The sequence below is a fragment of the Falsochrobactrum tianjinense genome, assembly GCF_019100495.1.
Classification (GTDB): Bacteria; Pseudomonadota; Alphaproteobacteria; order Rhizobiales; family Rhizobiaceae; genus Brucella; species Brucella tianjinense.
Genome location: NZ_JAHRVA010000004.1, coordinates 343,590 through 399,197, shown reverse-complemented (window position 1 = coordinate 399,197; position 55,608 = coordinate 343,590). Strand labels below are relative to the sequence as shown.

Genomic DNA, 55,608 nt, shown 5'->3' with positions numbered 1-55,608 from the left:
TTTACGCAAAAGCATAAGGAGTTCCTCGAATGGCATCGTGCGATGGTTTTCCACCCCCCCCCAAGGTAGGTCCTCGCAGGCTGCATGGTCATTATGAAGTTTAAGAAAACCTCGCCACTTCCGAAGCAAGTCCACCATGGCTAAACTCGACGGCCGCTACCCATGAGATGATTTCCCAACCGAACGCGTCGATGATGAAAGCGAGACGGATCACCTCGCCATTCCAGCAGGTGAACTCAAATCTGACTGTTTGATTTTCTAACTATTTCTCCAATTCGTTCCGACCACCAGGCTGTCATTTTAACACGTTCGTCCCAATAAGATGCACGGTGGTAGGCTCGGCGTACTGCATTGCCACCAATGTGAGCCAATTCGGCTTCGATGGCGTCAGCACTCCAAGTGTTGCTTTCGTTTAAAAGTGTTGAGGCGGTGGCGCGAAATCCGTGCGAGGTGGCATCGTCCTTGCTAAACCCCATTCGTCTGAGTGCCTGATTCATTGTGTTCTCACTAATCGGTCGCTCAGTTGATGTGCTAGATGGAAATACTAAGCGCAGATCGCCGGTGCGATTGTGTTGCTCCCGCAATATTTCTATGGCCAACGGCGGTAACGGCTTCTTGTGTGGGCGTCGCATTTTTGCGCGTTCAGCTGGGATTATCCAAACTGCATTTTCAAGGTCGAATTCATTCCATTCCGATTGGCGGAGTTCTCCGGGACGCGGATAAAGCAAAGCCATTAACTTTAGAGCCGCACAGGTTTCCAAAGTACCCGAGTAAGCCCAGATCGATTTTAACAATTTGGCAAAGACGGTCCAGTCTGTGACTGCGGCCTGATGTGTGACTTTAGGCGCGATAATAGCGCCCCTTAAACCAAAGGTGGGGTCATTCTCGGCTCGTGCGGTGGCAATTGCATAACGGAAGACCTGACTTATGACAGCACGCAGGCGTCTGGCGGTTTCATAATTACCTTGTGCTTCCACTCGGCGCAGTGGTACGAGGATATCCGTTGCAGATATCTCCGTTATTTGTTTGTCTCCCAAGTCGCTTATTGCAAGGCTTACTAGCCAGCGCTTTTTTCCAAGTGTTGCTGCGGATTTACCTTCTCGCGCGTTTTTGTCCAGTAGTTCATCGGCCAATGCTGTGAAGCTATCTGTCACCAGCCGTTCACGAGCGACCTTCTCTTCCTTCTTTTTCGAAGAGGGGTCTATGCCGGATGCGAGGATCTTACGCGCTGCGTCGCGGGCCGCGCGAGCTTCTGCAAGGGACACGTCTGGCCATGTTCCGAATGAAAGCTGCTTTTGTTTTCCCTCAAAGCGATAGACCATTCGCCAGAGCTTGCTTCCTGTGGGATTTAAGACGAGTAAAAGTCCGCCTGAGTCGCCGTGCTTTGTGGGTTTAACTGATGGCTTTAACGCTCTTATGCGTGTGTCGTTCAAGGGCATTGTGTTGGCATCCCGATATCCAGTTGATGGCATTCCAGCAAAATGCCATCAATAATGCCATCAAATTGTTTGGATGCCACTGGCTGTTCATGGATGTGTAAGGATGAATGATAACAAAAAAGCCCGCTTGCGCGGGCTTTTTGAGGTGCTTCTGGACCTTGGTAGTGGTCTGAAGACTTGGAAATGGTGCCCAGAAGAGGACTCGAACCTCCACGCCCTTGCGAGCGCCAGCACCTGAAGCTGGTGCGTCTACCAATTCCGCCATCTGGGCGACGAGGTTCATCTAAGGGGTCGGCATGGCTGTGTCAATCGTCATTTCGACATTCAGCCAGCTTTTTTATCAGTTGCGCTGTTCACAAGAAAAACCGACCGGCAATGGAGCCGGGCGCGGCAAAAAAGAGGCCGGCCCGGGAAAACATCAGACGGAAAGTACTTCCTTGGAAGCGATGGTCGAATCGGCATTGAGCTTGTAGACGACCGGGACACCGGTGTTGAGTTCCTGCTTGAGAATCTCTTCCGGAGACAGGCCATCCAGCGCCATGATAAGGGCGCGCAGGGAATTGCCGTGGGCTGCGACGAGCACCGTTTCGCCGCGCAGCACATGCGGCTGGATGGTGTGAAGATAATAAGGCCAGACGCGCGCGCCAGTGTCCTTGAGGCTTTCGCCGCCCGGCGGCGGCACGTCGTAGGAACGGCGCCAGATATGGACCTGCTCCTCGCCCCATTTGGCGCGGGCATCGTCCTTGTTGAGGCCCGAAAGATCGCCATAATCGCGTTCATTGAGCGCCTGATCGCGGATCGTTTCAAGGTTCGACTGGCCCAGTTCATCAAGAATATGCTCGCATGTCACCTGAGCGCGCGAAAGAACCGAAGTGAATGCGATATCGAATTTGAGGCCAGCGGCCTTAAGGCGCTGCCCTGCCGCTTTTGCTTCTGCATGGCCCTGTTCGGTCAGACCCGGATCGCGCCAGCCGGTGAAAAGGTTCTTCAGGTTCCATTCGCTTTGGCCGTGACGGACCAGGACGAGAGTACGGGACATATTCAATGCTCCATGGTGAGTGGGAATCAGTCGTTAAGCCCGAGCACGTCGAGCATGGAATAAAGACCGGGCTTTTTTCCATAGGCCCAAAGCGCGGCTTTCACCGCGCCGCGCGCGAAGATGGTACGGTCTTCGGCATGGTGGGAGAGGGTGATGCGCTCACCGGGTCCAGCGAGAATGACCGAGTGATCGCCTACAACCGAACCGCCGCGCAGTGTCGCAAAGCCGATTGTGCCTTCCTCGCGCGGGCCTGTATGGCCGTCGCGCACACGTACGTTTTTCTCGGCAAGGCTGACAGCGCGGCCTTCGGCGGCGGCTTCGCCAAGCAGAAGTGCTGTGCCTGAAGGAGCATCGACCTTATGCCTGTGATGCATTTCAAGAATTTCGATATCGAAATCTTCCGGTCCGAGCGCCTGCGCGGCCTTTTGTACCAGAACAGAGAGGAGGTTAACACCAAGGCTCATATTGCCGGATTTGACAATTGTGGCGTGGCGGGCAGCGGCGTGGATTTTTTCCTCATCTTCGGGGGAACAGCCCGTGGTGCCGATCACATGTACAATACGCGCCTGTGCGGTCAGCGCAGCGTAATCGATTGAAGCCGAGGGGCTGGTGAAATCGAGCACGCCTTGTGCCCTGGCGAAAATGGGCAGCGGATCATCGGTGATCTGGATGCCCAGATTGCCGACACCAGCAATTTCTCCGGCATCCTTTCCCAGAAAAGGAGATTCAGGGCGTTCTATCGCGCCTGCAAGCCGAACTCCTTCCATCGTGTGAACGGTGCGGATGAGGGCCTGTCCCATGCGACCGCTTGCGCCGACAACCACGAGCCCCATTTCGGTGTCATTGGCCATTGGATTTTTCCTTTGTGCCTGCATTTTCAAGAAGAATATCGTCATTGCCGCTCTGCAATTGATAGAAGCGGGCATAGACGCCATTCGGAATGTTGATCAGATCGCGGTGACGGCCTTCTTCAACCACGTGGCCTGCCTCGATGACCACGATACGGTCGGCATTGACGACAGTGGAAAGACGGTGGGCAATAACAATCGTTGTCCGGTCCTGCATGATCTGATCGAGCGCGAGCTGGACGCGTTTTTCGGATTCATTATCGAGCGCGGATGTCGCCTCATCGAGCAGTAGAACTGGCGCATTACGCACGATGGCGCGTGCAATCGAAAGGCGCTGGCGCTGCCCGCCCGAAAGTGTGACGCCATTTTCGCCGACCGGGGTGTCATAACCTTGCGGCTGTTGTTCGATGAATTCATGTGCATGGGCGAGTTTCGCCGCTTCGACGATCTCTTCCTGCGTTGCATCCGGGCGCCCGTAGCGGATATTGTCGGCGATGGTGCCTTCGAACAGATAGGGCTGTTGCGAAACATAGGCGATCGAATGGCGCAGCGATCGCTTGGTGACTTTTGAAATGTCCTGCCCATCAAACAAGATTTCGCCTTTTTCCATGTCATAGAAGCGCTGGACCAGACTGATGAGCGTCGATTTGCCCGCGCCGGACGCGCCGACCACGGCGGTCGTTTCTCCGGCTTTCGCGACGAAGCTTATGCCATGCAGAACAGGTGCGGCTTGGCCATAGGAAAAATACACGTTCCTGAAACTGATCTCGCCCGCACCGGCTTTGAGCTCTATTGCTCCGGGCAAGTCACCCTGATGCGGTTCGATATCGAGCACTTCATAGATCATGCGCGCATTGACCAGCGCCCTTTCGAGTCCGACCTGAAGGCGCGCAAGCCTGCGCGCCGGATCGTAGGCGAGAAGCAGGGCGGTGATGAAGGCGAACATTGCACCGGGCGGTTCCTGATTAAGGATCGCGCGATAACCGCTATAGGCCAGCACACCGGCAATAGCGAAGCCGGCCAGAATTTCGGCAATCGGGGTGGTGCGTTCGGAAACGCGAGCGATCTTGTTGCTGCGCCCTTCGGCCTGCACGATCAACGCGTCAATCTTGGAACGCAACTGCTCTTCCATAGTAAATGCCTTGACGATCGCAATTCCTTGCACCGATTCTTGCATGGCGCCGAGCAGATGGGAATTGAGATGCACCAGGTCGCGCGTCACCGCGCGGATACGGCGGGAAATATAGGCAACCGACAGAACCAGCGGCGGGCCGATCAGGAAAACGACAGCCGACATGAACGGGTCGGTATAAAACATCATGGCGACCAGCCCGATCAATGCGACCAGATCGCGTGCGATCGAAGTGATCGTCATGTTAAGCAGATCGCGAATGCCGTTGACGTTCTGGTTGATCTGGGCGGCAAGATGGCCGGAGCGCGTATCGTTATAAAAATTGAGGCCCAGTTTCATGAGATGGTCGAAGATGCGCTTTTGATAGCGCGCGACCAGATTGTTGCCGATCTTGGCAAGCTCTACTGCCTGAATATAGCTCGAAAGACCGCGCAGGATGAAAATTCCCAGAATCGCGCCGCAGATGATCCAGATGAGGCCGATTTTCTGTTCATAGAAAATTTTGTCGATCATCGGCTTCATCAAATAGGCAAGCACACCGTTGGAGGCCCCGACGATGAGCGATGCCGCGATAGCGATAATATAGCTTTTCTTATATTGGCGCCCATTTTCCGACAGCATGCGGCGAATGACGCGCGTGGCCTCGCCCGGATCAATCTTCTTGTTTTTCTTCCTGAATAAACTCACGGGCAAAGGCGCTTTTTATCTGGCAGCTGGGGCTGTGAAGGATTTCATTACAGCGCTTCTATAACGTTATCTTAGCCGATATGCCAGCGGCGGCCATCGGTGGAAACTTCGAAGCGTGAAGGCGTGCGTGCGAAAGCGGAAAGGCCGCTCAATGCTGCAAGCTGATGCGTGATCACATGAATCGGAATGTCACGCATGATCAGGCCGTGGGGCGCTTTGTCTTCGAACGCCGCGCGGAAAGACTCGGCCTTAAGGGCGGATAAAATGCGCTGCGGAATGCCACCGGAGAGATAAACGCCGCCAAGCGCCATGAAAATCAGCGCCAGATCGCCAGCGATACGACCAAGATAGGTGACGAACAGATCGAGTGTTTCGACCGCTTGTGGATTGCTGCCGTCAAGTCCGGCATCGGTAATGGCCGCAGGTGTGTCGAAGACCGGGGGTACATTATCGGCGGCACAAATTGCTACATAGAGATTGCGCAAGCCTCGGCCGCAAAGGATTTGTTCTGCTGCCACGCGCCCCTCAATGCGCTCGATATGCGGAAAAACCTGATAGTCGCGTTCGCTACGCGGGCCGATATCGATATGGCCGCCTTCGCCGGGGACCGGAACCCATGCCTTGTGGGTGCGTATCAGTCCGGCGACGCCAAGTCCGGTTCCGGGGCCGAGCACGACGCGGGTGGCGATGATTTCTTCCCGTTTGCCGCCGATCTGTTCAAGATGCTCGCTTTCGAGCGACACCACGGCGAGCGCCTGAGCCTCGAAGTCGTTAAGGACGGTGACGTCCTTGAAGCCCAGATTTGTAATCAGCCCCTTGGGGCGGACCACCCAATCGCAATTGGTGAGGTCGATTTCATCGCCATCGACGGGGCCTGCTACCGCCAGTATAACAGAGCGCGGCAGGATCGATGTGTGATCGAGAACGGCGCTCTGGATGGCTTCGTCGATGGTGGTGTAATCCGCCGTCTGGACGATGGGGAATTCTTTGGGTTCCGCGTAGGAATCAACAAGGAGAGCGAAGCGCGCATTGGTTCCGCCAATATCACCGACAAGAACGGGGAATTTGAAACTCTGTTCGGCGTCTATCGTGGCTTGCATTGTTATTTCCTGTTGCTCAATCTGCGTAGCTGCTTTGTCCTGCCGACCTTTCCGCTGGCCTATCGATCCAGCGCCTTGACCAGTCTTTCAGCTGTTGCTCGGTTCAGCGCCATGGGAATGTCATAGACGCTGCCCAGACGAGTGAGGGCCTTGACGTCCACATCATGGGGAAGCGGGGAGAGGGGATCTATGAAAAAGATCAGCACCTGCACCGTTCCTTCCGCTATCATCGCGCCAATCTGCTGGTCGCCGCCGAGCGGGCCGCTCTTGACCAGATGGATATGCAGTGACGGACAGACGTCCTGAATAAGTTTTCCGGTCGTTCCGGTCGCGACAATATCATAGCGCGACAAGGCCACTTCATGCATGCGCGCAAATGCGACTATGTCGTCTTTTTTCAGGTCATGAGCAATCAGGGCGATGCGTACACGTTCATTCATGGGTTGATAACCTTGTCATTCTGCTCCAGCGGCCACCATCTTTCACAATTTGGCTGGAATTGCTCTCACTATTTTATTGTGCACTGTATGTCACATCGGCAATTGAATTGGGCGCGGGGCCATCGAGCACGGCGGCACAAGCTTTCGGCAGGTCTGAAACCATGACGGGTTTTGGCTTTTTGGACGGCTTGCTTGATGGTTTTGCAGGCTTCCACGGCTCGTCTGTAAACCACCATGCCAGTGATTGATCGCATCCGTCTCCGAATGGGACCTTCGCCTGCGGCGTGCACTGCGTGGAGCCAGGCTGGCAGGTGAGGCGGATATGAAAATGGTAATGATGCCCCCAATAGGGGCGGATCTTGCCAAGCCATTTCCGGTTGCCTTTCACTGTGTCGCAAAGTTTCTTCTTGATGCCCGGATGTACGAAAATACGTTCAACTTCCGGGTAGCTCGCGGCATGCTTCAAAAGGGCGGTGCGGCTCGAGGTCCATTTCTTCGGATCGATATAGAGCGAATCCGGCTTCAGCATAGACACGGCCGACACGCTTTCGCGTTCTGCATCGGTAAAACGCTTTTTGGGCATCGGGGTCAGCCAAATATCGGCATCGAGGCCGACCTGATGCGAAGCGTGCCCTGTCAGCATCGGTCCGCCGCGCGGCTGGGAGATGTCGCCGACGAGGAGGCCCGGCCAGCCGTCCGTTGCTGCGTCCTGGGACAGTTTTTCCAGAAGGGCGATCATGCGGGGATGGCCCCACCGCCGATTGCGTGACAGGCGCATCACCTGCCAGTTGGGCCCGTCGGTTGGGAGCGCGACTGCGCCTGCAAGACAACCCTTGGCGTAAAAGCCGATGGATTGTGGCTGTTGCGTCAGAACGGGCAGTGTTTGTGTGCCAAAAGCCTGTTTGGCAGGTATATTTTCTGCCGCAGCCAGCGGTGCGAAGTCAGCGGAGACCATAGCCACTAGCGCGGCGGCAAAAACGATCTTTTTCAGTTTGTTTGCGGTCATGGGCCATTCCATGGTTTGCCGGGAGGGCGTCGCGGCTGCGAATCAAGGCGATCAGATTGACGACATTATGCTGTGTGATGGGCTAGCCAGCAATGCCGATCGCTTGTTCGGTGCGCTCAGCCGAGTTTTGGTCAGTCCTTATGAAGCCGCGCAAGCATTGCGAGGGTCAGGGTCGGCATGACGGTGCAGAAGACGACGAGCGGCCATGCCGTATTGCCTGGAAGCAGGATGATGAGGGCCGTCCCAGCAAAACTGACGATCAGGCTCTGAATGCAGAAATAGACGGCGACCGCCATGCCTGCGCAGTCATCGAATGCCGACAAAGCGCCGTTTGCCGCCATTGATACCGTCAGAACGATACCAACGGCAGCAAGCCACATCGGCAGGATGATGCTTGTGAAGGACGGCTCCAGCAGTTGCTCGCCCAGCAGGAGCAGGCACGCACTGACAAGGAGCGTCATCATGCCGAAAGCCACGCTGGTTCGCGCTTCCCGCTTTTGCATGTAACGCGGGAGGATGCGCGTCGCGATGATCATTGCGACAGCAACGCTTCCAAAGGCAAGGCTGAAGCCGGTTTCTGTAAAGTCCGCCCGCTCGATCAGGATGCGCGGTGATGTGGAAAAGAACACAAAGAATGTGCCCATCGCCGTGCTGAAACTCAGCGTGTATGTCCAGAAGGTGAAGCTTTTCATGATCCGCGCAACGGTGTCTCGCGACGGATGGCTGCGCGTCGGGCGTGTTTCGTGCCAATGGCGAGCGGCCCGCCATACGGCAATGGCGGTCAGAAAACCGAGCATGGCGAAGATCGCGCGCCAACCAAGGCTCTGTGCGATCAGTGCGCCGGCGACTGGTCCCAGCGCAGGCACGAAAGACAGCATGGCGCTGAAGAGACCGTAGATCGTCGCGCCTTCCGGCCGTGTGGCATAGACATCCCGGATGGTTGCGAAAGTGGCGACAAGGGCTGCTGATGCGCCCACAGCCTGAAGAAATCGCAGGAATATAAAGACGATCGCATTATCTGTCATGGCGAGCATGAAGGATGCGATAGCGAAAAGCGTAGACCCGCCGAGTAGTATGGGTCTGCGCCCATAACGGTCGGAGAGGGGGCCGAACAGAAGTTGGCCGACACCGAGCATTACCATATAGAGGCTCAATGTGAGCTGCACCATGGCGGGCGTTGTTTGCAGAATACGCGGCATGGATGGCACCACCGGCAGGTAGATATCCATGGCAAGCGAGGCGAGAATGTCGAAAGGCGCCATAAGCGCGAGCGCAAATGGCAGGGAGTGGCTCCAGGATGGAGCTTTCTGGTCATCAAAGGGCATGATTATGCATCCGCTCGAAAGAATGATCGGGCGGCGATCTGCCTGTAATTATGGTATTGAGTCCGGGACAGATGCCGCAACAGGTTGGAAGACTGTTGCGGCTTATTTTTCTGCTGACTTGGCGTTACCCATTGTTCCGATCCCGTTGAACATTATTGCGCGTGTTTTTACCAGCCGGGTTCGGGCAATGCAATCAGCGCCAGCTGCTGTCTCGCCACATAGCCGAAAAGGCGGTGCGATAATCCGGATAAAGGAATTCATAGCCGAGATTTTTTATGCGTTGGTTGGCTACACGTTTGTTTTCACCATAGAAAGAGCGGGCCATCGGCGTCATGTCTGCTTGGTTGAAAGGTACTTCCGGTGGCAAGCTCACGCCCATCAGTTCGGCGGCATAGGCTACAACATCCTGCGGCGGTGAAGGCTCGCTGTCGGTGATGTTGAAAATGCCGCCGGTATCCGTGCCTGCCAGCAAGCGCAACGCGCCTGCGATATCGTCGACATGAATGCGGTTGAAGACCTGATCCTGCTTTATGATGCGTCGCGCAGCGCCACGTTCCAGATTGATGAAGGCATTGCGTCCGGGACCATAGATTCCCGATAAACGCAAGATGGCGAGAGGTGTGCCATGGCGCTGGCTCAATGCGCCCCACGCCGCTTCGGCCTTGACGCGCTCTAGCGAGCGCCGGGAGACCGGTTTGCAGGGCGTGGCTTCATCGACCCAACCGCCCTGATGATCGCCATAGACGCCGACTGTCGACAGATAGCCGATCCAGCGGATCGTATTGCCGGGACGGCGCAATGCTTCCTCGACAATGGCAAGGGATGGATCGTCGTTCTCACCGGGCGCGATGGAAATCACCACATGGGTGGCTTGCACAAGCTGGTCCAAAAGGTTCGGCTCCGCCGTTTCGCCATTGTATATGCAAGGCTGGATACCGGCTTTTTCAAGTGCTTCGAACCTGTCTTGATGGCGAGTGGTGCCGTCGATGCGTTCAGCCTCATTGGCTATATACCGCGCGAAGGCTGCAGCGGAATAACCGGCTCCGAACAGAAAAATGCGCATTCAGCTTTCCTCTATCTCCCATTCCGCGCGCACCGTAGCATCCTCTTCGACGGAGGCCAGACGATTTTGCTGAGAAGCGAAGCGCTCCGGCTCCGCCAATTGCTTCAGGGCCCAGATGGCGGCACCCCGCACTACCGGTGCCGCGTCCTGCAACAGGGCTTCGATCTGCGGGAGAAAATATCTATCCCGTGAATTGCCCGCGGCAATCAGCACATTGCGCAGGAAGCGGTCGCGCCCGATTCGCTTGACGGGCGAGCCCGAGAAGAAACTGCGGAAGGCCGGGTCGTCCAGGTGCAGAAAATCGGCAAGGCGCGGCGATTTGAGGTCGTCGCGCGCCTTCAATTTCAATTCGCTTGCGGTTTGTGCAAATTTGTTCCACGGGCAGACGGCGAGGCAATCGTCGCAGCCGTAGATGCGATTGCCGATGGCTTTGCGAAACTCCAGGGGAATCGGTCCCTTGTTCTCAATGGTGAGATAGGAAATGCAGCGGCGCGCATCGATGCGGTAAGGGGCAGGGAAAGCGCTGGTCGGGCATATGTCGAGACAGGCACGGCAGGAGCCGCAATGGTCGCGCTCCGGCTGATCGGGTGCGATTTCCGCCGTGGTGAAGATAGAGCCGAGAAACAGCCATGAGCCATGTTCGCGGCTGACCAGATTGGTGTGCTTGCCCTGCCACCCTATGCCTGCCGCCTGTGCCAGCGGTTTTTCCATGACGGGTGCGGTATCGACGAACACCTTCACATCCTGACCGGCGCGGGCGGCAAAGCGGCTTGCCACATGCTTCAGCTTGCCCTTGATGATGTCATGATAGTCGCGGTTCTGTGCGTAAACCGAAATTGCGCCGCGGTCCTTTTGCTCCAGAATGGCGAGCGGATTGCTATCGGGGCCGTAATTCATGGCCAGCATCATGATCGAGCGAACTTCCGGCCACAGAACGCTCGGACTGGCGCGCCGTTCTTCCGTTTCTTCCATCCACACCATATCGGCGTGACAGCCTTCGGCGATATATTGCCGTAGGCGCTGCGGGGCCTGTGGAATCTTGTCGGGGGTGGTGAAGGCGACTGCGTCGAAACCTGCCGCTTTTGCCTCTTCAATCAGGAAGCGCTTGAGCCGGGCTTCCTTCGGTTCAGAAATCGAGATCGCCATAATGGGCCACCGGGGCAAGTCCACGCACGCGATCGGCAAGCAGCGGACGGAAGGCTGGGCGCGATTTCATGCGGGTGTACCAGTCACGCGCAGCTCTGGTTTCGCTCCATTCGATTTCACCGAGATAATCGAGCACGGAGAGCGAGGCTGCAGCTGCCATATCGGCATAGCTCGGCAGAGTGCCTGCCAGCCAGTCGCGAGACGCTGCCAGCCAGTCGATATACTTCATGTGCTGGCGGATATTGGTGCGGGCGGCGCGAATGGCTGTGGAGTCCGGGGAACTGCCGCCAAATTCTGCCGACATCTGCAATTTGAAGACTCGCTCGCGGGCGATATGCCGTGTCACTTCATTTTCGAATTTGAGCAGGAACCAGTCGACGAGGCGGCGCACTTCGGCGCGTTCCATCGGGCTTTCGGGTAAAAGGCGGCGGTTGCGCTTGAGTGCGCCGCGCGTCTCATCAAGATATTCCGCGATGACTGTTGCGCCAACGACCGGCAGATCCCGCTCGGCCAGCAAAACCGGCAGGGTCGCGGCAGGGTTGAGCGCCAGAAACTCCTTGCGGCGCGACCAGGGGCGCTCCTCGATCAGCTCTGCTTCCACGTCATATTCACCGAGAATAAGCCGCACATAGCGCGAACCCGAAGACATGGGATGATGAAAAAGCGTAAGCATGATCGACGCGGTACTTTCGACTGACAAGCTTTAATTGATCTGCGCAGAGGGACTGCTTCTGGCGTTTACGCAGACAGCGGGTTATTTCTGCTGCCACGCGATTCGAGCCACCTCAACGGAATGTTTAGTCTATAAGGGCTATGCCTGCGGGAGACAAGCAATCGCTGGGCGTGCCGTTTTCGCAATCTCACGCTTTCGTGCGGTCAAAGCAAGTCGCTCTCATCATATCCACATTTCCAAGGTACTGACTTCATGGATATTTTCAATCTTCTGGAAGCCGCTTTTCTTGGCCTTATCGAAGGTCTTACCGAATTTATCCCGGTTTCTTCCACAGGCCATTTATTGCTCATCGGCCATTTTCTCGGCTTTGAATCGACGGGCAAGACGTTCGAAGTTCTGATCCAGCTTGGAGCCATTCTCGCTATCCTCACCGTCTATTCCGCTAAATTGCTCAAAATTCTCACCGACTTTCCGCGCGATGCCCGCACGCGCCGGTTTGTTGCGGGCATCCTGATCGCCTTTCTGCCCGCAGCCGTCATTGGCGCGCTGGCGCATGGCTTTATCAAGGGCGTACTTTTCGAGTCACCGATGCTGGTCTGCATCATGCTTATTATCGGCGGCTTCATTCTCTTGTGGGTCGACCAGCTTGATCTCAGGCCGCGTTATCGCGATGTCATGGATTATCCGCTGCCGATCTGCCTTGCTATAGGCTTCGTGCAATGTCTCGCTATGATACCGGGCGTGTCGCGTTCCGGCTCGACCATTGTCGGCGCCTTGCTGATGGGAGCCGACAAACGCTCCGCCGCTGAATTTTCCTTTTTCCTCGCCATGCCGACCATGGCGGGCGCATTCGCCTACGATCTTTACAAGAGCTACAATATACTCTCCTTCAACGATGGCACACTCATCGTTGCCGGCTTCATCATGGCGTTTATTTCTGGCGTATTCGTGGTGCGCTATCTGCTCGATTATGTCTCGCGCCATGGCTTCAGGCTATTTGCCTGGTGGCGGCTGATTGTCGGCGCGGTAGGTCTGGCGGCGCTGCTGATCTGGGGGTGAGCGACGAACGCCCGGAGCGATAGCGGAGGAGCGGGCAGGAATAAGGGGCCTGTCGGCCCCTTATTCCTTCTTATGCAAATCCGGTCTTCGTGTACTGGCCAGCGACACGATAGCGCCAGAGATAGGCGGGGAGGATCGCATCGGTCGTTTCGGGCGTAATGCCGATACCTTGTAATGTTCGCCCGTCTTTGACAGCTTCTTGCGAAACCACATTGTCAAATTTAAGCAGTGTCACCTGATCGTTGGTGAGCGGCGGGTTGGGTAGAAGACCAAGAACCGAAGCCTGCATGCGGGCCGCCCACCAAGGCATGGAGACGAGCATGCGCTTGCGCCCGATGACACGCAGCATATCGCGCATCAACTGGCTGAATTCTTCTACATCGGGGCCGCCAAGCTCATAAATGGTGCCCGTCTTCAGCTTGCCGTCTACCGCACAGGCTACTGCTTCGGCGACATCGCCGACATAGACCGGTTGCAGCTTCGTCTTACCGCCGCCAATTACCGGCAGGAAAGGTGAAAATCGCGCCATATTGGCGAAGCGGTTGAAGAAGCGGTCCTCATAGCCGAAAATAATCGACGGGCGTAGGATCACTGTATCGGGTAGCACCGACAAGACAGCCTTTTCGCCCTCGGCTTTGGTGCGCGCATAGATGGACGGCGAATTGACGTCGGCTGCGAGCGAGGAAAGGTGGGTCATGGGAACGCCGGCGGCTTTTGCTGCTTCGGCGATGTTTTTTGCGCCTAGCACCTGCACACTGTTGAAGCGCTGCCGACCGCTTTCGGACAGGATGCCTACCAGGTTGATGACATGATCGGCGCCCATGACGGCGCGTTCGACCGACTTGCGATTGCGGACATTGGCCTGCGCCATCTGAATCTGCCCGACATTGCCCAGCGGCTGCATGTAATAGGCAGTTTCCGGCTTGCGCACGGCGACGCGCACACGATAGCCACGTTTGGTGAGGCTGGCTACAACCGCGCGTCCGACAAAGCCAGAGCCGCCGAAAACAGTGACCAGTTTTGGTCTGTTGTGAACTTCGTTCGGTTCGGTCTGCATCCTTAACTCCTGCATCAAAGCCCGATTGCGCCCATAACGATCTTGCTACGGCGCGCTTTATGAGGCTGATTTAATGCCTTTTTGTCACAAGGCAAAGGGGACTTCTTGTCACGATGACGATAGTAGCTGCTTTTCCAGCGCTAAACGTGCAATACCTCTTTGAGTTTTGACTGCTTGCTGGTAAATCGCGCGCATGAGCACACCACTTGACCATATTCGTAACTTTTCGATCGTCGCCCATATCGACCATGGCAAATCGACACTGGCCGACCGCCTCATTCAGTTGACCGGCGGGCTGGAGTCGCGCGAGATGAAGGATCAGATCCTTGACTCGATGGATATCGAGCGTGAGCGCGGCATCACTATCAAGGCGCAGACCGTCCGTCTCAGCTATAAGGCGAAGAACGGCGAGGACTATGTGCTGAACCTCATCGACACACCCGGACATGTCGACTTCGCCTATGAAGTCTCGCGTTCTCTGGCTGCGTGCGAGGGTTCGCTTCTGGTGGTTGATGCCTCACAGGGCGTGGAAGCGCAGACGCTGGCCAATGTCTATCAGGCTATCGACAACAATCATGAAATTGTTGTGGTGCTGAACAAGATCGACCTGCCCGCCGCGGAGCCCGAACGCGTCAAGAGCCAGGTCGAGGAAGTGATTGGCATCGATGCATCGGATGCGGTGGAAATTTCCGCCAAGACAGGGCTTGGCATCGAAGACGTTCTGGAAGCCATCGTCCAAAAATTGCCTGCCCCGAAGGAAGGTGATCGCAATGCGCCATTGAAGGCCATGCTGGTAGATAGCTGGTACGATTCCTATCTGGGCGTCATCGTTCTGGTGCGCGTGATCGACGGCGTTCTGAAAAAGGGCCAGACCATCCGTATGATGGGTACGGGCGCGAAATATCCGGTCGAGCGCACTGGCGTTTTCACGCCCAAAATGGTGCAGGTGAGTGATCTCGGCCCCGGCGAACTCGGCTTCATCACTGCTTCAATCAAGGAAGTTGCCGATACGCGGGTGGGCGATACGATCACCGAAGAACGCCGCCCGACACAAAACATGCTGCCTGGCTTCAAACCTGCGCAACCGGTAGTGTTCTGTGGCCTGTTCCCGGTCGATGCGGCGGATTTTGAAGACCTGCGCGCTGCCATGGGAAAATTGCGTCTCAACGACGCCTCGTTCTCCTATGAAATGGAGACTTCGGCGGCGCTTGGCTTTGGTTTCCGTTGCGGTTTCCTCGGTCTGCTGCACCTTGAAATCATTCAGGAGCGTCTGGAACGCGAGTTCAATCTCGATCTCATCACCACCGCGCCTTCGGTTGTCTATCGTCTAAAAATGACGGACGGCACTGAAAAGGAATTGCACAACCCTGCCGACATGCCCGATATCGTCAAGATCGAGGCCATTGAAGAGCCGTGGATCAAGGCAACAATTATGACGCCGGACGATTATCTCGGCGCGATCATGAAGCTTTGCCAGGACCGCCGTGGCATTCAGGTGGACCTTTCCTATGTCGGTCCGCGTGCGATGATTACCTATGATTTGCCGCTCAACGAAGTGGTATTCGACTTCTATGACCGTCTGAAATCGATCTCGAAGGGCTATGCCTCGTTCGACTACAGTCTTTCAGATTATCGCGAAGGCGATCTGGTCAAGATGTCAATTTTGGTCAATGAAGAGCCGGTTGACGCGCTTTCCATGCTGGTGCACCGCTCGGCTGCGGAAAAACGCGGTCGCGTTCTTTGCGAAAAACTGAAGGAACTCATCCCGCAACATATGTTCAAGATTCCGATTCAGGCGGCAATCGGCGGACGTATCGTGGCGCGGGAGACAATCTCGGCCCTGCGCAAGGACGTGACGGCCAAATGTTATGGTGGTGACGTGTCGCGCAAGCGCAAGCTTCTGGAAAAGCAGAAGGAAGGCAAGAAGCGGATGCGCCAGTTCGGCAAGGTGGAAATTCCGCAGGAAGCCTTCATTCAGGCGCTCAAGATGGGTGATGAATAATCCTTCGCATCCTGAACCAATTAAGGGACGCTTCGGCGTCCCTTTGCTTTTATTAGTGCTTTACGTCAATCCTCATCAACTACGCGGAGGCGTAGCTGGTTGGCGGAGACCTCCGCCTGTCTGGGCTGCGGATCAGGTGTTTCATCAGTGGGCGCGGGACCGAATTCCAGCGCTTCGATTTTCGCGCCGCGCTTTGTCACCTTGTTTGAAGACACCAGAATATCGTCAATATCCTTATTGGCTTGCGCGAAATGGGTCTGCAATTTGCGTACGCGCTCATCAAGGCGTCCGACATCTTCCATCAGGCGAACCACTTCGCCCTGAATGACATGCGCCTGTTCGCGCATCCGCGCATCTTTGAGGATCGCCTGAATGACCTGAATGGACAGCATCAGGAGTGAAGGCGAGACGATGACGATGCGCGCGCGGTGCGCGCGCTGGACCAGTGCCTCGAAATGTTCGTGAATATCGGCGAAGATCGATTCAGAAGGTACGAACAAAAAGGCTGTATCCTGCGTTTCGCCTGTGATGAGGTATTTTTCGGAAATATCCTTGATATGTACTTCCACGTCGCGACGGAATTGCGCCGCAGCAATCTTTTTGGCCTCCGGGGATTCAGTGTCGCGCAGGGTGTTCCATGCTTCGAGCGGGAATTTTGCATCGATCACCAGTGAGGGCGAATTGTTGGGCATGCGCACGAGGCAATCCGGACGCGTACCATTGGTCAGCGTCGTCTGAAACTCGTAAGCGCCCTGTGGCAGACCATCGGCGATAATCGCTTCCATGCGTGACTGGCCGAAAGCGCCACGCGTCTGCTTATTGGCGAGGATTGCCTGCAACTGCACCACCTGTCCCGCCAATGACTGAATATTGTTCTGCGCCGTGTCGATGACCGCGAGACGTTCCTGCAATTTTGCAAGGTTCTCGTGGGTGGATTTGGTCTGCTCGGTCATCGTCTGGCCGATGCGGTGCGTCATGCCGTCGAGCCGCTCGCGAATCGACTGGTTAAGTTCTGCCTGTCTTGAGCCGAACACTTCTGCCATGGTCTGCATGCGGCCTTGCATTTCCGACTGTGCCTTGAGGATTTCGGCCATGCGATATTCGGCATCGCGGGCGCGATCTTCCGCCTGCGCCTCCGCAACCGCGCGAAGGCGTGCCGAACGTGCCGCAGAAATCAGGAAAATGGCAAGACAAAGGACAAGGATGACAATGCCTGCCAGAAGAATATCTCCCAGCGAAAATGACGTAGCGCCGAGCTGCAAAAGCGGTTCACTTAAAAGATTCTGATTTTCCATTTTTCCAGCTTAGCTGATTCGTGAAGCAATGATGAGATCAAAACAAGAACATTTTATAAAGGACAATTGACGATTTATGCGCAAGCGATTACGTGAAGCGCATGTCAGTAAAACCGCTTATCATTCTTCCCGATCCCGTTTTGCGTCAGGTTTCCAAGCCTGTCGAACGCTTTGACGATCAGTTGCGCAAATTTGTCGGTGACATGTTCGACACCATGTATGAGGCGCCGGGCATTGGCCTTGCCGCCATTCAGGTGGGCGAGCCGATCCGTATGTTGGTTATCGACCTCGCCAAGGATGGCGAAGAGAAGGCGCCCCATGTGTTCATTAATCCCGAGATTGTCGTCTCATCGGACGAGGGAAGCACCTATGAGGAAGGCTGTCTGTCGATCCCGGATTATTATGCGGAAGTGGAACGGCCGGCGACGGTGAAGGTCAATTATTTCGATGTGGACGGCAAGCCACGATCGATAGAGGCTGATGGCTTGATGGCGACCTGTTTGCAGCATGAGATCGACCATCTCAACGGCGTGCTTTTCATTGATCATATTTCCAAGCTCAAGCGCGATATGGTCATCAAGAAATTCAAGAAGCTTGCCAGTCAGCGTGCCTCTAAAAAGGTTTTGTGATGCGTATCGTCTTTATGGGAACGCCGGAGTTTTCGGTGCCTATCCTCACTGCGATCATCGGGCATGGCTATGAGGTGGCAGCGGTCTATACGCAGCCCCCGCGCCCGGCAGGCCGGCGAGGTCTGGAACTGACCAGATCGCCAGTACATGAGAAGGCCGAGGAATTCGGCATTCCCGTTTTCACGCCAAAAAGCCTCAAGGGCGTGGAAGAGCAGGACGTTTTCGTAAGTCTCGAAGCCGATGTGGCTATCGTTGTGGCCTATGGGCTTTTGCTGCCCAAAGCCATTCTGGATACGCCACGGCTGGGTTGCTATAATGGGCACGCATCGCTTCTGCCGCGCTGGCGCGGTGCGGCGCCCATTCAGCGGGCGATCATGGCAGGCGATGCCGAGACCGGCATGATGATCATGAAAATGGATGAAGGGCTGGATACCGGCCCGGTCGCTATGGCGGAAAAGATTGCTATCACGCCGGATATGACGGCGGGAGAATTGCATAATCGGCTGAGCATGGCTGGTGCTGACCTTATGGTGCGCGCACTGGGCGCCCTTGAACGCGAAAGCCTGACGCTCCAACCGCAGGCCGAAGAAGGCGTGACCTACGCCGCCAAGATTGACAAGGCGGAAGCCCGCATCGACTGGTCGAAACCGGCCAAAGACGTACACAACGCCATTCGCGGCCTGGCGCCTTTTCCTGGTGCATGGTGCGAGATGGAAATTAATGGTGCTGTCGAGCGGGTGAAATTACAGCGCTCCACCCTTGGCGAAGGCTCGGGCGAACCGGGCGCAGTGCTTGATGACATGCTAACCATTGCCTGCGGTGAAGGTGCGGTGCGGCTGGTAACGTTACAACGTTCCGGTGGCAAGCCGTTGCCTGCGGCGGAATTCCTGCGCGGTGCGCAGGTTACAAAGGTTTTGTGAGCCAGTGCCGCGCTACAAGCTTACGGTGGAATATGACGGTACGCCCTATGCCGGATGGCAGCGGCAGACCAACAGCCATAGTGTGCAGGGGGCGATCGAGCAGGCTTTCAGGAAATTCTGCGGGGAAGAACTGACGTTGGGCGCTGCTGGACGCACCGATGCGGGTGTGCATGCACTTGCGCAGGTTGCGCATGTCGATCTGGCAAAGGACTGGGGCGCGAGCAAGGTGCGCGATGCCGTCAACGCGCATCTCATCATGGCCCGCGAGCGTATAAGCATACTCAATGTCGAGAAGACCACAGACATATTTGATGCACGTTTTTCGGCACTTGCGCGGCATTATCTTTATCGTATTCATAACCGCCGTGCCCCGCTGGCGGTCGATTATCAAAGAGCATGGTGGGTGCAGAAGCGTCTTGATCACGAGGCGATGCATGAAGCGGCCCAGCTTCTTCTGGGCGAGCATGATTTCACGACTTTTCGCGCCACGCAGTGTCAGGCTAAAAGTCCGGTGAAGACGCTGGACCGGCTCGATATCACCCGCAACGGAGAATATGTCGAAATGCGGGTTTCAGCGCGCTCCTTCCTGCATAATCAGGTGCGCTCCTTTGCGGGCAGCCTGATGGAAGTGGGCGTGGGGCGCTGGACGGCAGACGATTTGCAGGCGGCGCTGGAAGCCAGGGACCGCAAGGCATGTGGACAGGTTGCGCCGCCTTATGGGCTTTATCTGATCGGTGTGGACTACGCCTTTCCGCATTAATAGGTTTCGAGGCCGATGCCGAATAGCTGTTGCAGGAGCACGGTTATGAACAGCGATCCGAAGAAAACGGAGGCAAAAAATGGCGCGACATAGACATGCGGCCGCTGAAGAACGACCCAAGTCAGCCGATAGCTGAAAACTATGGAAACGCCGAACATGATGAAGGCGAAGAGCGTTGCCACATCGAATTGTCCCGGAAAAAACAGTTGCAGCAAGGTGATCGGCGCGAAAATCCACGCTAGCAGCGCACTTCCCCAATTGGTGGCGATTACATAGGCTGCATAACGTTTTGCAATTCCGATGCGCTGGGCTAGCAGGCCGATGACGGCAAGCGGGATGACCCATGCGGCAATATCGACGAAAGCGGCACGGATAACGATTGCCAGCCGCAGGGCCGCTTCCTCGCGACCGGCGGTCAGATCGGCAGCATAGGCGACCCATGTACTTAATAGCGGTGGCAGAGCGACGAGGATCGCGCTGAACGATGTCCAGAAGTCTTCGGCGGAAATGTCGAGATAGCTCAGGCCATCCTTTCGGCCAAGCATCATCTTCCAGACGCCCGTGAAATATCTGAAAATATCATCCAGACTGGGCATGGCCCTCTGTACCTTTACATATGGGTGCCGGACGAGGCTGCCCTGAAGAAATCAGCGATGAAGCGTTCGTAGATTTGCGTAAGACCCTCAAGGTCCGCAATCGCGACCCGTTCATCCACCATATGCATGGTTTGGCCGACAAGGCCAAATTCGACTACCGGGCAATAATCCTTGATAAAGCGGGCGTCGGAGGTGCCGCCGGAGGTTGAGAGTTCGGGGTATTTTCCGGTGACGGCTTCGACCGAGGCACTCAGAGCGCCGATCAGTTTCTCGTCGCGCGTGAGGAAAACATGGCTGGGCTGTTCTCGCCAGACCAGATCATAGTCAACCGGGGCATCGCGTCCGGGACGCAGACGGTTATCATACGAGGCTTTTTGCAGGCGCGATACGATCTCGCCTTGCAGGCTTTCCGCCGTCCATGTGTCATTGAAGCGGATATTGAAGGAGGCTGTCGCTTTGGCAGGGATGACGTTGGTGGCCTTGTTACCGACATCAATGGAGGTCACTTCCAGATTGCTGGCCTGAAAATCTGCCGTGCCTTCGTCGAACGTCGGATAGAGAAGGCTGTTCACCAGAGCGGTTATCCCGCGCACTGGATTTTCCGCGAGATGCGGATAGGCGGCGTGACCTTGCACGCCATGAACCGTGATCGTGCCGGAAAGGGAACCGCGCCGCCCGATTTTTATCATATCGCCGAGCACGGTGGGATTTGTCGGCTCGCCGACAAGCGATGCATCCCAGTTTTCCCCGCGCGCGCTTGCCCATTCGAGCAGCTTCACCGTACCGTTGACGGCGGGACCTTCTTCATCGCCTGTGATGAGAAAGGAAATGCTGCCGTTCAATGTTTCATGCTTTTCAAAATGGCGGGCCACCGCGGCGATGAAACAGGCAATACCGCCCTTCATGTCGACCGCGCCGCGCCCATACATAACGCCATCTTCGATTGCGGCGGAAAAAGGCGGATGCCTCCAGTCCGCTTCTTCGCCGGGCGGCACAACATCCGTATGCCCGGCGAACATCAGGTGTGGGCCGTTTCCCGACTTGCGGGCATAAAGATTTTCAATATCCGGCGTATTTTCATCGCTGAAAACCGGACGTTCAATGGAAAATCCTAAGGGTTTCAACATGGCTTCAAGCGCCGATAAGGCCCCGCCTTCGGCGGGCGTAACGGATGGGCAGCGAATAAGCGCGGCGAGATTTTCGGCGGGATCGGTTGGCAAACGCATAATGTCAAGACTTCATTCTGAGAATCGGGTGTCATGAGATTAGATCGGGAAACGTCCAGATGAAACAATAATCCGTCATGGCGTAACCATCGTCGACCCACCCTGAGTGTGTGGTTCGGCCCAGCCTGTAAGAGCGAATTTCCTTGACCTCGGAGGCTTTGTCATCGTTAGTTAAAAAACAGTTGATAAAGAGATCCGGAAAACGGGTCCGTTGACGGGAAATAGCCCATCAGGGCGCTTGAAAATGGGAACAGGCGATGCGTTTACTGGTTTTCGTCGGTATGACGGCGTTGTTAGGTATCGTGCACGTTCCGGCCAAAGCGGCACAGTGGAGCGAGGCGGGCGGACTGACAAGCATTCCTTATGGACATCTGGATTATTGCAAGCGCAATCCGCGCGATTGTCGTGCGCAGCGTGTTCTGCCGCCAATGAAACTGACGCAGGCGCGCATGAAATTGCTGCAAGGAGTGAACGCTTCCATCAACCGGCGGATCAGGCCGGTTTCCGACAGGGATAATTACCGCAAGCGCGATCACTGGGACATTCCGGCCAACGGTAAAGGTGATTGCGAGGATTATGTGCTGATGAAGCGTGCGCAACTTATGGCGCACGGTATGGCTGCCTCGCAGCTTCTGATCACGATGGTTCAGGGTCACGAGCCGCATGTCGTGCTGACAGTGCGCACCGATCATGGTGATCTCATTCTCGACAATTTGCGCGGCGAAGTGCTGCCGGTCGAGAAGACCTCCTACCGCTATATAAAGATGCAGTCGCCCGGCCACGCTGGCCAGTGGGTCTCTGTTATTGGGCGTTCGGTTGCTGTCGCTGGCAACTGACACTGGGTAGATCATTTTCGAGCAGCACGCTTTTTAGCTCATGGTCTCGCAAACGGATCATGAGCGGCGCTGTTCTCCTCCGATTATTCCTCACGAATACTGACAATGATACGGAGGATATCCTTCCAGCATGAACCCGTCGCAGTGCGGTTGGAGAGGGGAAGGTGGTGAGTTATTGGCGCCAAAGCGGTTTATTGTTCTCTATATTGATACAGTAAGTCTGCACAGACTGTTCTCTATTCGTGAACACGACACATACGCAACAGTTTTGTTAATACAGGTATCAGTGCAAACTTTTGTTTTAATTAGGTTATTTTCTTGTATAGAAAAGACTTTTGGTAAAATAAGGTGCACAGATATGTGATCGGCAAAACTTTTTCGTGACTGGAAATTCCTCTCATTGTCTCCCATTTGAAGTGCATGGGAACGACGCACTGAACGTCGCTCCACACTTCAAGGAGATAGAAAATGAAAAAGATCGTTCTTGCTGCTGCTGCCCTCGCTCTGAGCGCCGGTGCGGCTTTTGCCGAAAATCCATATGTTGGCGAACCTGACAATCTTTACGCGAACGACCGCACCCCGGTTGCCGTACAGGGCGTTGATTATACGGCCCCTGCTTCCATCAATCAGTCCGGTTACACCGACGGATCGGCTCATCGCTTCGGTGATGCTTCGCCATCCAGCTTCCAGAATTAAGAATGGTCTGAATGGTCGGTTCCTCCATTCTCCCCGATTTGGGAGAACCGGCATTCAGTTAAACTTGTCGGGGCATTGTCCCGAGGTTTTCCTCGCCTCTGAAACGCCGCAAGGCTTTAAACGTAATCTCCCCGGAGGATGGCAGCTTGTTGTCCCGGGGCCCCGAGAGATCGGCCAGTTGCCATCCAAAGGGGTGAATAAAGGAATTGAAAAATGAAGAAGTTTGTTCTTGCCGCTGCCGCTGTTGCCCTGAGTGCAGGTGCTGCTTTTGCTGAAAACCCCTATGTTGGCGAACCTGACAACCTTTATGCAAACGACCGCACTCCGGTCGCTTCGCAGGGCGTTGATTATACCGCCCCTGCATCCATCAGCCAGTCGACCTATAGCGACGGTTCTGCCCATCGTTTCGGTGACGCTTCGCCTTCAAGCTATCAGAAATAATTTCTGTAGGGCGATTAAAATAAAAGGCGAAGCTCCGGGGCTTCGCCTTTTTCATTCTTGGACTGAAGAGGTTCCGTGTCAGTCACGCAGCAATTCATTGATCGATGTCTTTGAGCGGGTTTTTTCGTCGACGCGCTTGACGATCACCGCGCAGTAGAGGCTAGGCCCCGGTTCGCCATTGGGAAAAGGCTTGCCGGGCATGGTGCCCGCGACAACAACCGAATAGGCAGGGACTTCGCCATAGAAGATTTCGCCGGTCGCGCGGTCGACAATCTTGGTCGATTTGCCGATAAAAACGCCCATGCCAAGGACGGCGCCTTCGCGGACGATACAGCCTTCCACGACTTCCGAACGCGCTCCGATGAAGCAATTGTCTTCGATGATCGTCGGGCCAGCCTGCATCGGCTCCAGCACGCCGCCGATACCCACGCCGCCAGACAGGTGTACATTCTTGCCGATCTGGGCGCATGAACCGACGGTGGCCCATGTGTCGACCATAGTGCCTTCATCGACATAAGCGCCGAGATTGACGAAGGACGGCATCAGGATGGCGTTGGGGGCAATGTAGGCCGAATGACGCACGACGCAGTTGGGAACGGCCCGGAAGCCTGCTGTCTCGAACTCGTTAGCCGTCCAGCCATTGAATTTCGAGGGAACCTTGTCCCACCACGAAGACTGGCCAGGGCCGCCCTTGATGACTTCCATGGGATTGAGGCGGAAGGAGAGCAGGACAGCTTTTTTGAGCCATTGATTGACATGCCAGTTGCCGTCCGCCTGTTTTTCTGCAACACGGGCCTCACCGCGATCAAGCAACAGCAGCGATTGCTCGACGGCGCAGCGGATTTCGCCGCGGGTTGCCGTGTTGACGCCGTCGCGCTCGTCAAAGGCCTTGTCGATGGTCTTCTCAAGGGAGGCGAAGTCTGGCCTGGTCATATAGCAATCTCCATGAAATGGCAGGTAAGCGGCTGCCGTCTCGCAAGAGGCAGCGGTCAGTGAAGTGATTAAGCGAAGGCGCTATATGGGTCAATCCGGATGATGTCCGGAATGTGAAGCCAATTTGAGACAGATTAAGAATATAGCGCCTGAAATCATGCTAAAGCAAAGATAGATCAGGAATTAAAGGAGCGGAATAGAGCATGAACCCGATGGAGAAGTCCGGCTGGACACCTTTCCCCAATTCCGAGGAAGCTGTCAAACAGGCTAAAACTGTGCCGCAGACACCCCAGACGGAGGCTTCGGCCTATCGTCTTGCTTTTACCGACGATGATTTCATGACGCGGTCGGACATGCGTCCGGTGCGGTTGCAGCTTGAACTTCTCAAGCCGGAATTGATCCTTGCCGACCGTGGAATCAGATCGACCGTGGTCATGTTTGGGGGGGCGCGCATCCCCGAACCGGGCGGCGAAGCCTGGGCTGCCAAGAACGAAGTGCAGAAAAAGAATCTGGAAGCGAATGCGCGCTATTACGATGAAGCGCGCCGTTTTGCCCGGATATGCTCGGAATATTCCGCAACAACCTATTATCGCGAGTTCATCATCGTGACGGGTGGCGGCCCGGGAGTAATGGAGGCTGGTAATCGCGGCGCGGCAGATGTTGGCGCGCCAACTATCGGGTTGAACATCGTCCTGCCGCATGAGCAGGCTCCCAATGAATATGTGACGCCGGAACTATGCTTCAACTTCCATTATTTCGCCCTGCGCAAGATGCATTTTCTGATGCGTGCCAAGGCTGTCTGCGTTTTTCCGGGCGGATTCGGCACGATGGATGAGCTTTTCGAGTCCATGACGCTGATCCAGACGGACCGTATGGAGCGCATGCCGCTGATCCTGTTTGGCAAGGATTTCTGGAGCAAGGCGATCAATATCGAATTCCTTGCCGAGCAAGGCACGATCTCGCCTTCCGATATCGAATTGCTGACTTTTGTCGATACGGCGGAAGAAGCCTGGGCGGAGATCAAGAGCTTCTACAAGCTCTGATTCATGCATCATTTGGGACCGTTCGGTCGTGAGGGCCGGACGCTTTCTCTTGGCGGCTATGTTCGGATAGATAAGGGCGGGGACGGTGGACCAGCGTTACCAGCACGACCGAAATTATCATCAGAAGATACCATGAGCCGAGCTTGCCGAAAGAGACCGGCACCCATCCATTGTGCTGGTTGGGGTAAAGCCATGTATGCGTCCAGGTTCCGATATTTTCGGCAATCCAGATAAAGAATGAGGTGAGCAGGAAGCCCAGCAGAAGCGGCATCCTGTGCTCGAAGCGGAAAACGCGGTAATGCATTCTTGTGTGCATAAAGAGCGCAATCGTCGCCGCGAACAGAATCCAGCGGATATCCCGGATGAAATGGTGAGCGAAGAAATTGACGTAAATGGCGGCGGCGAGGACGAATGTCACCCAGAGCGGGGGATAGTTGTTGAGTCTTATATCGAAAATGCGATTGATGCGCGCCATATAGGAGCCGACGGCTGCGTACATGAAGCCGGAAAAGAGTGGCACGCCGCCAATGCGGAATAAATTGGCTTCAGGATATATCCATGAACCCGCATGGGTCTTGAATATTTCCATTATCGTTCCCACGACATGGAAAATCAGAATGACCTTGGCTTCCTCAAATGCCTCCAGCTTGAAAACGAGCATTGCAAGCTGGATGAGGAGAGCAGACAAAAACAGAAAATCATAGCGCGCGATGAAGCCGGCGCCGTCCTCCGGCCATAGCCAGCGGGTGAGGATGATGATTATCAGCATCATGCCTCCAAACAGGCACGCCCATGCCTGTTTCAGTCCGAACACCAGAAACTCTGTTGCCGCGTCAATGATGCGGTGGCGGGGAAGGTTATCGACGAGGCGGCGAGTCACCTTATCGATGTGTTTTTCGAGACCAGTATATCGCCTATTTTTTTGCAATAATTTTTTCCAGAAAATGGGTCAGATTATCCGTCACAAAATCCACCTGATCGGTGAATTCCGGATCGCTTTCCCATATTTCTGAAAAAGTTGGCTCAAAATTGTTCGGTACGACAAGAACGGTTTTCATGCCCAGTGCTTTTGGCACGATGAGATTGCGCGCCAGGTCCTCGAACATGACCGCCTTGCGCGCATCGATACCGAATGCACCAAGGAAGCGGTCATAGGTCACGCGCTCCGGTTTGGGCGTCAGGCCCGCTGCAACAATATCGAAAATGTCATCGAAATCGTCGAGGATGCCCAGTTGCCGGGCGGCGCGTTCGGCATGGGTGCGGTCGCCATTGGTGAAGATGAAGCGGCGACCCGGCAAGGCACGGATTGCTTTGCCCAAAGCCGGATCAGGCTTCAGCCAGGTATAATCAATATCGTGGACCTTCTGAAGAAAGTCATCGGGGTCGATCTGATGGCACTCCATCAGGCCTTTCAATGTCGTGCCATATTCCAGATAAAACTGTTTCTGAATCTTGCGCGCTTCTTCGCGCGGCAGTTTCAGCAGGGTTTCCACATAGCTTGTCATCCGCACATCAATCTGGGAAAAAAGATCGGTGGCGTGTGGATAAAGCGTATTGTCCAGATCGAATACCCAGTCGGTGACATGGGCAAAGGTTTGTGTATCAGGATTTTCGGTCATAAATCCTTATGCCATGATGGCGGGCGGAAGGCGAGGCAAGAAAAAGCCGCCCGGAGGCGGCTTGCCGTGGTGCACAATTAATGTGCTTTTTTGCATTACGGCACAATTAATGTACCGGCACCATGTTCGGTGAACAGTTCCAGCAATACCGAATGCGGGGTCTTGCCGTTGAGGATGACCACACCCTCGACGCCACGGCGGATTGCGTCGATGCAGGTTTCGACTTTCGGAATCATGCCGCCGGAAATTGTGCCATCCTTGATGAGAGCCTGCGCATCGGCCACCGAAAGTTCCTTGATCAGCTTCTTGTCCTTGTCGAGGACGCCCGGCACATCGGTCAGGAAGAGAAGCCGGGTTGCGGCCAGCGCACCGGCGATGGCACCGGCAAAAGTGTCGGCATTGATATTGTAAGTGTGACCGTCGCGGCCCGGCGCTACAGGGGCGATGACCGGAATCATTTCCGACCGTGCCAGAAGATCCAGCAATGTGCGGTCCACTTCGGCGGGTTCGCCGACAAAGCCCAGGTCAAGCACCTTTTCGATATTGGAATCGGGGTCGATGATGGTCTTGTGGGCCTTGCGGGCAAAGACCATATTGCCGTCCTTGCCGCACAGGCCGATGGCCCATTCGCCTTCAGCATTAATGAGGGCGACAATTTCCTTGTTGATGGAACCGGCAAGCACCATTTCCACCACTTCGACGGTTTTTTCATCGGTAACGCGCAAACCGCCTTCGAAACGCGATTCGATGCCAAGCTTGGTCAGCATGGCCTGAATCTGCGGCCCGCCGCCATGAACGACAATCGGGTTGATGCCGGATTGCTTCAAAAGTGCGATGTCACGCGCAAACGCCTTGCCCAGATCCGGGTTGCCCATGGCATGGCCGCCATATTTCACCACGACATGCTTGTTCTCATAGCGCTGCATATAGGGCAGGGCAGCAGAGAGGAGTTGGGCTTGCATTTCGGCGTACTCAAGGGTCGTCATCGCAGGCTCCATGGCTGGCGACAGGGCATAGGGCAGGGTTTATTCTTTAGATACGAGTGCAATAGCTGCGCGTAGTTCGTCAAGACCTTGAAGCTTTTCCGACGAAGTTGCGATCAGTTGGGGGAAGGCGGCAGGGCGCTTTGCGGTGAGTTTTCTTGTGTCCTCGATCAAATGCGGCACGCCTGCGGCCTTTATCTTGTCGATCTTGGTCAGCACGATCTGATAGGAAACGGCAGCCTTGTCGAGCAGGTCGAGCACCTCTGAATCGTTCTTTTTGATGCCGTGGCGGGCGTCGATGAGTACATAGACGCGCTTGAGCGTGGTGCGACCACGCAGATAATCGAAAACGAGCCTCGTCCATGCATCGACCTGCACTTTGGGTGCTTCGGCAAAGCCATAGCCGGGCATGTCAACGAGGGCGAGCGGCGGCAGATCGCCCTTTTCGCCGGAATAGCCATCGGGTACGAAATAATTGAGTTCCTGCGTGCGTCCGGGAGTATTGGATGTACGTGCCAGCCCCTTCTTGCCGACAAGCGCATTGATGAGCGAGGACTTGCCGACATTGGAGCGTCCGGCAAAGGCGATCTCTGCCGGGCCTTCCGGCGGCAGAAACTTCATCGATGGCACGCCACGGATGAAAATCCATGATTTTGCGAAGAGCAACCGCCCTTCCTCAATCAATGCGGCTTGGGCCGCTTGTTTTTCGTCCTGTTCGCTCAATATATCGTTCCTGTCAGCCGCAGTCTTAATCGTTATAGTGAGGCATTAATGTTCAGCGGCACATTGTCAACCGCCGAGCGTGACCGGTCTATAAAAAAAACCTGCCGAAGTAGCGGCAGGGTTTTTTTAGTCTCTACTTTTTCGCTTCCTTGGGTTTTCGTTTGAAGACGTCTCTCAAATTGTCCCAAAGCTCGATCTTGACACCCTGGCGTTTCATGATGAGGCCCTGCTGGATGATCGAGAGCGTGTTGTTCCATGCCCAGTAGATCACCAAGCCAGCCGGGAACGAAGCCAGCATGAAGGTGAAGATGATCGGCATCCAGGTGAAGATCATCGCCTGTGTCGGGTCTGGCGGAGTCGGATTCATGCGCATTTGCAGGAACATGGTGATGCCCATGATGAGTGGCCAGACACCGATCATCAGGAATGCCGGAACGGCAAAGGGCAGCAAACCAAACAGATTGAAGATCGAGGTCGGGTCCGGCGCGGCAAGGTCATGAATCCAGCCGAAAAAAGGCGCGTGGCGCATTTCGATGGTAACATAAAGCACCTTGTAGAGCGCGAAGAACACCGGAATCTGCACCAGCACCGGCCAGCAGCCCGCAAGCGGATTGATCTTTTCCTGCTTGTAAAGCTCCATCATGGCCTGCTGCTGCTTCACCTTGTCATCCGTATATTTCTCGCGGATTTCCGTCATCTTGGGCTGTACCAGCTTCATGCGCGCCATGGACTTGTAGGACTTGTTGGCGAGCGGGAAGAAGAGACCCTTGAGCAGAACGGTGACGACCAGAATGGCCACGCCAAAATTGCCGGAGAACTTGTAGATCCAGTCGATGAGGTAAAACATCGGCTTGGTAATGAAGTAGAACCAACCCCAATCGATCAGCAGTTCGAAATTCTTGATGCCGAGCTTTTCTTCGTAGTTCTTGATGTCGGATACGACTTTCGCACCCGCGAAGATGTGGTTTGTAAGAGACTGCGTCTGGCCGGCGGCAATCGTCATTGGCGCACCAAGAAAATCGGACTGATAACGCGGACGATCATTGGTGAAATGCGAGAAACGGGCGGTGAACTGTTCGTTCTGCGGCGGAACGAGCGTTGCGGCCCAATATTTATCGGTGATGCCGATCCAGCCGCCGCTCACGTCCTTGAAGGAAATATCCTTGTCGTCCTCGACCTTGGAATATTTGATTTCCTGGAGGCCGTCTTCGCCCATCACACCGATCAGACCTTCATGCAGCACATAGGTGGCGCTGGCATGCTCGGGCTGGTTGAAGCGTGTCACGCGGCCATAGGAGGCCAGCGAAACCGGCGCGCCGGTATTGTTCGTGATCGTATCGTCAACCGTGAACATATAGGCGTCATCGACCGAGATAACGCGCTTGAAGGTAATGTCCCGGTCATTGGTGAAGGTCAGGGTGACGGGAGTCGAAGGCGTAAGCTTGTTATTGCCTTCGACGGTCCAGACCGTGCTCGGCCCCGGAACGGCGCCGGTCGTATCGTTGCCAGTGAAGCCGAGTTCGATGAAATAACCCTGTTTCAGCGCTGATGGCGCGAGCAGTTCGATATTGGGCGACTTGTCGTCGATAGTTTCGTGGTACTTTTTGAGGTAGAGGTCATCGAGGCGGGCGCCCGTCAGATTGAGCGAGCCGCGAAGGGACGGGGTGTCGATCTCGACGCGCTGTGATTGGGCTGCGGCGGCTTCACGCGTGAGTGTGCCGCTCGCGGGAGCACCATCGCTCTGACCGGGAATCGCACCCGAAGCGGCGGGCGCCTGCGGAGTGTCGCTCTGCGCTCCTGATTGGGTGCTTCCCTGCGCCGTAGCCTGCTGGCTTTGCTGCTCCTCAATGCGTGCCTGCTCGCGCTGGGCTTCAGTCTTCGGACCCAGATAGAACACTTGCCACAGTGTCAATACGAGGATGGACAGGGCAATGGTGATGAAGAAGTTGCGATTATTTTCCATTGACGGGTCCTGATTCCGGTCTTTCCGTTTGGCGTTTCCTTTCGCGCCGCCGATCGTCCTTCCCGCTTATGCGGCGGGAGAGTTCATCAGTCAGTCGCGAAAAGGGCGCAGTGAGTGCTTGCTCGCGTGCCACGATCACATAGTCGGTCGAAGGCGCCATGTCACGCCCTGCGTGACAACGAACCGCTTCCCTCAATCTGCGACGGATACGATTTCGTATCACTGCATTGCCATTTTTTTTGGTGACGGTGAAGCCCGCGCGCGGCTTTTCGCCGATTTTGGCAGTTTGCGATTCTTCCTCGGTTCGTTGCCGGACCTCCAGAAGAAACAGCGGGCCGCGCCGTTTTTCACCATTCCTTACAGCCAAAAACTCCGCTCTCTTGCGAAGGCGGAGTATTTGGTTTTGCTGCTTCATTTTTTGTTCACCGCGCATGCCGCGCGGGAAATCAAGCGGAGAGCCGCTTGCGACCGCGGGTACGGCGAGCGGCGAGAACCTTGCGACCGCCAGTGGTGGCCATGCGGGCACGGAAGCCGTGACGGCGCTTGCGGACGATCTTGGATGGCTGATAAGTGCGCTTCATTTATTTAATACCGCGGTGTGCGGCCCTTCTTGATTCTGTCTATTGAACAGGAGCTGGTCCGTTATGCAATTTGCAGACAGATACCCATCCGCCGCCGCAATAAACGAACGTGGTGCGGCTTATAGGCGGCGGCATAGCAAGAGTCAATGCCGCCGATATGATTGATATCAGGCCTGCAGCCATTGCAAAAACAGTCCGGGCCTTTCATAAGAATGCGCATTGTTTCCGCAGCGGGTGGTATGCCCGCAGCATTTATTGAGAGGAGTCCACCATGAGTATTCGTCGTATAGAAGTCGGTCCGCGTATGAGCCAGGCCGTTATCCACGGCAATACCGTTTATCTCGCTGGCCAGGTCGGAACGCCAGGCGCCAGTGTTACCGAACAGACCAAGGCGATTCTGGCGGAAGTCGACCGTCTGCTTGCGGCTTCCGGCTCCAGCAAGTCGAAGATCTTGCAGGCTATCATCTGGCTTGCCGATATGAATGATTTTGCCGAAATGAATGCCGTCTGGGATGCGTGGGTCGATCCGGCCAATACGCCCGCCCGTGCGACGGGCGAAGCCAAGCTGGCGACGCCTGATTACAAGGTTGAGGCCATCATCACAGCGGCTATTGACTGATTTTACGTTGCCTCCGACATGAAACCCCGGTTCTTCCGGGGTTTTTTTATTCGTGCTGCCTGTTCGTGCCTTCTATTGGCGAATGCGCCGGGAATAATCTTCCCGTCCGCCTGCCTGTGCCTTGGCGTCGATGGATGCGCGTTCGCGCACTTCTTCAAGCGTGCCGCCGTTTTCCAGCCAGCCATTATCGTAAAGATAGCCGGGCAAATAGCCGGAAAGCAGAATGCGGTAGTCGAAGGGGAATGAGGGGTCGAGCAGGCGCGCCATATGGAAAATGATTGTGGTGCAATTGGCCGTCAATGTATTGTAGAATTTGGGTTTCGCCGCCAGTTCGTTACCCAGCCTCACATAAGAGAGGAATAGCTCCTTCGCCGCTATTGGCGAGAGTTTCAGACGGTAGCGATCGACATTTTCCTTACGCACATTGGTGCGCAGATAAATTATATCGCTTTCTTCCGCGGCAACCATCGCCAGCTCGAATTCGCGGAAAAAACCGCCGATCGATGAATATACCTCGTGATGCTCCTTACGGATTTCTCCCGAAAAAACGACGTGGCGTCCGTCTTCGAAACCGAAAGACAAGAGTGTGTGGGCAATGGCCGGACCGGACCAATAGGACAGATAAGTGTCGACCGTGGTAATCTTGTTTAAATCATAGGACTCCTCTTTCCACTCCGGCACATAATTGTCGATTGTCTGCCAGTCGAAATCGCGCACATTGGAAAGGGTAACTATGTCACCATCGATTTTGCCCTGAACGGTGCGCGCCACTTCCGGCGACCAGATGCGGTCGAGGGAGGGGCGGATGGTCGACCACCAGCCGATAAGCAGAATGGCGAGCAGGAGAAAAAACAGCCTTTTGCGCCAGCAGCGATAATGCCGCTCGCCTATGATGACCCAACAGGCAATGGCCAGCCAGACAACAATGACCGAACCGCGCACGGCGTCGCCAAACGGCAGCTGAAACCACATGGCAAAGCTAGACCATATTGCAAAGATTATAACGAATAATATGAAGACGAATTTCCCCATGAAGCGGGCAGATTTCGATTTCAAAATAGAAGACATAGACATTCCGTATTTGCCGGTGGCCGCCTCATATGCGGAAAACGCGGCGATACTGCCATGATTTGCCCCGCAATAACATGTCCTGTTGGATGAAATACAGAATTAAAGATGCTGGATTAAAACTTCTTGAAAATTACGCATCGAAAACCCGATATTGTGCGGCCCATTCTTAACGACGCGGCTTGTTGTCTGCGGCAGTACGGTTGCGCATAAGCGGGCGTAAAAGACGCCAGGCGAGCAACGTGGCGACGATGGCGACATAAATGACCGGCTCTGCGGGCCAGCCCTTCACCGACATCATGAAGTGTACCGCGCCGCCTGCAACTGCGATATAGATCAGCTTATGCAACCGGTTCCAGCGGCGTCCGAGCTTGCGGATCGACCAGTTATTGGAAGTCAGGGCGAGGGGAATAAGTAATGCGAAACTGGCCATGCCGATGGTGATGAAGGGACGGCGAGTGATATCGGCAATAATGGCCGGAATATTCAGCGCCTGATCAAGCACCATATAGGCTGTGAAATGCATCAGGGCATAATAGAAAGCAAGAAGGCCGAGCGCCCGGCGGTAACGCAGCAGGCTGATGCCGGTCAGGTCGCGAACAGGTGTCACTAGTAGCGTGAGGATGAGGAAGCGCAACGCCCATAGGCCCAATACATGCTCGAAGCTTTTTACCGGATCGGCGCCAAGCTCGCCTGTCGCACCCAGATAGAATGCCCAGCAGGCAGGCACGAAACCAGCCGCATAAAGCGACCAAACTTTCCAGACCCATGGGCGGCGGGCAGATTTTCTTCCCTGCGCTGCGACTGCTACCGTCATTTTAGTAATTCACTTTCAGGTCCATACCCGCATAGAGGGAAGCAACTTCCTCGCCATAGCCATTGAAGGCAAGGGTGGGGCGACGGCCAGAACTGAAAAAGCTATCCTCTCCGATGCGTCGTTCCGTCGCCTGACTCCAGCGTGGATGATCTACTTCCGGATTTACATTGGCGTAAAAGCCATATTCATTCGGCGCCTGGCGTTGCCATGAGGTGGGCGGCTGCTTTTCAACAAAGCTTATTCTTGTGATCGACTTGATGCCTTTGAAGCCATATTTCCACGGCACGACCAGCCGGATCGGAGCGCCATTGGCATTAAGCAGCGTTTCACCATAAAGTCCGACGGAGAGGATTGCCAGCGGATGCATCGCTTCATCGAGGCGCAGCCCTTCGACATAGGGCCAGTCAAGCACCTGAAAAACTCCCCTTTGCCCCGGCATTTCCTCTGGGCGTACCACGCCGGTAAATGCAACATATTTTGCCGATCCGAGCGGCTCGACCCGGGCTAGCAGGCTGGCGAGAGGGAAGCCGATCCATGGTATCACCATCGACCACGCTTCAACGCAGCGCATACGATAGATACGCTCTTCCAGAGGCATGCGGGCAATGAGGTCAGGAATGTCGAACTCCTTCGGCTCTTTCACCAGGCCGTCGATTTTCAGTCGCCATGGCAGGGGTTTGAACTCGTCGGAATTCGAAGAGGGGTCGCTCTTGCCGGTGCCGAATTCATAGAAATTATTGTAGGTGGTTACTGCTTCCTGAGGTGTCAGTTTTTCAGTGGACTGGTAAGTCGAAGGGGCCGCTTTCAGTGGACCGGCCAGAGTACGGGAAGAAATCCCGGCAGCGGCAAGTGTGCCAAGGCCGATCATGAATTCACGTCGCCTGAGATAAATATTCTTTGGTGTTATAGTGCTATAAGCAATGTGCGACGATGATAGCCGGCCTGGTTTGAAACGCGTCATGGCTATTTCCACTTATCAAAATTGTTCCACTCGCAGCGCTATACTTTCACGCGAAGGCGACAAAAGCATGGAAAATCCGCGTGTGGAGCTCTCTTCACGGCATGTTGATGATACGTGAATGCGTCACGCGTTTGTAACACAATTTAATTTTTCGTGTTTTTGCCATATTCTCGCTAAAACTTGTGGGTTAGTAGCTGTAATCGTGAATAGGCAGGGGCCGCAAAATGCCCAGGGTAGAGCTGCCTTCAAACCCTTCGTTAACATCTCACTGGCAGTGTTGAACTTATGGTAAAGAAGACGTTTATGGTGGCCATCACAATGGCGCTTGCAGCAATGGCAGGCCCGGCTTTTGCGGAAGGACAGCTTATGGCGGATGTCGGGGCGGGCAAAGTACAGGGCATGGCTCTGAACGGAACTGCGGCATCGATGAATAATGAAACGGGTGCTCCCAAACTGGGAGAGGGCGTAACAATGCGTGACAAAAATATTGAAGAAGAATCGACGGCAGAACAGAATTTTTTGCGCAGTAAGCGGTTTATCTATCGCTTTTACACGCCGGAAAATGCGTCCAGCGAGTTGGTCATCCTGTTGCACGGTTCTGGCGGCAATGAAGCCAGCCTGGTGCCGCTTGCTTCAAAAGTCTGGCCGCGAGCCACATTGCTCGGTATTCGTGGGCGAGTGATGCAGGACGGCGGTACACGCTGGTACAAGCGGATTACGCCGGTCAAATTCGACCAGAAGGATGTACGGCTTGAAGCCAATGCTTTCGTGACCTCCCTGACACGACTAGCGGAAAAGAAGGATCTCGATCTTTCACACGCGATCTTTGTTGGTTATTCCAACGGCGCCAATCTTCTGGCTGCGGCGATGCTTTTGCATCCAGACCTCGTCAAGCGCGCCGTGCTGATGCGCTCCATGCCCGTGCTGGACAACACGCCGACTGCCAATCTGGGCAAGGCCCGTGTACTGACGCTTACCGGTGAGGAAGATAAGCTCTACTCGCCCTTTGCACCGGCATTGTCGGCTGCGCTGCGTTCCAGCGGTGCGAAAGTCGATGCCCGCACTATCCAGGCCGATCATATGCTGGGTGACAACGATGCCGCTGCCATCAGCGAGTGGGTTGCTTCGCTTGGTCCCGATGGCGCGCCAGCTATTTCGATGAGGACAAAGTGAAATGTTCAATCGCTACACGGGCTTCGGGGTTAGTCCGTAATATCGACGATGCCGCAATCGCCTGTTTCCGAACCGAAGGCGAGGCGGCTGCCCTGATCGTCCCAACCCATGCTGGAAATGGCTCCCTTGCCCGGACGACGCAGGAGTACTTCTTTTTGGTCGGCAAAGCGCACTACGAGGATCATGCCATCATTGTAGCCGATGGCGGCAATGTCTTCGACCGGATGGCAGGCGACCGCCGTCACCATACTGTCGCCGCGCAATCCCAGTTCGAGCGGTGCCTTGCCCATCGGGCCGTCCTTGCCGGAAAACGGCCAAACGATTGCAGCTGGCGCGCCCGAGGTGGCGAGCCACTTGCCCTTGGCGCTCCATGACCAGTCCTTGACCTTCGCCGGATAGCCGGTCATGCGCATGTGGCGGCTGTCTTCGAGACGCCAACCATGGAGCGCGTTTTCCTGCATCGACGTGACGAGAAAGCGGCCATCGGGCGAGAAAGTCACCCCAATGTGAGCGCCTTTCCATTCAAGCTCAACGAGTTTAGCTTGCGTACCGGTCCAGATCAGCGTCGCGCCATTATAGCGAGCAATGGCGAGCCGCTGGCCTTTCGGTGCAAAAGCGATGCCTTCCACACTGCGTTCCTGCGTAAATTCCTGCATCTTGCCGTCGGACGAACGCACCCAAGCTGTGCGACCGGAGGCGAAACCGACCGTTCCGCCGGGGCCGCTCGCAATTGCAGTCATCCATTTGCGCGGGATATTCGCAAGTTCCGTTACCGCGCCATCGGCGGCGATATGGCAAACGCGGCCATCTTCACCGCCCGTCACCACTGCCTTGCCGTCTGTGGTCAGCGCGGCGCTTAAAAGACCATCATGAGCGATCACGGTCTGGTGGCCATTGTCGAGTCGATGGATGGAGCCATCGGCTTGAGCAAAGAAGGGAATGTCGCTTAAAAAGCGGGCATAAAGACAATGACCGTCGAGGTCGAGCGGGGCAATCGTAGGCATCTGCGTCCAGTTATTTCGATTGGCAGTTTTCAAAACCGGCCCGGAGGGCTGCGGCGTCGAGTTCGCGCCCGATGAAAACAAGGCGGCTTTCGTGCTTTTCTTCGGGCTTCCATGCGCGCTGGTGATCGCCTTCGATAATCATATGCACGCCTTGTACCACGTAACGCTCAGGGTCGTCCTTGAATGCGATAATGCCCTTGAGGCGCAGAATATTCGGTCCCTGCGTCTGGGTGATGTTCTGAATCCAAGGGAAAAATTTCGCCGGGTCGATCTCGCCCGCGCGCAGGGAAATAGATGTCACCGTCACATCATGGATTGGCGATGCGTGATCATGGTGATGATGCTCATGGTCGCAATCCGGACCGCAAACATGGTCATGATGGTGATCATGCGCATGATGATCGTGGTGGTGATGATCGTGATCATGATCGCAATCGGGGCCACAAACGTGATCCGGGTGATCGTGATCGAGGAAATGCGGATCGTTTTCCAGCGCGCGCTTGAGATCGAATGCGCCACGATCCAGAACGCGGTCGAGCGGAATTGCGGCGCGCTCGGTGCGATGGATGATTGCATGGGGATTGATGGCGCGCACGGTCGCTTCGATGACCGCAAGTTCTTCCGGCGTCACAAGATCGGTCTTGTTGAGCAGGACCACATCGGCGAATGCGATCTGGTCTTCGGCCTCACGGCTATCCTTGAGGCGCAATGGCAGATGCTTAGCATCAACAAGGGCGACAACGGCATCGAGGCCGGTCTTGGCACGCACGTCGTCATCCATGAAAAAGGTCTGGGCGACAGGCACCGGATCGGCGAGGCCGGTGGTTTCCACGACGATGGCGTCGAAGCGGCCCGGACGGCGCATCAACCCTTCAACGACGCGGATGAGATCCCCGCGCACCGTGCAGCAGATGCAGCCATTGTTCATTTCGTAGATTTCTTCGTCCGATTCAACAATCAGGTCATTGTCGATGCCGATTTCGCCGAATTCATTGACGATGACAGCATAACGCTTGCCGTGATTTTCAGACAGGATGCGGTTGAGAAGGGTTGTTTTGCCCGAGCCCAGATATCCGGTGAGAACGGTAACGGGAATGCGGTCAGCTTCTGTGGTCGCTGTAGCTTCAGCCTGGCTCATGGTGCGATGCCTCTTGGAGTTGCCGTCCCGGAAACATCATCGCAGATGCGTGGCGCCGGGGCTGCTCTTTTTTGCGCATTGGCCTAACGCAAAATCGTTTTACACTTTTGCTGGAAATGCTCTGTATCAGGTATTTCATATAAGGGAAGCTGAGCGTGAATGCCATACGCAATGCTATATTATTACATGTTTCCAATCACGATCTCGCTAGCGAGGAGGAGGCGAGGCGGGCCAGATCAAAGCGGTCGACGTCGCAGAGGAGTTCGATGAAGCCCTCGACCGCATGGGCGAGGAGTTTCTCACCAGCTTCAGCGGTTGCGGCGGCGGCGTTGCCCGCCACGCCTTCACGGTTGAGATCGTGCATCTTCCAGCCGAAAGCATGCGGCCCATAAGCGCGAAGGCGCTTGAATTCCTGCGCGAATTTTGCCTGTTCATTAGAAAAGTCGGCGGCCTTCGACATGTCGACCAGTTCGGGCCGCAAGGCCAGCATGACGGAAGTTTCGATAAAGCCGCCATGAATATCGAGCACCTTCTCCTCGGGCGTCATCAACCCTTCCGGCAAGCCGAAGCGGCTCCAACTCGTGGCGACGGCCAGCATGTCGAGTCGTGTGCGCAGTTCGGTCGCGACGATCGTCATAAGCGGAGCGTTGCCACCATGGGCGTTGAGCATGACCAGCTTGCGAATGCCGCCTGCGTGCAGGTTTTCGCCGATCCCTATCCATTGGTTGACGGCTTCCGAAAAGGCGAGGCTGCGCGTGCCTTCGGTGTCCATATGTTCGATGGAATAGCCAACTGGCTGGGCAGGAAGGAAATTGACGTTAAGGTCTGCGGGCAGGGCATCATTAATACGGGTTACGATGCCTTCGGCAATGATCGTGTCGGTTTCGAAGGGCAGGTGGGGGCCATGCTGCTCGTGAGCACCAAGAGGCAGGACCACGATCATGTCGTGATTCTGGTCGTGCAGTTCGGTCATGCTTTCCTCCGAGCGGACAGTTTTCATTGAGCCTAAACACCATTAGCCAAAACAGCAACCAGTCCTTGTGGCTTCATAAGTCAGACAATATTTTAATGTATATCTGACTATATTGCTCAAATGGGGATGGTGAGGTGGCAATGAGTAAGGATAGTAAAACAGTCGTACTCTACCGGCTGCAATCCGTTTCGCGACTAACACGGACTGTATTAGCGACACAGTTGCTCAAACTGGGCCTTTATGCCGGACAGGACGCGGTGATGTTGCAGCTTGCAGCCGAGGACGGGTTGCCGCCGGGCATTCTGGCGCAGCGGCTTGGCGTGCGCCCACCAACCATCACCAAGACCATAGCGCGTTTGCAAAGCCAGGGCTTTGTTATCAAACGGGCCTCGGAAACGGATCAGCGGCAATCTCATGTCTATCTGACACAGATGGGAATCGAAGCGATCAGAATTATCGAGAAATCCATCCGCCGGACGGAAAAGGATATGCTCAAGGGGCTCGACAAGAAGGAACGCAAGATTTTCCTTAAAATGCTGGGGCGCATGGAAAGTAATCTGATCGCGCGCGGGGCCACAGCACGACTCGTCGGAGAACTAGACAAGGAAGCGGCCGAAGACGAGGAAGCGGAATAAGCCGCGCATCGTTCGCCAGTTGCGCTGAAAAAACTTTCAATTCATTGATTGCAATGGCATAACCATTTGCGGTTGGATGGCTGGCGTCCTTTATCTGCTTGCCGTTATTCCAACTGGCTGCGGCATGATCATTTGGGGAGACGATTTGGCTCAGAAAATCAAGCTTTCGACCATCGCGGATGCGCTTGGTGTTTCAACGGCCACCGTTTCGCTGGCGCTGCGCGATAGCCCTCTCGTTGCCGACCAGACTCGCGAAAAGATCAAGGAGCATGCTCGCACCATCGGTTATATCTATAACCGGAGAGCGGCGAGCCTGCGCACATCGCGTTCGGGTATCGTCGGTGTCGTCGTACACGATATCATGAACCCGTTTTTTGCCGAAATTCTCAAATCCATCGAGACGGAACTGGACCGTTCGCGCCAGACCTTCATTCTGTCCAATCATTACGACCAGCTTGAAAAACAGCGTACCTTCATGGACACGCTTTTGCAGCTCGGCGCCGATGGTGTCATTATGTCGCCTGCTATTGGAACTCCGCTGGAAGATATCCAGCTTGCTCAGGACAATGGCCTGCCGATCGTGCTGATTGCGCGCCGTGTCGAAGGGGTGCATGCGCCCGTTTTCCGTGGCGACGATGCCTATGGGGTGGGGCTTGCCACCAATCATCTGATCTCGCTCGGCCATACGCGGATTGCCATGATCGGCGGCACCGATCACACTTCGACCGGGCGCGACCGTTATCGCGGCTATGTGCAGGCGATGGATAAAGCGGGCCTTGAAGTCAAGCCGGAATGGCGCATTCCCGGCCCTCGCACCAAGCAGGGCGGATTTGAAGTGGCTCCGCAATTTCTGGCTCTCAAAGACAAGCCGACGGCGGCCGTATGCTGGAACGATCTGACGGCAATCGGCCTGATGAACGGCATAGCCCGCGCGGGATTGGTGCCGGGTGAGGATATTTCGGTTACGGGCTATGACGATCTGGAAGAGGCGGCGATTGCAACTCCTGCACTGACCACCGTATGGAACGGACAGCGTGAAGTCGGGCGCCGCGCAGCGCGCGCGTTGCTCGACCAGTTGAACGGGGCGGAGGTATTGCCGACCCAGGAATTGATCAAGCCGGAACTGCATATCCGGCAATCCACTTCCAAACCCAAATTCTGACGCTTATTCCGCTGTGGCTTCCCACAATCCTGCGATTATTCTACTGAAATGAGGAAAACTACCATGACTCGACACGAGGCGACCATTCTGGTGCTCGGCGATTTCAACGAATACGCCGCGCAACGGCTTGCAGGGGAGTTCAAGACCAAACGTATTGCGCGTGGTGACGCCGCGCTGGTCGAAGCAGAGTGGGCACAGGATGTGCGCGGCATTGCCAGCATGTGGGAGGTGAATGCAAAACTGATCGACACGCTGCCCAATCTTGAGATCATTGGCAATTTTGGCGTGGGTTATGATGCTGTAGACGTCAAGCATGCAAGTGCAAACAACGTTATGGTCACGAACACGCCCGATGTGCTGACGGAGGAAGTCGCCGATACCGCCATCGGGCTGCTGATCGATACGGTACGCGAACTGTCAAAATCGCAGATCTATTTACGAGAGGGCCGGTGGCAGAAAGAAGGCGCTTATCCGCTTTCGAAACTGTCGTTACGCGGGCGCAAAGTCGGCATCTTCGGCCTCGGGCGCATTGGCAAGGCCGTGGCGCGCCGCATCGATGCTTTCGGCCTGCCGATTGCCTATCACAATCGACGCAAGGCAGCGGATGTGAGCTATGCATATTATCCGAGCCTGCTTGAACTTGCCGAGGCCGTCGACACGCTCATTCTGGTCGCTCCGGGCGGTGCGGAAACTGCCAATGCCGTAAATACGCAAGTGCTGAAAGCACTCGGTCCGGACGGCGTTCTCATCAATATCGGACGTGGGACGCTGGTGGATGAAACGGCTCTGGCCGACGCACTCAAAAGCGGAACCATCGCGGCTGCGGGTCTTGACGTTTTCGCCAATGAGCCGAACGTTCCGCAAGTGCTGCTCGATGCTCCAAATACGGCTTTGCTACCGCATATCGCATCGGCTTCGCACAAAACGCGTCAGGCCATGGCCGATCTCGTCATCGACAATCTGATTTCATGGTTTGATACGGGCAAGGCGCTGACACCAGTGCCTGAAACCGCTCATATCACATCGAAGTAAGAGGCCAATCATCAGGCTGTGCGCGTGGCCTTGTGTGCGCGTACCGCCTCGCCAAAGGCTTTGAAAATCTTCTGCGAGGGGGCATCCGTCCGGACCCAGTATTCCGGGTGCCACTGTACGCCGACGACGAAGCCTTTGGCGTTCTTTACGGAAACGGCTTCAATCGTGCCGTCTTCGGCGACAGCCTCGACTGCAAGGCCGGGCGCCAGCCGGTCAATGGCCTGACGATGGACGGAATTCACGTCTATACTGTCGGACTGAAGTATTTCAGCCAGACAAGAGCCGGGTGCGATTTTTATCCTGTGCTGGAGGCCGAAGCGCTCGTCCTGACTTTCGGATTGCGGCGCGCGATGATCCTGCCGTCCTTCCAGTTGCTGGATTTCGGTAGCCAATGTGCCGCCCAGAGCGACATTGAGTTCCTGAATGCCCCGGCAGATTGCCAGCACCGGCACACCCTTGTCGATGGCTGCGCGAATAAGCGGTATTGAGGTTGCGTCACGCGCATCGTCGTAAGGCTCAAAAGCTGCGTCGGGCTTTACACCGTAAAGCGTCGGGTTGACGTTCGACTTCGAACCGGTGACGAGAAGGCCGTCAATACTACCCAGAATCGCATTAGGGTCCATTTTGTCGCCAAAGCCCGGCACTAGAAGCGGGATGACCTCGGCCACGTCGAGGGCGGCAGCAAGATATTGCTCGGGCGCTGCATGCCAGATGTAGTTTTCGAATGGTTTCACATCGGTTGAAACGGCGATGACGGGACGAGAAGAATTCAGCATGACAGATTTCGATCCGGTGAAAAATAGAGATTTCTAATGCGTTGCAAGGCGGACGGCAATATTCTAGAGAAATAAAAGGATTGGCAGCCGAGAGGGTTCATGACTGACGATCAGCTTTTCTCCGTCAAAGGCAAGGTGATTGCCGTGACGGGCGGTTCTTCGGGACTGGGTTTGCATATGGTGCGTGTGCTGGCAGACCATGGTGCATACGTCGTTTCGATTTCGCGAAGCAATGAAAGTGAAAGCCTTTGTCCGTCGGGCGGGGAAGTGCTGGAAATCATGGCGGATGTCGCCTATGCGGATGAAATCGCAAAAGCATTCGATGAAGCGGAACGGCGCATGGGGCCGATTACCACGCTCTTCAACAATGCCGGCGTCGCCCATAAGGCCCGCGCTCTGGATACAACAAGGGATATGTTTGCACAAATTTTTGATGTGAATGTCGCAGGCACTTTTTTCACGGCGCAGGAAGCCGCGCGCCGCATGATCGAGCGTGGGCAGGGGGGGGCAATCGTCAATACCACCAGCATTCTCGCCGAACGTCCGCAGAAGGGCACCGCCGCCTACGCCATGTCCAAGGCGTGTGTTACGCATATGACCAAGGCATTGGCGCTCGAATGGGCAGTGCATAGTATTCGCGTGAATGCGATCGCGCCAGGATGGTTTCCAACGCGAATCAACGAAGCGCAGCTTGCCGGGCCAGCCGGCGGCTATATCAAGGGCTGCAATCCGATGCGCCGCCTCGGGGAAATGCGGGATCTGGATGGCGCGATACTCATGCTCGCTTCCGATGCGAGCCGCTATATGACGGGAACGGTAATCACGGTCGATGGCGGGCATCATCTTTGAACGATCATTCCGGCCTAGATTGACGGGTGCTGATGATACTTCGCCCGTATTCAACTAGCCAGAGAAGGCAATCACAAGTTGAATTTTTTTATATAGACGAATCGGCACAATATCCGCAACAGTCAGCCTTGCGCTTTCATGGCTGTAATTTCTGTTTAAGGTTCCGGTAATTATATCTTGCTTAAAATTAATCTCGATACATCTTGTGATGGTCAATATAACAGCTTGTGGTTTAGTCTTGAGAAAGGTATTTTTAAGCCCTTAGTGACATTATCCTCCCCTATGAAAGGGGTGCAAGCACCGATATGTGGCGAAGTCTGAGACCAGAGATACCTGCGGATGTGCGGTTATCATTTTTGCGTGCGCTTTACGGCAATCGTACCACATTATGGTTTGGCGTGTTGGCTCATGTCGTGGCATGTGTCGTCATCTATGCCAAAACCACCGATGTGCGCTTTCTGGTCTTCGCTGCCATTTTTATCGTTCTGGCGCTGGGTCGTTTCTATGACATGTATAGATTTGACCAGGTGAAATATGGCGCTATGTCTCACGCCGGGCTGGATAGCTGGGAGGCGCGCTATCTCGTGGGCGCTTCTGGGGTATGCGCCGCGCTCGGCATGCTTTGCTTTTATTCAAGCTATGTACTGCGCGATTCCTTTGCCGAACTTGTAAGCCTTACCATCCTGCTGGCGTCGGTCGTCTCGATTGTCGGGCGTAATTACGCCTCGGCGAAGGCGGTGGTACTGATGTCTGCCTGTGCGCTTATTCCTGTTCTGGCCGGGCTTATTCTGGCAGGGACACCATTTCATATCGTTATCGGCCTGTTGCTCATACCTTATTTTCTTTCCAATATTCAGATGGCCAACGGTCTGCGCGATTTTCTTTTCGCAGCGGTTATGGGCGAGCGACGGTTGTCAGTGGTCGCGGGCCGATTCGATACCGCGCTCAATAATATGCCGCAGGGTCTGCTGATGTTTGATGCGCAGCAACGTATCGCCGTCGTCAACAACAAGATAAGGGCGCTGCTGAAGACAGACGAGAATACGAGACTGCGGGGCCGGAAGCTGGAAGTATTGCTGCGCTATTGCGTCAAGAACGGTGTATTTCCCCATAATGATCTCAACAATATTCGCGCGCGGATGCAGGACCTGCTGACAGGTCACAAGACGCGCGATATTTTTCAGCTTGGCGATGATCGCTATATTGAGTGTATCGGCAATCAGGCTGCTAATTCGGGCGCGGTCGTGATGTTCGAAGACGTTACGCAGCGGGTCGAATCGGAAGCTCGCATTCAGCATATGGCACGTTTCGATGGTTTGACGGGGCTGCCGAACCGCAGTTATTTCGAAACCATGGTTCGTTCGATCCGCATCCACCAGCAGTCGGATACGCTGGCGGCGCTGGTCGTGATCGACATCAATCATTTCAAGCATGTCAACGATACGCTTGGCCATAATGTCGGCGACGCCCTGTTGCAGCTCTTTGCCAAGCGTTTAAGTTCGCTTGATCCCCAGCGCTATGTTGCGTCGCGTTTCGGTGGAGATGAATTCGTCGTTTTTGTCTTCAATCTGCACAGCAGCAAAGATGTGGGGCCGGTGCTCGAACATATTATCGCGGTGGCGACCGGTGTTTACGAGCTCAACGGCGATCAGGTCTATATCGACATCAGCGCAGGCGTTGCGACCGAGACTATTGATAAATGCGACATTGGCGCCATGCATGTGAATGCGGATTTGGCTCTTTATGAAGCCAAGAGTGAGGAAGGCACGCAATGGGCTCTCTTCGCTAGTACGATGGAAACGAGATATCGCAGCCGTCAGAAGTTGAAATCCGATCTGCGGCTGGCTATCGAAAATAATGAAATCAAGGTCGTTTACCAGCCTATCGTAAGTGCGCAATCACTGCGGGTTGTTGCTTACGAAGCGCTGGCACGCTGGGAACATTCCGAACTTGGCTGGGTCTCGCCGACCGAATTCATTCCGTTGGCGGAAGAAATAGGGGTTATCTCGCAGATCACACGGTTCATGCTGGAGCAGGCATGCTGCGATTGCAACTCCTGGGGCGGCCGGATCGGGGTTTCCGTCAATCTTTCCGCAATCGACCTGAAGAACAGCGATATCGTGCACGATATCGCCAACGCGCTTCAGAAATCAGGATTGCAGCCGCGGCGGCTAGAAGTGGAAGTAACCGAGAGTGCAATCATTTCCGATCACTATCAGACATCGCTTGTGCTCGAACGGCTGAAAAGTGCGGGAATTAATATTGCGCTGGATGATTTCGGAACGGGTTATTCGAGCCTGAGCTATCTCAACAGTCTTCCCCTGACCAAAGTCAAGATAGACCGATCCTTTGTGCAGAACATTACCAGAGACCGCAGGTCGCTGATGCTGCTGCGCGGCGTAACCCAGCTTTCTCATGAACTGGGGCTGGGGGTGACGGTGGAGGGCGTGGAAACCGAAGAGCAATTGGCTCTTATCCGGGTCGCTGCCGGAGCCGATCTGGTGCAGGGCTTCCTTATGGGTAAGCCCATGCCTGCCGAACAAATCCGGTCTCCGGCTATCCGCTCTCTGGCGCACCAGGGATAGTGAGCACCGCACTGTTCTGGTGGGCCTTCCTGAGTGCCGGGGAATCACCGGCAAATTTCCGCCGCGTCGAATCTGGCAAGGGAGAACTCCCCATGCTGGCCGGAAATCTCCTTTTCCCGGTATCGAAGGAGGAATTTATCTGTGCAAACTGCGCCGAAGGATGAGTTTAGTGTAAGTGGCTGTTTTAGTAAAATAATTACCTGGGCGCGTGGTGAGAAGGGGCCTGAATGCAGAGCGCAGTGGAGCCGTGGCGTGGGCAAGCCGACAAAACGCAAACTTACATCTTTACACACTCATAAAGCCCCTTATTCTGCGCGCTAATTTGACCGGTGCGGATGTTGATTGAATGAGTGATGAAGCTGTCTCTAATGAGAGACCACCGTTATCCAATTTTGCGCGACAGCTACTGCAATTTCTGGACCGGGTGGAATATCGACGCATCGTGCATATGGAAGATCTCGAAGCGATAGGTCAGTTGCGCTATCGTTCCTATCGCACGCGTAATGTCATGCATGAAGCAGAGGTGCCGTTGATTGTCGACGACATTGATCGCGACAGCCACGCATTCGTCTACGGCATCTACATAGACGGGCAGCTTGTGAGCACGCTGCGCATCCATTACATCACGCCGGATCACCGGCGGGGAACGAGCTACGCGCTTTTTCCTGATATTCTCGACCCGTTGCTCAATAGCGGCATGAGCTTCATCGACCCAACGCGTTTTGCGGCGGACCCGGAGCTTTTGCGCGAATATCCCGCCACACCCTATATCACGCTTCGGATCGCCGCCATGGCTTCGGAATATTTCGAGGCGGATCAGTGTCTTGCTTCAGTCAAGCCGGAACATATGGCTTTTTACAAGCGTATTTTCGGCACGAGTATGATGGCGGAAGCGCGCGAGCATGAAGGTTACGGTATCAAGGTCGGTCTGGGGGCGGCACCAATTCGCAATATCCGAGATGCAGTGGCGATTCGTTTTCCCTTTTTCAAATCGCAGCCTCATGAACGACGGGCGATGTTTGCCGATATGCGTAATGAGGCGACATCGCTTACCATTTTACCCACGGCTAAATATACAGGACTTGGCGTTTAAAGCGCATCCTGAAAAGTGGAGCCGGTTTTTGGATTGGATGCACGTAACGCAGGAATCTTGCCTGAAGGCTTTTAAATATTTTAGTGTAGAAGTTTCAGGAGTTTCCGGTTAGGTAAATTACGACCGCTGGATGCGGATTAGAGGGGCGCTGCGACAAAGAGCCGGATGGCAAAATCCGGTCTGGCTTGCATGCGCATTGAAGGATGCAGATCTTTTGTCTAAGAATGGGGAAAAGATCTGAACGGGTGGAACTGAAATGGCAGAACATCATACTACGGCTCCGGCTGAACTTGGCGCTCCCATGGACTATGCCGAGCATGAGAAAACCTATACAGGCTTCAGCGGCCTGATTAAATGGACTGCGGTAGCGCTTGTCGCACTATTGATTGCCATGGCGTTCGGTTTCTTCGTTGGCGGGTTCATTTCCGCGGCTGTTGTTTTCATTCTTGTCTGCGTTGCTGCCTGGTTCATTCTTTAAAGGTTCGGTCCAGGAATAATCCGCACGATTTGATCGAAAGCCTTGGTATGGGTGCTGCTGCATCATGCCGGGGCTTTGTGCGTGTCATTTATATGAAATTTATTGGGTCTCTTGGAGGAGATCCTGAATCGCATTCGCCCGCATGGACGGATCAAGCCACGAAAGGGAAACCAGTTGGCCCAGACTATTTTCATTCCCAAAGAGAGTGATCCCAGCGAGACCCGCGTCGCGGCATCAGCGGAGACGGTGAAAAAATTCATTGCTCTGGGTTTCGATGTTGTCGTGGAAAAAAGTGCTGGCGAAAAGTCGCGTATTATTGACGCCGAGTTCTCAGCAGCCGGAGCAAGTATCGGCACGGTGGCCGATGCCAAATCGGCCGACATCGTGCTGAAAGTTCGCCGCCCGACGGATGCGGAACTCAAAAACTATAAATCTGGTGCAGCACTTTTCGCCATGCTCGATCCTCATGGGCATGAAGATTCTGTCGTGGCTCTCGCAAAGGCGGGTATTTCAGCCTTCACCATGGAATTCATGCCGCGCATCACCCGTGCGCAGGTAATGGACGTACTGTCGTCGCAGGCCAATCTCGCCGGATACCAGGCGGTCATCGATGCGGCGGAAGCTTACGATCGTGCCATGCCGATGATGATGACGGCTGCGGGCACGGTGCCGGCGGCGAGGGTTTTTGTCATGGGAGCCGGTGTTGCCGGGCTTCAGGCAATCGCGACCGCGCGCCGTCTTGGTGCCGTTGTGACCGCGACCGATGTGCGCCCTGCAGCAAAAGAACAGGTGGCTTCGCTTGGCGCGAAATTCATTGCGGTCGAAGATGAGGAGTTCAAAGCAGCGGAAACGGCGGGCGGTTACGCCAAGGAAATGTCGAAGGAATATCAGGCCAAGCAGGCAGCGCTGGTCGCCGACCATATTGCCAAGCAGGATATCGTTATCACTACCGCACTTATTCCGGGCCGCCCTGCACCGCGTCTCGTGACCAGGCAAATGGTAGCGGCCATGCGTCCGGGCTCGGTTCTGGTCGATCTTGCGGTTGAGCGCGGCGGCAATGTCGAAGGGGCTTCTCCTGGCAAGATCGTTGACATCAATGGCGTGAAAATCGTCGGCTATCTCAATATGCCGGGCCGGATTGCCGCGACCGCATCGCAGCTTTACGCGCGCAATCTGTTCGCGTTCCTTGACACATTGGTCGATAAGGAAACGAAGAGTTTCGGGATTGACCCGGAAGAGGAACTGGTGAAGGCGACACTGCTTACTCATAAGGGCAGGATCGTGCATCCGGCTTTTGAAAAGGCTTCACTGGCTGCTGATGCCGGGACGGAAGCTAAGGCTAAGACTAAGGCCGAAAAGCCAAAATCCGCGCCGAGGGCTCCCCGCAAAACGGGAACGAAAATGTCCGCAAAAGCTCCGAAAACTTCCCCCAAGACTTCCGCTGACGGAGGAGAGGCATAATGGCCGACACAGCACTTGAAAAAGCTCTTGAAAGCCTCAATCAGGCGGCGGATGCCGTAAAACAGGCAACCGAAAATGCTGGTGGTCTTGGAGATGCGGCCGCAGCAGCTGCCCATGCCGCGACCGGCGGCGCGGTCGATCCGTTCGTCTTCCGCTTTGCGATCTTCATTCTGGCGATCTTTGTCGGCTATTACGTCGTCTGGCAGGTGACACCTGCGCTTCACACCCCGCTTATGGCGGTCACCAACGCTATTTCGTCGGTCATTGTGGTCGGCGCATTGCTGGCTGTGGGCCTGTCGCTGAGCGGCTGGGCAACCGGTTTTGGCTTCATCGCGCTCATTCTGGCGAGCGTCAATATTTTCGGTGGCTTTCTCGTCACCCAGCGCATGCTCGCCATGTACAAGAAAAAAGACAAGTGAGGCTGAACCGTCATGAGCATTAATGTTGCAGCCTTTCTTTATCTCGTCTCCGGTGTCCTGTTCATTCTGGCACTGCGCGGGCTTTCGCATCCGACCACCAGCCGTCAAGGCAATATGTTCGGCATGGTTGGCATGGCCATCGCCATCGTCACGACGCTTTTGCTGGCGCAGCCCGGCATTGGCGGTCTGGCGCTGATTGTCCTGGGCATCGCCATTGGCGGTACGATCGGTGCCGTTATCGCGCGCCGCATCGCCATGACGGCCATGCCGCAGCTCGTCGCCGCGTTCCACTCGCTGATCGGCCTTGCAGCCGTTCTGGTGGCCGCTGCCGCGATCTATTCACCGCATTCCTTCGACATCGGGGAAGTTGGACAGATACACGCTCAGGCCCTGATCGAAATGTCGCTTGGCGTCGCCATCGGTGCGATCACCTTTACCGGCTCGATCATCGCCTTTCTCAAGCTCGATGGCCGTATGTCCGGCAAGCCGATCATGCTGCCGGGACGTCACATCATCAATGCGGGGCTGGCGATTGCCATCGTTTTGCTGGTGGTGGTGCTGGTCAATACCGAAAGCCATTCTGTGTTCTGGCTGATCGTGGCGCTCTCGCTGGTCTTCGGCGTGCTGATCATTGTGCCTATCGGCGGTGCGGATATGCCGGTCGTCGTTTCCATGCTCAATTCCTATTCGGGCTGGGCTGCGGCAGGCATCGGCTTCACGCTTGGAAATCTGGCGCTCATCATCACCGGCGCGCTGGTCGGGTCGTCGGGTGCGATTCTGTCCTACATCATGTGTAAGGGCATGAACCGCTCGTTCATTTCGGTCATTCTCGGCGGCTTTGGCGGCGATAGCGCCGTTGCCGGCGGCGGCGAAGTGGAGCAGCGCCCTGTCAAGCAGGGTTCTGCCGACGATGCCGCCTTCATCATGAAGAACGCATCCAAGGTCATCATCGTGCCGGGTTATGGCATGGCGGTCGCACAGGCGCAGCACGCGCTGCGTGAAATGGCGGACAAGCTCAAGGCCGAAGGCGTGGAAGTCAAATATGCAATCCACCCTGTCGCCGGACGTATGCCGGGCCATATGAACGTGCTGCTGGCGGAAGCCAATGTGCCTTATGATGAGGTGTTCGAGCTTGAAGACATCAACTCGGAATTTGCGACCGCCGATGTGGCCTTCGTGATCGGCGCCAATGACGTGACCAATCCGGCCGCGAAGACCGATCCGCAGTCGCCGATTTTCGGTATGCCGATCCTCGATGTCGACAAGGCCGGTACGGTGCTGTTCATCAAGCGCGGCATGGGGTCGGGCTATGCGGGTGTCGAGAATGAACTCTTCTTCCGCGATAATACGATGATGCTTTTTGCAGACGCCAAGAAAATGGTGGAGAGCATCGTCAAGGCTCTGGATCACTAAAAAGAAAAAGGCGGTTTTTGAACCGCCTTTTTTGATTGGATAATTAATTGAGGTCTAGCCGTAAATCATCTTGTCCTGCAAGGCACGCAGCTCGGCGATTTTTGAACCGGGTTGCGGGGCGGCATTGGCATAGGTGATGAGCTCGCCCTTTTTGATGAGCGCTGTGACGGTTCCGTTCTGGAGCAGGCCGCAGGGGATAGCTTTGGCAGCACGCGCTTCGGCGGCGGTCATGATCCATGAACGATAGCAATATTGGCCGATGGCATCGAGTTGATCGCCGGGGTGCAGGTCCTTCTTGGCGACGGCGCAGACTTCGGCAACGGGTTTGGGCAGTGGTACCATGTCGGCTTTGCCATGAAGCACCACGCGGGCGACTGTGAGCGGCACTTCAAGCGACGTCAGATGATAGGGGCGATGGAAAGTGAAATAAGGGCCTTTGCCGATTTTCAGATCTTCCAGACGCTCGATCAGGCGAGGATGATCCATTTTCGCGACAACGAAGACACCCGGAGACACGCCTTTGCCGATGGAATAATCCACGACGCCGCTTTTCGTCAGCACGCCGCCATCCTGTTGCGGGATCAATGTGCTGCTCAACTCGCCAATGGCTGCGCGTGGTCCGTGCATACCCGCAACATCGGGTACAAGGCCGGTGGCGTTGGCGATAGCCGCCATTTCAACCATGGTCTTGGAGCCATCGACGAATTCCACCAGCAGCCGCACATTCATGTTCCGCCGGTCTGCTTCTTCCTGATAATCGTCGGGTATGGCGTCGAAATTGAGCGGATTATTTTTGCCCTTGCCGGCGGAAACGACCTCATAGCCCAGAGCCGAAACAAATTCGATCAGTTCCATACAGGATGAAGGTTCGTCGCCCGCGCCCAGCGAATAGACGACGCCCTGCCTGTCCGCCTGCGCCTTGAGATAGGGGCCGATGGTGACATCGGCTTCGACATTCATCATGACCAGATGCTTGCCGTGCTCGATCGCCTTGATGCCGGTCTGCGCGCCGACTTCCGGAATGCCGGTTGCATCGATCACCACATCGATCAGCGGATTGGAGAGAATGAGATCATTGTCGCCGGTGACTGCAATCCTGCCGCTTTCGATGGTGCGGGTCATTGCGGTTTCATTGGCTGCTTCCAGCGCATGCCCGTCTTCGCCATAGGCAGTGCGCACGGCCTTGAAAGTATTGGGCAGACGTCGCGCGGAGAGCGCGCCGACTTCAATACCCGGCATACGCGCAACCTGCGTGACGATATCGGTACCCATTTCGCCCGCGCCAATAAGGCCGATGCGGATGGGCTTGCCGGTTTCCGCTCGTGCAGCCAAGTCACGCGCCAGGCCGACCAGCGCCACATTTGTCGTCATAAAAATCTCCGCAAAATCCGTACGCCGTCTTTGGGCGATAATTTTGTCACGCTTATGTTGATATAGATGCGTAATGGACAATCAGTCTCTATATCAAGCGATATGGACGCGCATCCCAAATCGGCGCGACAAAATAATCATGTCCGTGGAGTTCTCATGAGCAATTTACCCCCCTTCGACCTCGTTATTTTCGATTGTGACGGTGTTCTGGTCGACAGCGAGCCGCTTTCCTGCCGGGCTTTCGAGCAGGTCTATGCCAATCATGGAATGGCGCTGCCCGAGGGGATCGTCGCCAGCGGCATCGGGATGAAACAGGCCGATATCATGCGAATGATCGAAGACAGGACGGGTCACCGCCTGCCGGACGGCGCTGACAGCCATTTCTGGCCCGAAACAAAACTCCTCTTTGCCGAACAATTGCAACCGACCAAAGGCATTGCAGATTTTCTGCAACCCCTTTCGCAAAAACGCTGCGTTGCGTCGTCGTCCCAGCCCGAACGTATTGCTTTCAGTTTGAAGAAAACCGGGATCGATCATTATTTCGGCGAAGCGGTTTATTCCTCCAGCATGGTGAAGCGCGGCAAGCCTGCGCCGGACCTGTTTCTGTTTGCGGCGGAAAAGATGGGGGTCGACCCTGCGCGCTGCGTCGTGATCGAAGATTCGCCCTTCGGCGTTGAGGGCGCAGTTGCTGCGGGCATGACGGCTTTTGGTTATACGGGAGGCGGTCATACCTATGAAGGTCATGCGGAAAAGCTCGCTTCAAAGGGCGCACGGCAGGTTTTCGGAGATTGGGATGATATAGCGCGGGAAATACTTGTCGCAGCCTGATCTGCGGTCTTGCTGTCTTGTCTTTAATGGATAAAAAGTGAATATCAGTTCAGCAGAAAGTTTCAGTGAATGAAAGACGCAATTACGCTCGACCAGTTGCGCCAGGCAATCGGTACGGAAGTTGGGTGCTCTGAGTGGCGTGAAGTCACGCAGGCGATGATAAATCAGTTCGCGGATGCGACCGACGATCATCAGTTCATTCATGTCGATCCGGAGCGTGCTGCAAAGGAAACGCCTTTTGGCGGCACCATTGCGCATGGTTTTCTGACGCTGTCCCTGCTTTCGACGCTTGCCTTTGAAGCGCTGCCGATGCTGGAAGGCGCCACGATGGGGATTAATTACGGTTTCGACAAGGTGCGTTTCATGTCGCCGGTGAAGACCGGTGCACGCGTGCGTGCCCGCTTCAAGCTGGCAAATGCAGATATCCGTCCGTCAGGTCGTGTGGTCAATCATTACGATGTGACGCTGGAGGTCGAAAACTCGCTGAAGCCTGCACTTACGGCGACGTGGCTGACAATCGCCGTGGTCGAGCCGCCACAAGCATAGATTTTTCAACCCTACGGATCTTACAGCCGCCCTTCTTCGTCGAGAGGGGCGGCTTTATCTTTATGAGCGGTCATCAGATCGCGAAAAAAGAACGGCCCGTGCAGGAACATGCATAAATCGTAAAAATTCTTCTTCTCTGCGCCGCGTAGAAAGAGCAGATGCATCAGGAAAAAGTTTCCTTTGGATCGTTTGTAGCGATTCTCGCTATGCACCTTCTTGAAGCGGATACGGTTGATGAGCGGCGGATTGGCGGTCGTAATATTGAGCGCTTTCGCCGGATCGGAACCATAAAAATGGATGATGTCCGTCAGGGTCTGAAATTCGGACCAGAAGACAGGGCTTTCGTTAAGAACGACGCGCACATCCTCACGCAGGGATTTTGCCTTGGGATGCAAGGCGATCATCAAGAGGCAGGAGCCGATGGCGAGCAGCGAGACAGGCTTTTTTTGCAGAAGATCGGGGCGCTCGCGCTGGACATCAGCCAACGCTTCAATCGCCGGGACAGTACCGAGACTATGGCCGACGATGACGACCTCATCGGCGTCGCTATCGGCGAGCTTGCGTTTGAGTGCTTCCGCGAAAGCCTTGCGCCGTCGCTTCAGTTGTTCATTGCGATGATAGATGCGGTCGAAAGCGGCGGACCAGTCATCAAGAAGATAGGACATGAACATTTTATCGCCGGGCTTGCGGACAAGCTGCATAGCCGCCAAAAGGGCCAGCGGGCAGGACCATAAAAGGTGCCAGGACGAAAACCCTGCAAGCATGGGGGCCGCAGCTATCAGAGCGGCTATGGCAAGCAGGGCGAGCGAAAGCAGAAACGGCCATAGAAAGAACAGCACGAAGCGCCAACTCGTTATCAGGTAGCGCCAGAGCGTGCCGGTGAAAAGAATGTTCATGAAAGCGCGCAGGCCCGTGAACATGCGTGCTGGCGTCGAGCGCGCCGCATAATCATCGAAAATATCCGCTGTGCCGAACTGGCAGAATTCCGTTTCGGTCTGCCAACCATTGCCTCGCGTTGTCACTTGCAGGCTGCCGCAATCATCTGGCTCGTCGGTCATGGGGGGGAGCTTTGTTTTCGCGTTCCATAGCCGGTCGAAATCCCGCAATGCCTGCGCATGGCGTATGCGCACTGCCTTGGGATGCAGGCCCTCATAGCCTGTGAATTGTATGACGAGTCGCTTGCGAAGATGCATATTTTAACAAAAAGAATCGAGGGAACTGTGGATTATTGCGAAATAGCTGATTGTTTCCCATGGGGAAGCAATGAGGCCAAATTGTGCGAAAAGTGGATGCTGCATAACCCATTCAACGCTTGCCAGCCATCATAAATCGATATGAGATGATTTTTTGCCTGCAAGGGCGGGCAAAATTACATCTGGAGGTGGACAGGGAAGGGGCGATCTGATAATAGCCACCACCAATTTGCAGCGTTTTCGTTGCGAAGCTTGGGAGCCCTTGGGGGTTGGCCAGTTGACTCGATTAACTGGAAACCGTTAAAGACCCCCGACCGCCTCAGGCTTAACCGAAATTCTAACCGATAACGGAATTACACGTGCAGGTACTCGTCCGCGATAATAATGTTGATCAGGCTCTCCGCGCTCTCAAGAAAAAGATGCAGCGCGAAGGTATCTTCCGCGAAATGAAGATGCGTGGTCATTATGAGAAGCCATCCGAAAAACGCGCCCGTGAAAAGGCTGAAGCGGTGCGTCGCGCCCGCAAGCTCGCTCGCAAGCGCGCGCAGCGTGAAGGTTTGATCGGCGGCGGTCGTACCGCAGCTCGTTGATTGACGAGAGATCGGCGCTGCACAAACAGCGCCCTTTTGCTTACCGGTGCGGCTTATGGCCTGCGCCGGTTTTTGCATGTCCGGATTTTGCCGCTTTCCTTGATTTCAGATTTTCATTAAAGTTTTAGCGCCGGATGCGAAAAATCATGTAGATTTATCGGGGT

The 55,608-nt window shown here is 55.3% G+C and carries 57 protein-coding genes and 1 tRNA gene (1 of these 58 cut by a window edge); 25 read left to right on the top strand and 33 right to left on the bottom strand.

Annotation, left to right across the window (positions count from 1 at the left end):
• Nucleotides 1–69: the 3' portion of an HNH endonuclease gene (locus KUG47_RS11830; RefSeq protein WP_217678162.1), read on the top strand. Its footprint begins 690 nt before the window's first position; 69 of the gene's 759 nt are visible here — the last part of the coding sequence; its start codon lies off the left edge, out of view; it ends in the stop codon at nucleotides 67–69.
• 167 nt (nucleotides 70–236) lie between these two features.
• Here the strand turns inward: KUG47_RS11830 and KUG47_RS11825 are convergent, their stop codons facing one another.
• The 12 genes from KUG47_RS11825 to KUG47_RS11770 all read right to left on the bottom strand — a co-directional run bounded on the left by KUG47_RS11825 (nucleotide 237) and on the right by KUG47_RS11770 (nucleotide 11,898).
• A complete protein-coding gene (locus KUG47_RS11825) occupies nucleotides 237–1,439 on the bottom strand; it encodes a tyrosine-type recombinase/integrase (RefSeq protein WP_217678161.1) in 1,203 nt (400 codons plus the stop codon).
• 184 nt (nucleotides 1,440–1,623) lie between these two features.
• A tRNA-Leu gene (locus KUG47_RS11820) sits at nucleotides 1,624–1,710 on the bottom strand.
• Nucleotides 1,711–1,857: 147 nt separating this feature from the next.
• A complete protein-coding gene (locus KUG47_RS11815) occupies nucleotides 1,858–2,478 on the bottom strand; it encodes a 2,3-bisphosphoglycerate-dependent phosphoglycerate mutase (protein ID WP_217678160.1) in 621 nt (206 codons plus the stop codon).
• 26 nt (nucleotides 2,479–2,504) lie between these two features.
• Nucleotides 2,505–3,329, bottom strand: coding sequence for a 4-hydroxy-tetrahydrodipicolinate reductase (dapB, locus tag KUG47_RS11810; protein ID WP_217678159.1), 825 nt, complete (start codon nucleotides 3,327–3,329; stop codon nucleotides 2,505–2,507).
• On the bottom strand, nucleotides 3,319–5,145 hold the full coding sequence (locus tag KUG47_RS11805; protein ID WP_217678158.1) for an ABC transporter ATP-binding protein: 1,827 nt from the start codon (nucleotides 5,143–5,145) through the stop codon (nucleotides 3,319–3,321). Before KUG47_RS11805 ends, dapB begins: the two co-directional genes overlap by 11 nt.
• A gap of 71 nt (nucleotides 5,146–5,216) precedes the next feature.
• The gene (locus KUG47_RS11800; RefSeq protein ID WP_217678157.1) at nucleotides 5,217–6,245 is read right to left on the bottom strand and encodes a glucokinase; all 1,029 of its coding nucleotides are present in this window, start codon (nucleotides 6,243–6,245) and stop codon (nucleotides 5,217–5,219) included.
• A 59-nt stretch (nucleotides 6,246–6,304) separates the two neighbouring features.
• A complete protein-coding gene (locus tag KUG47_RS11795; RefSeq protein WP_217678156.1) occupies nucleotides 6,305–6,685 on the bottom strand; it encodes a methylglyoxal synthase in 381 nt (126 codons plus the stop codon).
• Between the two features lie 73 nt (nucleotides 6,686–6,758).
• Nucleotides 6,759–7,691: a penicillin-insensitive murein endopeptidase gene (gene mepA, locus KUG47_RS11790; RefSeq protein WP_217678155.1), complete on the bottom strand. Its 933-nt coding sequence runs from the start codon at nucleotides 7,689–7,691 to the stop codon at nucleotides 6,759–6,761.
• A 131-nt stretch (nucleotides 7,692–7,822) separates the two neighbouring features.
• A complete protein-coding gene (cml, locus tag KUG47_RS11785; protein ID WP_217678154.1) occupies nucleotides 7,823–9,016 on the bottom strand; it encodes a CmlA/FloR family chloramphenicol efflux MFS transporter in 1,194 nt (397 codons plus the stop codon).
• A 193-nt stretch (nucleotides 9,017–9,209) separates the two neighbouring features.
• The gene (locus tag KUG47_RS11780) at nucleotides 9,210–10,079 is read right to left on the bottom strand and encodes an SDR family oxidoreductase (protein WP_217678153.1); all 870 of its coding nucleotides are present in this window, start codon (nucleotides 10,077–10,079) and stop codon (nucleotides 9,210–9,212) included.
• Nucleotides 10,080–11,225, bottom strand: a complete 1,146-nt coding sequence (queG, locus tag KUG47_RS11775; RefSeq protein ID WP_217678152.1) for a tRNA epoxyqueuosine(34) reductase QueG — start codon at nucleotides 11,223–11,225, stop codon at nucleotides 10,080–10,082.
• Nucleotides 11,206–11,898, bottom strand: coding sequence for a glutathione S-transferase family protein (locus KUG47_RS11770; protein WP_217678151.1), 693 nt, complete (start codon nucleotides 11,896–11,898; stop codon nucleotides 11,206–11,208). The genes queG and KUG47_RS11770 overlap by 20 nt, the downstream gene beginning before the upstream one ends.
• A gap of 252 nt (nucleotides 11,899–12,150) precedes the next feature.
• Between KUG47_RS11770 and KUG47_RS11765 the strand changes: the two genes are divergently transcribed.
• The gene (locus KUG47_RS11765; protein ID WP_217678150.1) at nucleotides 12,151–12,957 is read left to right on the top strand and encodes an undecaprenyl-diphosphate phosphatase; all 807 of its coding nucleotides are present in this window, start codon (nucleotides 12,151–12,153) and stop codon (nucleotides 12,955–12,957) included.
• A gap of 70 nt (nucleotides 12,958–13,027) precedes the next feature.
• On the opposite strand, the gene KUG47_RS11760 is transcribed toward KUG47_RS11765, so the two are convergent.
• Nucleotides 13,028–14,014, bottom strand: coding sequence for a complex I NDUFA9 subunit family protein (locus KUG47_RS11760; RefSeq protein WP_217678149.1), 987 nt, complete (start codon nucleotides 14,012–14,014; stop codon nucleotides 13,028–13,030).
• A 193-nt stretch (nucleotides 14,015–14,207) separates the two neighbouring features.
• Here KUG47_RS11760 and lepA point away from each other — a divergent pair, with 193 nt between their 5' ends.
• The gene (lepA, locus tag KUG47_RS11755; RefSeq protein ID WP_217678148.1) at nucleotides 14,208–16,016 is read left to right on the top strand and encodes a translation elongation factor 4; all 1,809 of its coding nucleotides are present in this window, start codon (nucleotides 14,208–14,210) and stop codon (nucleotides 16,014–16,016) included.
• A 65-nt stretch (nucleotides 16,017–16,081) separates the two neighbouring features.
• On the opposite strand, the gene KUG47_RS11750 is transcribed toward lepA, so the two are convergent.
• Nucleotides 16,082–17,311, bottom strand: a complete 1,230-nt coding sequence (locus KUG47_RS11750) for a DNA recombination protein RmuC (RefSeq protein WP_217678147.1) — start codon at nucleotides 17,309–17,311, stop codon at nucleotides 16,082–16,084.
• A gap of 101 nt (nucleotides 17,312–17,412) precedes the next feature.
• On the opposite strand from KUG47_RS11750, the gene def reads away from it, so the two are divergent.
• The 3 genes from def to truA are packed head-to-tail and all read left to right on the top strand — an operon-like array spanning nucleotide 17,413 to nucleotide 19,620.
• Complete coding sequence (def, locus tag KUG47_RS11745) at nucleotides 17,413–17,940, top strand: peptide deformylase (RefSeq protein ID WP_217678146.1); 528 nt, start codon at nucleotides 17,413–17,415, stop codon at nucleotides 17,938–17,940.
• Nucleotides 17,940–18,860, top strand: coding sequence for a methionyl-tRNA formyltransferase (gene fmt / locus KUG47_RS11740; RefSeq protein WP_217678145.1), 921 nt, complete (start codon nucleotides 17,940–17,942; stop codon nucleotides 18,858–18,860). The genes def and fmt overlap by 1 nt, the downstream gene beginning before the upstream one ends.
• Before the next feature lie 4 nt (nucleotides 18,861–18,864).
• Nucleotides 18,865–19,620 carry a tRNA pseudouridine(38-40) synthase TruA gene (truA, locus tag KUG47_RS11735; protein ID WP_217678144.1) on the top strand — a complete coding sequence of 252 codons (756 nt, stop codon included), beginning with the start codon at nucleotides 18,865–18,867 and terminating at the stop codon, nucleotides 19,618–19,620.
• Here truA and KUG47_RS11730 read toward each other — a convergent pair.
• Entirely contained in the window at nucleotides 19,617–20,216 is a 600-nt protein-coding gene (locus tag KUG47_RS11730) for a hypothetical protein (protein ID WP_217678143.1), read from the bottom strand. The genes truA and KUG47_RS11730 overlap by 4 nt on opposite strands.
• Nucleotides 20,217–20,230: 14 nt before the next feature.
• The gene (gene dapE / locus KUG47_RS11725; protein ID WP_217678142.1) at nucleotides 20,231–21,442 is read right to left on the bottom strand and encodes a succinyl-diaminopimelate desuccinylase; all 1,212 of its coding nucleotides are present in this window, start codon (nucleotides 21,440–21,442) and stop codon (nucleotides 20,231–20,233) included.
• A gap of 257 nt (nucleotides 21,443–21,699) precedes the next feature.
• On the opposite strand from dapE, the gene KUG47_RS11720 reads away from it, so the two are divergent.
• The 3 genes from KUG47_RS11720 to KUG47_RS11710 all read left to right on the top strand — a co-directional run bounded on the left by KUG47_RS11720 (nucleotide 21,700) and on the right by KUG47_RS11710 (nucleotide 23,415).
• Complete coding sequence (locus KUG47_RS11720; RefSeq protein WP_217678141.1) at nucleotides 21,700–22,278, top strand: transglutaminase-like cysteine peptidase; 579 nt, start codon at nucleotides 21,700–21,702, stop codon at nucleotides 22,276–22,278.
• A 468-nt stretch (nucleotides 22,279–22,746) separates the two neighbouring features.
• Nucleotides 22,747–22,974, top strand: coding sequence for a hypothetical protein (locus KUG47_RS11715; RefSeq protein WP_217678140.1), 228 nt, complete (start codon nucleotides 22,747–22,749; stop codon nucleotides 22,972–22,974).
• A gap of 213 nt (nucleotides 22,975–23,187) precedes the next feature.
• Nucleotides 23,188–23,415: a hypothetical protein gene (locus KUG47_RS11710; RefSeq protein ID WP_217678139.1), complete on the top strand. Its 228-nt coding sequence runs from the start codon at nucleotides 23,188–23,190 to the stop codon at nucleotides 23,413–23,415.
• Between the two features lie 78 nt (nucleotides 23,416–23,493).
• Here the strand turns inward: KUG47_RS11710 and dapD are convergent, their stop codons facing one another.
• A complete protein-coding gene (dapD, locus tag KUG47_RS11705; protein WP_217678138.1) occupies nucleotides 23,494–24,348 on the bottom strand; it encodes a 2,3,4,5-tetrahydropyridine-2,6-dicarboxylate N-succinyltransferase in 855 nt (284 codons plus the stop codon).
• A 203-nt stretch (nucleotides 24,349–24,551) separates the two neighbouring features.
• Here dapD and KUG47_RS11700 point away from each other — a divergent pair, with 203 nt between their 5' ends.
• Nucleotides 24,552–25,391, top strand: coding sequence for an LOG family protein (locus tag KUG47_RS11700; RefSeq protein WP_217678137.1), 840 nt, complete (start codon nucleotides 24,552–24,554; stop codon nucleotides 25,389–25,391).
• 1 nt (nucleotide 25,392) lies between these two features.
• Here the strand turns inward: KUG47_RS11700 and KUG47_RS11695 are convergent, their stop codons facing one another.
• The 7 genes from KUG47_RS11695 to rpmH form a co-directional block, all read right to left on the bottom strand.
• A complete protein-coding gene (locus tag KUG47_RS11695; protein ID WP_217678136.1) occupies nucleotides 25,393–26,319 on the bottom strand; it encodes a DUF817 domain-containing protein in 927 nt (308 codons plus the stop codon).
• Complete coding sequence (locus KUG47_RS11690; RefSeq protein ID WP_217678135.1) at nucleotides 26,306–27,010, bottom strand: pyrimidine 5'-nucleotidase; 705 nt, start codon at nucleotides 27,008–27,010, stop codon at nucleotides 26,306–26,308. The genes KUG47_RS11695 and KUG47_RS11690 overlap by 14 nt, the downstream gene beginning before the upstream one ends.
• A 95-nt stretch (nucleotides 27,011–27,105) precedes the next feature.
• Entirely contained in the window at nucleotides 27,106–27,996 is an 891-nt protein-coding gene (gene argB / locus KUG47_RS11685) for an acetylglutamate kinase (protein WP_217678134.1), read from the bottom strand.
• Between the two features lie 39 nt (nucleotides 27,997–28,035).
• Nucleotides 28,036–28,716, bottom strand: a complete 681-nt coding sequence (gene yihA, locus KUG47_RS11680; RefSeq protein ID WP_254799519.1) for a ribosome biogenesis GTP-binding protein YihA/YsxC — start codon at nucleotides 28,714–28,716, stop codon at nucleotides 28,036–28,038.
• A gap of 133 nt (nucleotides 28,717–28,849) precedes the next feature.
• Complete coding sequence (gene yidC, locus KUG47_RS11675) at nucleotides 28,850–30,679, bottom strand: membrane protein insertase YidC (RefSeq protein WP_217678133.1); 1,830 nt, start codon at nucleotides 30,677–30,679, stop codon at nucleotides 28,850–28,852.
• Nucleotides 30,669–31,094, bottom strand: a complete 426-nt coding sequence (rnpA, locus tag KUG47_RS11670) for a ribonuclease P protein component (protein WP_217678132.1) — start codon at nucleotides 31,092–31,094, stop codon at nucleotides 30,669–30,671. Before rnpA ends, yidC begins: the two co-directional genes overlap by 11 nt.
• Before the next feature lie 31 nt (nucleotides 31,095–31,125).
• Nucleotides 31,126–31,260 (bottom strand): 50S ribosomal protein L34, encoded by a 135-nt coding sequence (gene rpmH, locus KUG47_RS11665; RefSeq protein ID WP_002965629.1) that lies wholly within the window; start codon nucleotides 31,258–31,260, stop codon nucleotides 31,126–31,128.
• A gap of 271 nt (nucleotides 31,261–31,531) precedes the next feature.
• On the opposite strand from rpmH, the gene KUG47_RS11660 reads away from it, so the two are divergent.
• A complete protein-coding gene (locus KUG47_RS11660) occupies nucleotides 31,532–31,879 on the top strand; it encodes a RidA family protein (protein WP_217678131.1) in 348 nt (115 codons plus the stop codon).
• 72 nt (nucleotides 31,880–31,951) lie between these two features.
• Here KUG47_RS11660 and KUG47_RS11655 read toward each other — a convergent pair whose 3' ends face one another.
• From KUG47_RS11655 to msrP, 3 genes are all read right to left on the bottom strand, one after another.
• A complete protein-coding gene (locus KUG47_RS11655; RefSeq protein ID WP_217678130.1) occupies nucleotides 31,952–32,947 on the bottom strand; it encodes an Lnb N-terminal periplasmic domain-containing protein in 996 nt (331 codons plus the stop codon).
• Between the two features lie 169 nt (nucleotides 32,948–33,116).
• Nucleotides 33,117–33,764: a protein-methionine-sulfoxide reductase heme-binding subunit MsrQ gene (gene msrQ / locus KUG47_RS11650; RefSeq protein ID WP_217678129.1), complete on the bottom strand. Its 648-nt coding sequence runs from the start codon at nucleotides 33,762–33,764 to the stop codon at nucleotides 33,117–33,119.
• Nucleotide 33,765: 1 nt separating this feature from the next.
• The gene (msrP, locus tag KUG47_RS11645) at nucleotides 33,766–34,725 is read right to left on the bottom strand and encodes a protein-methionine-sulfoxide reductase catalytic subunit MsrP (RefSeq protein ID WP_217678128.1); all 960 of its coding nucleotides are present in this window, start codon (nucleotides 34,723–34,725) and stop codon (nucleotides 33,766–33,768) included.
• Nucleotides 34,726–35,010: 285 nt separating this feature from the next.
• Between msrP and KUG47_RS11640 the strand changes: the two genes are divergently transcribed.
• Nucleotides 35,011–35,898, top strand: a complete 888-nt coding sequence (locus tag KUG47_RS11640) for an alpha/beta hydrolase (RefSeq protein WP_217678127.1) — start codon at nucleotides 35,011–35,013, stop codon at nucleotides 35,896–35,898.
• Between the two features lie 29 nt (nucleotides 35,899–35,927).
• Here the strand turns inward: KUG47_RS11640 and KUG47_RS11635 are convergent, their stop codons facing one another.
• The 3 genes from KUG47_RS11635 to KUG47_RS11625 form a co-directional block, all read right to left on the bottom strand.
• A complete protein-coding gene (locus KUG47_RS11635) occupies nucleotides 35,928–36,902 on the bottom strand; it encodes a WD40 repeat domain-containing protein (protein WP_217678126.1) in 975 nt (324 codons plus the stop codon).
• A gap of 10 nt (nucleotides 36,903–36,912) precedes the next feature.
• Complete coding sequence (locus KUG47_RS11630; protein ID WP_217678125.1) at nucleotides 36,913–38,040, bottom strand: CobW family GTP-binding protein; 1,128 nt, start codon at nucleotides 38,038–38,040, stop codon at nucleotides 36,913–36,915.
• A gap of 196 nt (nucleotides 38,041–38,236) precedes the next feature.
• Entirely contained in the window at nucleotides 38,237–39,013 is a 777-nt protein-coding gene (locus tag KUG47_RS11625) for a creatininase family protein (protein WP_217678124.1), read from the bottom strand.
• 140 nt (nucleotides 39,014–39,153) lie between these two features.
• Between KUG47_RS11625 and KUG47_RS11620 the strand changes: the two genes are divergently transcribed.
• The 3 genes from KUG47_RS11620 (at nucleotide 39,154) to KUG47_RS11610 (ending at nucleotide 41,842) form a co-directional block, all read left to right on the top strand.
• The gene (locus KUG47_RS11620; RefSeq protein WP_217678123.1) at nucleotides 39,154–39,648 is read left to right on the top strand and encodes a MarR family winged helix-turn-helix transcriptional regulator; all 495 of its coding nucleotides are present in this window, start codon (nucleotides 39,154–39,156) and stop codon (nucleotides 39,646–39,648) included.
• Nucleotides 39,649–39,793: 145 nt separating this feature from the next.
• Nucleotides 39,794–40,810, top strand: a complete 1,017-nt coding sequence (locus tag KUG47_RS11615; RefSeq protein ID WP_217678122.1) for a LacI family DNA-binding transcriptional regulator — start codon at nucleotides 39,794–39,796, stop codon at nucleotides 40,808–40,810.
• Nucleotides 40,811–40,873: 63 nt separating this feature from the next.
• Nucleotides 40,874–41,842, top strand: a complete 969-nt coding sequence (locus tag KUG47_RS11610) for a 2-hydroxyacid dehydrogenase (RefSeq protein WP_217678121.1) — start codon at nucleotides 40,874–40,876, stop codon at nucleotides 41,840–41,842.
• An 11-nt stretch (nucleotides 41,843–41,853) separates the two neighbouring features.
• On the opposite strand, the gene KUG47_RS11605 is transcribed toward KUG47_RS11610, so the two are convergent.
• Entirely contained in the window at nucleotides 41,854–42,618 is a 765-nt protein-coding gene (locus tag KUG47_RS11605; protein ID WP_217678120.1) for a gamma-glutamyl-gamma-aminobutyrate hydrolase family protein, read from the bottom strand.
• Nucleotides 42,619–42,717: 99 nt separating this feature from the next.
• On the opposite strand from KUG47_RS11605, the gene KUG47_RS11600 reads away from it, so the two are divergent.
• The 7 genes from KUG47_RS11600 to KUG47_RS11570 all read left to right on the top strand — a co-directional run bounded on the left by KUG47_RS11600 (nucleotide 42,718) and on the right by KUG47_RS11570 (nucleotide 50,916).
• On the top strand, nucleotides 42,718–43,467 hold the full coding sequence (locus KUG47_RS11600) for an SDR family NAD(P)-dependent oxidoreductase (RefSeq protein WP_217678119.1): 750 nt from the start codon (nucleotides 42,718–42,720) through the stop codon (nucleotides 43,465–43,467).
• A 305-nt stretch (nucleotides 43,468–43,772) separates the two neighbouring features.
• Nucleotides 43,773–46,052 (top strand): putative bifunctional diguanylate cyclase/phosphodiesterase, encoded by a 2,280-nt coding sequence (locus tag KUG47_RS11595; RefSeq protein ID WP_217678118.1) that lies wholly within the window; start codon nucleotides 43,773–43,775, stop codon nucleotides 46,050–46,052.
• A gap of 346 nt (nucleotides 46,053–46,398) precedes the next feature.
• Nucleotides 46,399–47,145 (top strand): N-acyl amino acid synthase FeeM domain-containing protein, encoded by a 747-nt coding sequence (locus tag KUG47_RS11590; protein WP_217678117.1) that lies wholly within the window; start codon nucleotides 46,399–46,401, stop codon nucleotides 47,143–47,145.
• A gap of 256 nt (nucleotides 47,146–47,401) precedes the next feature.
• Nucleotides 47,402–47,623 (top strand): aa3-type cytochrome c oxidase subunit IV, encoded by a 222-nt coding sequence (locus tag KUG47_RS11585; protein ID WP_217678116.1) that lies wholly within the window; start codon nucleotides 47,402–47,404, stop codon nucleotides 47,621–47,623.
• 174 nt (nucleotides 47,624–47,797) lie between these two features.
• Nucleotides 47,798–49,084 (top strand): Re/Si-specific NAD(P)(+) transhydrogenase subunit alpha, encoded by a 1,287-nt coding sequence (locus tag KUG47_RS11580; protein ID WP_217678115.1) that lies wholly within the window; start codon nucleotides 47,798–47,800, stop codon nucleotides 49,082–49,084.
• Entirely contained in the window at nucleotides 49,084–49,503 is a 420-nt protein-coding gene (locus tag KUG47_RS11575; protein ID WP_217678114.1) for an NAD(P) transhydrogenase subunit alpha part 2, read from the top strand. Before KUG47_RS11580 ends, KUG47_RS11575 begins: the two co-directional genes overlap by 1 nt.
• A 12-nt stretch (nucleotides 49,504–49,515) precedes the next feature.
• A complete protein-coding gene (locus KUG47_RS11570) occupies nucleotides 49,516–50,916 on the top strand; it encodes an NAD(P)(+) transhydrogenase (Re/Si-specific) subunit beta (RefSeq protein ID WP_217678113.1) in 1,401 nt (466 codons plus the stop codon).
• Between the two features lie 54 nt (nucleotides 50,917–50,970).
• Here KUG47_RS11570 and KUG47_RS11565 read toward each other — a convergent pair whose 3' ends face one another.
• A complete protein-coding gene (locus tag KUG47_RS11565; protein WP_217678112.1) occupies nucleotides 50,971–52,287 on the bottom strand; it encodes a 1-deoxy-D-ribulose 5-phosphate reductoisomerase in 1,317 nt (438 codons plus the stop codon).
• Between the two features lie 156 nt (nucleotides 52,288–52,443).
• Between KUG47_RS11565 and KUG47_RS11560 the strand changes: the two genes are divergently transcribed.
• On the top strand, nucleotides 52,444–53,115 hold the full coding sequence (locus KUG47_RS11560) for an HAD family hydrolase (RefSeq protein WP_217678111.1): 672 nt from the start codon (nucleotides 52,444–52,446) through the stop codon (nucleotides 53,113–53,115).
• Between the two features lie 69 nt (nucleotides 53,116–53,184).
• The gene (locus KUG47_RS11555) at nucleotides 53,185–53,661 is read left to right on the top strand and encodes a MaoC family dehydratase (RefSeq protein ID WP_217678110.1); all 477 of its coding nucleotides are present in this window, start codon (nucleotides 53,185–53,187) and stop codon (nucleotides 53,659–53,661) included.
• A gap of 20 nt (nucleotides 53,662–53,681) precedes the next feature.
• On the opposite strand, the gene KUG47_RS11550 is transcribed toward KUG47_RS11555, so the two are convergent.
• The gene (locus KUG47_RS11550) at nucleotides 53,682–54,854 is read right to left on the bottom strand and encodes an alpha/beta hydrolase (RefSeq protein ID WP_217678109.1); all 1,173 of its coding nucleotides are present in this window, start codon (nucleotides 54,852–54,854) and stop codon (nucleotides 53,682–53,684) included.
• Between the two features lie 359 nt (nucleotides 54,855–55,213).
• Here KUG47_RS11550 and rpsU point away from each other — a divergent pair, with 359 nt between their 5' ends.
• Nucleotides 55,214–55,444 (top strand): 30S ribosomal protein S21, encoded by a 231-nt coding sequence (gene rpsU, locus KUG47_RS11545; RefSeq protein ID WP_007876315.1) that lies wholly within the window; start codon nucleotides 55,214–55,216, stop codon nucleotides 55,442–55,444.
• Nucleotides 55,445–55,608: the final 164 nt, after the last annotated feature.

Bases quoted from the DNA above. Each gene is read 5' to 3' on its own strand.
- KUG47_RS11825 (WP_217678161.1), bottom strand. From the start codon at position 1,439: ATGCCCTTGAACGACACACGCATAAGAGCGTTAAAGCCATCAGTTAAA.
- KUG47_RS11815 (WP_217678160.1), bottom strand. From the start codon at position 2,478: ATGTCCCGTACTCTCGTCCTGGTCCGTCACGGCCAAAGCGAATGGAAC.
- dapB (WP_217678159.1), bottom strand. From the start codon at position 3,329: ATGGCCAATGACACCGAAATGGGGCTCGTGGTTGTCGGCGCAAGCGGT.
- KUG47_RS11800 (WP_217678157.1), bottom strand. From the start codon at position 6,245: ATGCAAGCCACGATAGACGCCGAACAGAGTTTCAAATTCCCCGTTCTT.
- KUG47_RS11795 (WP_217678156.1), bottom strand. From the start codon at position 6,685: ATGAATGAACGTGTACGCATCGCCCTGATTGCTCATGACCTGAAAAAA.
- mepA (WP_217678155.1), bottom strand. From the start codon at position 7,691: ATGACCGCAAACAAACTGAAAAAGATCGTTTTTGCCGCCGCGCTAGTG.
- cml (WP_217678154.1), bottom strand. From the start codon at position 9,016: ATGCCCTTTGATGACCAGAAAGCTCCATCCTGGAGCCACTCCCTGCCA.
- KUG47_RS11780 (WP_217678153.1), bottom strand. From the start codon at position 10,079: ATGCGCATTTTTCTGTTCGGAGCCGGTTATTCCGCTGCAGCCTTCGCG.
- queG (WP_217678152.1), bottom strand. From the start codon at position 11,225: ATGGCGATCTCGATTTCTGAACCGAAGGAAGCCCGGCTCAAGCGCTTC.
- KUG47_RS11770 (WP_217678151.1), bottom strand. From the start codon at position 11,898: ATGCTTACGCTTTTTCATCATCCCATGTCTTCGGGTTCGCGCTATGTG.
- KUG47_RS11765 (WP_217678150.1), top strand. From the start codon at position 12,151: ATGGATATTTTCAATCTTCTGGAAGCCGCTTTTCTTGGCCTTATCGAA.
- KUG47_RS11760 (WP_217678149.1), bottom strand. From the start codon at position 14,014: ATGCAGACCGAACCGAACGAAGTTCACAACAGACCAAAACTGGTCACT.
- lepA (WP_217678148.1), top strand. From the start codon at position 14,208: ATGAGCACACCACTTGACCATATTCGTAACTTTTCGATCGTCGCCCAT.
- KUG47_RS11750 (WP_217678147.1), bottom strand. From the start codon at position 17,311: ATGGAAAATCAGAATCTTTTAAGTGAACCGCTTTTGCAGCTCGGCGCT.
- def (WP_217678146.1), top strand. From the start codon at position 17,413: ATGTCAGTAAAACCGCTTATCATTCTTCCCGATCCCGTTTTGCGTCAG.
- fmt (WP_217678145.1), top strand. From the start codon at position 17,940: ATGCGTATCGTCTTTATGGGAACGCCGGAGTTTTCGGTGCCTATCCTC.
- KUG47_RS11730 (WP_217678143.1), bottom strand. From the start codon at position 20,216: ATGCCCAGTCTGGATGATATTTTCAGATATTTCACGGGCGTCTGGAAG.
- dapE (WP_217678142.1), bottom strand. From the start codon at position 21,442: ATGCGTTTGCCAACCGATCCCGCCGAAAATCTCGCCGCGCTTATTCGC.
- KUG47_RS11720 (WP_217678141.1), top strand. From the start codon at position 21,700: ATGCGTTTACTGGTTTTCGTCGGTATGACGGCGTTGTTAGGTATCGTG.
- KUG47_RS11715 (WP_217678140.1), top strand. From the start codon at position 22,747: ATGAAAAAGATCGTTCTTGCTGCTGCTGCCCTCGCTCTGAGCGCCGGT.
- KUG47_RS11710 (WP_217678139.1), top strand. From the start codon at position 23,188: ATGAAGAAGTTTGTTCTTGCCGCTGCCGCTGTTGCCCTGAGTGCAGGT.
- dapD (WP_217678138.1), bottom strand. From the start codon at position 24,348: ATGACCAGGCCAGACTTCGCCTCCCTTGAGAAGACCATCGACAAGGCC.
- KUG47_RS11700 (WP_217678137.1), top strand. From the start codon at position 24,552: ATGAACCCGATGGAGAAGTCCGGCTGGACACCTTTCCCCAATTCCGAG.
- KUG47_RS11690 (WP_217678135.1), bottom strand. From the start codon at position 27,010: ATGACCGAAAATCCTGATACACAAACCTTTGCCCATGTCACCGACTGG.
- argB (WP_217678134.1), bottom strand. From the start codon at position 27,996: ATGACGACCCTTGAGTACGCCGAAATGCAAGCCCAACTCCTCTCTGCT.
- yidC (WP_217678133.1), bottom strand. From the start codon at position 30,679: ATGGAAAATAATCGCAACTTCTTCATCACCATTGCCCTGTCCATCCTC.
- rnpA (WP_217678132.1), bottom strand. From the start codon at position 31,094: ATGAAGCAGCAAAACCAAATACTCCGCCTTCGCAAGAGAGCGGAGTTT.
- rpmH (WP_002965629.1), bottom strand. From the start codon at position 31,260: ATGAAGCGCACTTATCAGCCATCCAAGATCGTCCGCAAGCGCCGTCAC.
- KUG47_RS11660 (WP_217678131.1), top strand. From the start codon at position 31,532: ATGAGTATTCGTCGTATAGAAGTCGGTCCGCGTATGAGCCAGGCCGTT.
- KUG47_RS11655 (WP_217678130.1), bottom strand. From the start codon at position 32,947: ATGTCTTCTATTTTGAAATCGAAATCTGCCCGCTTCATGGGGAAATTC.
- msrQ (WP_217678129.1), bottom strand. From the start codon at position 33,764: ATGACGGTAGCAGTCGCAGCGCAGGGAAGAAAATCTGCCCGCCGCCCA.
- msrP (WP_217678128.1), bottom strand. From the start codon at position 34,725: ATGACGCGTTTCAAACCAGGCCGGCTATCATCGTCGCACATTGCTTAT.
- KUG47_RS11640 (WP_217678127.1), top strand. From the start codon at position 35,011: ATGGTAAAGAAGACGTTTATGGTGGCCATCACAATGGCGCTTGCAGCA.
- KUG47_RS11635 (WP_217678126.1), bottom strand. From the start codon at position 36,902: ATGCCTACGATTGCCCCGCTCGACCTCGACGGTCATTGTCTTTATGCC.
- KUG47_RS11630 (WP_217678125.1), bottom strand. From the start codon at position 38,040: ATGAGCCAGGCTGAAGCTACAGCGACCACAGAAGCTGACCGCATTCCC.
- KUG47_RS11625 (WP_217678124.1), bottom strand. From the start codon at position 39,013: ATGACCGAACTGCACGACCAGAATCACGACATGATCGTGGTCCTGCCT.
- KUG47_RS11620 (WP_217678123.1), top strand. From the start codon at position 39,154: ATGAGTAAGGATAGTAAAACAGTCGTACTCTACCGGCTGCAATCCGTT.
- KUG47_RS11610 (WP_217678121.1), top strand. From the start codon at position 40,874: ATGACTCGACACGAGGCGACCATTCTGGTGCTCGGCGATTTCAACGAA.
- KUG47_RS11605 (WP_217678120.1), bottom strand. From the start codon at position 42,618: ATGCTGAATTCTTCTCGTCCCGTCATCGCCGTTTCAACCGATGTGAAA.
- KUG47_RS11600 (WP_217678119.1), top strand. From the start codon at position 42,718: ATGACTGACGATCAGCTTTTCTCCGTCAAAGGCAAGGTGATTGCCGTG.
- KUG47_RS11595 (WP_217678118.1), top strand. From the start codon at position 43,773: ATGTGGCGAAGTCTGAGACCAGAGATACCTGCGGATGTGCGGTTATCA.
- KUG47_RS11590 (WP_217678117.1), top strand. From the start codon at position 46,399: ATGAGTGATGAAGCTGTCTCTAATGAGAGACCACCGTTATCCAATTTT.
- KUG47_RS11585 (WP_217678116.1), top strand. From the start codon at position 47,402: ATGGCAGAACATCATACTACGGCTCCGGCTGAACTTGGCGCTCCCATG.
- KUG47_RS11575 (WP_217678114.1), top strand. From the start codon at position 49,084: ATGGCCGACACAGCACTTGAAAAAGCTCTTGAAAGCCTCAATCAGGCG.
- KUG47_RS11570 (WP_217678113.1), top strand. From the start codon at position 49,516: ATGAGCATTAATGTTGCAGCCTTTCTTTATCTCGTCTCCGGTGTCCTG.
- KUG47_RS11565 (WP_217678112.1), bottom strand. From the start codon at position 52,287: ATGACGACAAATGTGGCGCTGGTCGGCCTGGCGCGTGACTTGGCTGCA.
- KUG47_RS11560 (WP_217678111.1), top strand. From the start codon at position 52,444: ATGAGCAATTTACCCCCCTTCGACCTCGTTATTTTCGATTGTGACGGT.
- KUG47_RS11555 (WP_217678110.1), top strand. From the start codon at position 53,185: ATGAAAGACGCAATTACGCTCGACCAGTTGCGCCAGGCAATCGGTACG.
- KUG47_RS11550 (WP_217678109.1), bottom strand. From the start codon at position 54,854: ATGCATCTTCGCAAGCGACTCGTCATACAATTCACAGGCTATGAGGGC.